General features: G+C 60.3%; 54 protein-coding genes (2 of these 54 only partly in view). 35 read left to right on the forward strand and 19 right to left on the reverse strand.

Annotated features, from left to right (window positions below):
- From J2W17_RS22695 to J2W17_RS22710, 4 genes are all read left to right on the forward strand, one after another.
- Positions 1–1230: the 3' portion of an aldehyde dehydrogenase family protein gene (locus tag J2W17_RS22695; RefSeq protein ID WP_307339680.1), read on the forward strand. It extends 216 nt beyond the left edge of the window; only the last 1230 of its 1446 coding nucleotides appear in the window; its start codon lies off the left edge, out of view; the stop codon is at positions 1228–1230.
- Positions 1231–1395: 165 nt separating this feature from the next.
- On the forward strand, positions 1396–2763 hold the full coding sequence (locus J2W17_RS22700) for an MFS transporter (protein WP_307339683.1): 1368 nt from the start codon (positions 1396–1398) through the stop codon (positions 2761–2763).
- Between the two features lie 11 nt (positions 2764–2774).
- The gene (gene garD, locus J2W17_RS22705; RefSeq protein ID WP_307339686.1) at positions 2775–4328 is read left to right on the forward strand and encodes a galactarate dehydratase; all 1554 of its coding nucleotides are present in this window, start codon (positions 2775–2777) and stop codon (positions 4326–4328) included.
- A gap of 181 nt (positions 4329–4509) precedes the next feature.
- Entirely contained in the window at positions 4510–5451 is a 942-nt protein-coding gene (locus tag J2W17_RS22710; RefSeq protein WP_307339689.1) for an AEC family transporter, read from the forward strand.
- On the opposite strand, the gene J2W17_RS22715 is transcribed toward J2W17_RS22710, so the two are convergent.
- The 7 genes from J2W17_RS22715 to gatC form a co-directional block, all read right to left on the reverse strand.
- Positions 5448–6923, reverse strand: a complete 1476-nt coding sequence (locus J2W17_RS22715; protein WP_307339692.1) for a PhoPQ-activated pathogenicity-related family protein — start codon at positions 6921–6923, stop codon at positions 5448–5450. The genes J2W17_RS22710 and J2W17_RS22715 overlap by 4 nt on opposite strands.
- Positions 6924–7172: 249 nt before the next feature.
- Positions 7173–7553 carry a carboxymuconolactone decarboxylase family protein gene (locus J2W17_RS22720; protein WP_307339695.1) on the reverse strand — a complete coding sequence of 127 codons (381 nt, stop codon included), beginning with the start codon at positions 7551–7553 and terminating at the stop codon, positions 7173–7175.
- Complete coding sequence (locus tag J2W17_RS22725) at positions 7550–8611, reverse strand: calcium/sodium antiporter (RefSeq protein WP_307339697.1); 1062 nt, start codon at positions 8609–8611, stop codon at positions 7550–7552. The genes J2W17_RS22720 and J2W17_RS22725 overlap by 4 nt, the downstream gene beginning before the upstream one ends.
- A 50-nt stretch (positions 8612–8661) precedes the next feature.
- Positions 8662–9033, reverse strand: coding sequence for a septal ring lytic transglycosylase RlpA family protein (locus tag J2W17_RS22730; protein WP_307339700.1), 372 nt, complete (start codon positions 9031–9033; stop codon positions 8662–8664).
- 143 nt (positions 9034–9176) lie between these two features.
- Positions 9177–10622, reverse strand: coding sequence for an Asp-tRNA(Asn)/Glu-tRNA(Gln) amidotransferase subunit GatB (gene gatB, locus J2W17_RS22735; protein WP_307339703.1), 1446 nt, complete (start codon positions 10620–10622; stop codon positions 9177–9179).
- Positions 10623–10632: 10 nt separating this feature from the next.
- Positions 10633–12084, reverse strand: a complete 1452-nt coding sequence (gene gatA / locus J2W17_RS22740) for an Asp-tRNA(Asn)/Glu-tRNA(Gln) amidotransferase subunit GatA (protein WP_307339705.1) — start codon at positions 12082–12084, stop codon at positions 10633–10635.
- Between the two features lie 16 nt (positions 12085–12100).
- Complete coding sequence (gene gatC / locus J2W17_RS22745; protein ID WP_045061473.1) at positions 12101–12388, reverse strand: Asp-tRNA(Asn)/Glu-tRNA(Gln) amidotransferase subunit GatC; 288 nt, start codon at positions 12386–12388, stop codon at positions 12101–12103.
- A 211-nt stretch (positions 12389–12599) separates the two neighbouring features.
- On the opposite strand from gatC, the gene mreB reads away from it, so the two are divergent.
- From mreB to tldD, 8 genes are all read left to right on the forward strand, one after another.
- Positions 12600–13637 (forward strand): rod shape-determining protein MreB, encoded by a 1038-nt coding sequence (gene mreB, locus J2W17_RS22750; RefSeq protein ID WP_002555108.1) that lies wholly within the window; start codon positions 12600–12602, stop codon positions 13635–13637.
- A gap of 137 nt (positions 13638–13774) precedes the next feature.
- Positions 13775–14917, forward strand: coding sequence for a rod shape-determining protein MreC (mreC, locus tag J2W17_RS22755; RefSeq protein WP_307339844.1), 1143 nt, complete (start codon positions 13775–13777; stop codon positions 14915–14917).
- Positions 14918–15409 carry a rod shape-determining protein MreD gene (gene mreD, locus J2W17_RS22760; RefSeq protein WP_064679735.1) on the forward strand — a complete coding sequence of 164 codons (492 nt, stop codon included), beginning with the start codon at positions 14918–14920 and terminating at the stop codon, positions 15407–15409.
- Between the two features lie 82 nt (positions 15410–15491).
- Entirely contained in the window at positions 15492–16088 is a 597-nt protein-coding gene (locus J2W17_RS22765) for a Maf family protein (protein ID WP_307339713.1), read from the forward strand.
- 57 nt (positions 16089–16145) lie between these two features.
- Positions 16146–17603, forward strand: a complete 1458-nt coding sequence (gene rng, locus J2W17_RS22770; RefSeq protein ID WP_307339717.1) for a ribonuclease G — start codon at positions 16146–16148, stop codon at positions 17601–17603.
- Positions 17604–17678: 75 nt separating this feature from the next.
- Positions 17679–21482: a YhdP family protein gene (locus J2W17_RS22775; RefSeq protein ID WP_307339720.1), complete on the forward strand. Its 3804-nt coding sequence runs from the start codon at positions 17679–17681 to the stop codon at positions 21480–21482.
- Positions 21483–21664: 182 nt separating this feature from the next.
- A complete protein-coding gene (locus tag J2W17_RS22780) occupies positions 21665–22525 on the forward strand; it encodes a carbon-nitrogen hydrolase family protein (RefSeq protein WP_307339723.1) in 861 nt (286 codons plus the stop codon).
- A gap of 5 nt (positions 22526–22530) precedes the next feature.
- Positions 22531–23973: a metalloprotease TldD gene (gene tldD / locus J2W17_RS22785; protein ID WP_307339726.1), complete on the forward strand. Its 1443-nt coding sequence runs from the start codon at positions 22531–22533 to the stop codon at positions 23971–23973.
- 48 nt (positions 23974–24021) lie between these two features.
- On the opposite strand, the gene yjgA is transcribed toward tldD, so the two are convergent.
- Positions 24022–24546, reverse strand: a complete 525-nt coding sequence (gene yjgA, locus J2W17_RS22790; RefSeq protein ID WP_064679728.1) for a ribosome biogenesis factor YjgA — start codon at positions 24544–24546, stop codon at positions 24022–24024.
- A 107-nt stretch (positions 24547–24653) separates the two neighbouring features.
- Here yjgA and pmbA point away from each other — a divergent pair, with 107 nt between their 5' ends.
- From pmbA to J2W17_RS22820, 6 genes are all read left to right on the forward strand, one after another.
- Complete coding sequence (gene pmbA, locus J2W17_RS22795) at positions 24654–26000, forward strand: metalloprotease PmbA (RefSeq protein ID WP_307339732.1); 1347 nt, start codon at positions 24654–24656, stop codon at positions 25998–26000.
- A gap of 249 nt (positions 26001–26249) precedes the next feature.
- A complete protein-coding gene (locus J2W17_RS22800) occupies positions 26250–26657 on the forward strand; it encodes a FagA protein (RefSeq protein ID WP_307339735.1) in 408 nt (135 codons plus the stop codon).
- Complete coding sequence (locus tag J2W17_RS22805; protein WP_307339737.1) at positions 26638–28014, forward strand: class II fumarate hydratase; 1377 nt, start codon at positions 26638–26640, stop codon at positions 28012–28014. The genes J2W17_RS22800 and J2W17_RS22805 overlap by 20 nt, the downstream gene beginning before the upstream one ends.
- A gap of 27 nt (positions 28015–28041) precedes the next feature.
- On the forward strand, positions 28042–28470 hold the full coding sequence (locus tag J2W17_RS22810) for a hypothetical protein (RefSeq protein WP_307339740.1): 429 nt from the start codon (positions 28042–28044) through the stop codon (positions 28468–28470).
- Between the two features lie 2 nt (positions 28471–28472).
- Entirely contained in the window at positions 28473–29084 is a 612-nt protein-coding gene (locus tag J2W17_RS22815) for a superoxide dismutase (RefSeq protein ID WP_307339743.1), read from the forward strand.
- A gap of 30 nt (positions 29085–29114) precedes the next feature.
- Positions 29115–30008: a ZIP family metal transporter gene (locus J2W17_RS22820; protein WP_307339745.1), complete on the forward strand. Its 894-nt coding sequence runs from the start codon at positions 29115–29117 to the stop codon at positions 30006–30008.
- Positions 30009–30026: 18 nt separating this feature from the next.
- Here J2W17_RS22820 and J2W17_RS22825 read toward each other — a convergent pair whose 3' ends face one another.
- The 10 genes from J2W17_RS22825 to J2W17_RS22870 all read right to left on the reverse strand — a co-directional run bounded on the left by J2W17_RS22825 (position 30027) and on the right by J2W17_RS22870 (position 37055).
- Positions 30027–30302 (reverse strand): HPr family phosphocarrier protein, encoded by a 276-nt coding sequence (locus tag J2W17_RS22825; RefSeq protein ID WP_307339748.1) that lies wholly within the window; start codon positions 30300–30302, stop codon positions 30027–30029.
- A 15-nt stretch (positions 30303–30317) separates the two neighbouring features.
- Positions 30318–31175, reverse strand: coding sequence for an RNase adapter RapZ (gene rapZ / locus J2W17_RS22830; RefSeq protein ID WP_307339751.1), 858 nt, complete (start codon positions 31173–31175; stop codon positions 30318–30320).
- A 2-nt stretch (positions 31176–31177) separates the two neighbouring features.
- Complete coding sequence (gene ptsN, locus J2W17_RS22835; RefSeq protein WP_307339754.1) at positions 31178–31642, reverse strand: PTS IIA-like nitrogen regulatory protein PtsN; 465 nt, start codon at positions 31640–31642, stop codon at positions 31178–31180.
- A 12-nt stretch (positions 31643–31654) separates the two neighbouring features.
- Positions 31655–31963, reverse strand: a complete 309-nt coding sequence (gene hpf / locus J2W17_RS22840) for a ribosome hibernation-promoting factor, HPF/YfiA family (protein WP_007941242.1) — start codon at positions 31961–31963, stop codon at positions 31655–31657.
- A 74-nt stretch (positions 31964–32037) separates the two neighbouring features.
- A complete protein-coding gene (locus J2W17_RS22845; protein WP_307339759.1) occupies positions 32038–33531 on the reverse strand; it encodes an RNA polymerase factor sigma-54 in 1494 nt (497 codons plus the stop codon).
- Between the two features lie 185 nt (positions 33532–33716).
- Entirely contained in the window at positions 33717–34442 is a 726-nt protein-coding gene (gene lptB / locus J2W17_RS22850) for an LPS export ABC transporter ATP-binding protein (RefSeq protein WP_064679717.1), read from the reverse strand.
- Positions 34442–34990, reverse strand: a complete 549-nt coding sequence (gene lptA / locus J2W17_RS22855; RefSeq protein ID WP_064679716.1) for a lipopolysaccharide transport periplasmic protein LptA — start codon at positions 34988–34990, stop codon at positions 34442–34444. Before lptA ends, lptB begins: the two co-directional genes overlap by 1 nt.
- Positions 34977–35549 carry an LPS export ABC transporter periplasmic protein LptC gene (gene lptC / locus J2W17_RS22860; RefSeq protein ID WP_307339765.1) on the reverse strand — a complete coding sequence of 191 codons (573 nt, stop codon included), beginning with the start codon at positions 35547–35549 and terminating at the stop codon, positions 34977–34979. Before lptC ends, lptA begins: the two co-directional genes overlap by 14 nt.
- A 7-nt stretch (positions 35550–35556) precedes the next feature.
- The gene (locus tag J2W17_RS22865; protein WP_307339768.1) at positions 35557–36081 is read right to left on the reverse strand and encodes a KdsC family phosphatase; all 525 of its coding nucleotides are present in this window, start codon (positions 36079–36081) and stop codon (positions 35557–35559) included.
- Positions 36081–37055, reverse strand: a complete 975-nt coding sequence (locus J2W17_RS22870; RefSeq protein ID WP_307339770.1) for a KpsF/GutQ family sugar-phosphate isomerase — start codon at positions 37053–37055, stop codon at positions 36081–36083. The genes J2W17_RS22865 and J2W17_RS22870 overlap by 1 nt, the downstream gene beginning before the upstream one ends.
- Before the next feature lie 278 nt (positions 37056–37333).
- Between J2W17_RS22870 and J2W17_RS22875 the strand changes: the two genes are divergently transcribed.
- The 10 genes from J2W17_RS22875 to hisC all read left to right on the forward strand — a co-directional run bounded on the left by J2W17_RS22875 (position 37334) and on the right by hisC (position 45324).
- A complete protein-coding gene (locus J2W17_RS22875; protein WP_307339773.1) occupies positions 37334–38143 on the forward strand; it encodes an ATP-binding cassette domain-containing protein in 810 nt (269 codons plus the stop codon).
- Positions 38143–38940: a lipid asymmetry maintenance ABC transporter permease subunit MlaE gene (gene mlaE / locus J2W17_RS22880; RefSeq protein WP_307339775.1), complete on the forward strand. Its 798-nt coding sequence runs from the start codon at positions 38143–38145 to the stop codon at positions 38938–38940. The genes J2W17_RS22875 and mlaE overlap by 1 nt, the downstream gene beginning before the upstream one ends.
- Positions 38940–39407: an outer membrane lipid asymmetry maintenance protein MlaD gene (gene mlaD / locus J2W17_RS22885; protein ID WP_307339779.1), complete on the forward strand. Its 468-nt coding sequence runs from the start codon at positions 38940–38942 to the stop codon at positions 39405–39407. Before mlaE ends, mlaD begins: the two co-directional genes overlap by 1 nt.
- Before the next feature lie 11 nt (positions 39408–39418).
- The gene (locus J2W17_RS22890) at positions 39419–40072 is read left to right on the forward strand and encodes an MlaC/ttg2D family ABC transporter substrate-binding protein (RefSeq protein ID WP_307339782.1); all 654 of its coding nucleotides are present in this window, start codon (positions 39419–39421) and stop codon (positions 40070–40072) included.
- Entirely contained in the window at positions 40069–40374 is a 306-nt protein-coding gene (locus J2W17_RS22895) for an STAS domain-containing protein (RefSeq protein WP_307339785.1), read from the forward strand. Before J2W17_RS22890 ends, J2W17_RS22895 begins: the two co-directional genes overlap by 4 nt.
- A 114-nt stretch (positions 40375–40488) precedes the next feature.
- Entirely contained in the window at positions 40489–40740 is a 252-nt protein-coding gene (locus tag J2W17_RS22900; RefSeq protein WP_038978976.1) for a BolA family protein, read from the forward strand.
- Between the two features lie 22 nt (positions 40741–40762).
- Positions 40763–42028, forward strand: coding sequence for a UDP-N-acetylglucosamine 1-carboxyvinyltransferase (gene murA / locus J2W17_RS22905; RefSeq protein ID WP_307339793.1), 1266 nt, complete (start codon positions 40763–40765; stop codon positions 42026–42028).
- Positions 42029–42169: 141 nt separating this feature from the next.
- Positions 42170–42805, forward strand: coding sequence for an ATP phosphoribosyltransferase (gene hisG, locus J2W17_RS22910; RefSeq protein ID WP_007901570.1), 636 nt, complete (start codon positions 42170–42172; stop codon positions 42803–42805).
- A gap of 126 nt (positions 42806–42931) precedes the next feature.
- Positions 42932–44269 carry a histidinol dehydrogenase gene (gene hisD / locus J2W17_RS22915; protein ID WP_154851063.1) on the forward strand — a complete coding sequence of 446 codons (1338 nt, stop codon included), beginning with the start codon at positions 42932–42934 and terminating at the stop codon, positions 44267–44269.
- Positions 44270–44271: 2 nt separating this feature from the next.
- Entirely contained in the window at positions 44272–45324 is a 1053-nt protein-coding gene (gene hisC, locus J2W17_RS22920; protein WP_307339800.1) for a histidinol-phosphate transaminase, read from the forward strand.
- A 124-nt stretch (positions 45325–45448) separates the two neighbouring features.
- Here hisC and algW read toward each other — a convergent pair whose 3' ends face one another.
- A complete protein-coding gene (algW, locus tag J2W17_RS22925; RefSeq protein ID WP_307339803.1) occupies positions 45449–46615 on the reverse strand; it encodes a Do family serine endopeptidase AlgW in 1167 nt (388 codons plus the stop codon).
- A 102-nt stretch (positions 46616–46717) separates the two neighbouring features.
- Between algW and J2W17_RS22930 the strand changes: the two genes are divergently transcribed.
- From J2W17_RS22930 to J2W17_RS22965, 7 genes are all read left to right on the forward strand, one after another.
- Positions 46718–47476, forward strand: coding sequence for a Nif3-like dinuclear metal center hexameric protein (locus J2W17_RS22930; RefSeq protein WP_307339806.1), 759 nt, complete (start codon positions 46718–46720; stop codon positions 47474–47476).
- A gap of 237 nt (positions 47477–47713) precedes the next feature.
- Entirely contained in the window at positions 47714–48631 is a 918-nt protein-coding gene (gene cysD, locus J2W17_RS22940) for a sulfate adenylyltransferase subunit CysD (RefSeq protein WP_150748204.1), read from the forward strand.
- 9 nt (positions 48632–48640) lie between these two features.
- Complete coding sequence (cysN, locus tag J2W17_RS22945) at positions 48641–50539, forward strand: sulfate adenylyltransferase subunit CysN (protein ID WP_307339810.1); 1899 nt, start codon at positions 48641–48643, stop codon at positions 50537–50539.
- Between the two features lie 518 nt (positions 50540–51057).
- Positions 51058–52428: a TolC family outer membrane protein gene (locus J2W17_RS22950; RefSeq protein ID WP_307339813.1), complete on the forward strand. Its 1371-nt coding sequence runs from the start codon at positions 51058–51060 to the stop codon at positions 52426–52428.
- Between the two features lie 65 nt (positions 52429–52493).
- Positions 52494–54632: a type I secretion system permease/ATPase gene (locus tag J2W17_RS22955; RefSeq protein ID WP_307339816.1), complete on the forward strand. Its 2139-nt coding sequence runs from the start codon at positions 52494–52496 to the stop codon at positions 54630–54632.
- A 62-nt stretch (positions 54633–54694) separates the two neighbouring features.
- Positions 54695–56113 (forward strand): HlyD family type I secretion periplasmic adaptor subunit, encoded by a 1419-nt coding sequence (locus tag J2W17_RS22960; RefSeq protein ID WP_307339818.1) that lies wholly within the window; start codon positions 54695–54697, stop codon positions 56111–56113.
- Between the two features lie 215 nt (positions 56114–56328).
- Positions 56329–56721, forward strand: partial view of a hypothetical protein gene (locus J2W17_RS22965; RefSeq protein WP_307339821.1) — the 5' portion only. 288 nt of this gene lie beyond the right edge of the window; only the first 393 of its 681 coding nucleotides appear in the window; it begins with the start codon at positions 56329–56331; the stop codon falls past the right edge of the window.

Consider the following 56721-nt stretch of genomic DNA (forward strand, 5'->3'; position numbering starts at 1 on the left):
AAAGTCGGCACTGAAATCCTCGCCCGTCGTGAAGAGCTCGGCACCTTGCTGGCCCGGGAAGAGGGCAAGACCCTGCCCGAAGCCATCGGCGAAGTGACCCGCGCCGGCAATATCTTCAAGTTTTTCGCCGGTGAATGCCTGCGCCTGTCCGGCGACTACCTGCCGTCGGTGCGTCCGGGCGTCAATGTGGAAGTCACTCGCGAAGCGCTGGGCGTGGTGGGTCTGATCACGCCCTGGAACTTCCCGATCGCGATCCCGGCGTGGAAAATCGCCCCGGCCCTGGCCTATGGCAACTGCGTGGTGCTGAAACCGGCGGACCTGGTACCGGGCTGCGCCTGGGCCCTGGCTGAAATCATCTCCCGCGCAGGCTTCCCCGCCGGCGTGTTCAACCTGGTGATGGGCAGCGGCCGAGTGATTGGCGATGCGCTGGTGCAGAGCCCTAAAGTCGACGGCATCAGCTTTACCGGCTCCGTGGGTGTCGGTCGTCAGATCGCCGTCAACTGCGTCTCGCGCCAGGCCAAAGTGCAGCTGGAAATGGGCGGCAAGAACCCGCAGATCATTCTCGACGACGCCGACCTCAAGCAAGCGGTCGAACTGTCGGTGCAGAGCGCGTTCTACTCCACCGGCCAGCGTTGCACCGCCTCGAGCCGATTCATCGTCACCGCCGGGATACACGACAAGTTCGTCGAAGCCATGGCTGAGCGCATGAAGTCGATCAAGGTCGGCCACGCGCTGAAAACCGGCACCGATATCGGTCCGGTGGTCTCGCAAGCCCAGCTTGAACAGGACATGAAGTACATCGACATCGGCCAGTCCGAAGGTGCGCGTCTGGTCAGCGGCGGTGGTCTGGTGACCTGCGACACCGAAGGCTACTACCTCGCGCCGACGCTGTTTGCCGACAGCGAAGCCGCCATGCGCATCAGCCGCGAAGAAATCTTTGGCCCCGTGGCCAACATCGTGCGCGTGGCCGATTACGACGCTGCGCTGGCCATGGCCAACGACACCGAGTTCGGTCTGTCGGCGGGCATCGCCACCACGTCGCTGAAGTACGCCAACCACTTCAAGCGCCACTCCCAGGCCGGGATGGTGATGGTCAACCTGCCGACGGCGGGCGTGGATTACCACGTTCCATTCGGCGGGCGTAAAGGTTCATCCTATGGATCTCGCGAGCAAGGTCGCTACGCGCAAGAGTTCTACACGGTCGTGAAGACCAGCTACATCGGTTCGTAAACGCATTACCCCTGTGGGAGCGAGCCTGCTCGCGAAGGTCTAGAGGTCGCGGCGTTAAACCTGATGCCCCGCGTCATCGTTGACCTCCATCGCGAGCAAGCTCGCTCCTACAGAGGAGCACCTGTTTCACCCGCGCATAAAAATAATCAGTGGGAGTACATCTACATGCAAGCGACCAAGCCAACCCACGTCCGCTATTTGATTTTGCTCATGCTTTTCCTGGTGACCACCATCAATTATGCCGACCGGGCCACTATCGCCATCGCGGGCTCCAGCCTGCAAAAAGACCTCGGCATCGACGCGGTTACCCTCGGCTATATCTTCTCCGCATTCGGTTGGGCCTACGTCGCCGGGCAAATTCCCGGTGGCTGGCTGCTGGACCGTTTCGGTTCGAAAAAAATCTACGCGCTCAGCATTTTTACCTGGTCGCTGTTCACCGTGCTCCAGGGTTATGTCGGCGAGTTCGGCATGTCCACGGCGGTGGTTGCGCTGTTCATGCTGCGCTTCCTGGTGGGCCTGGCCGAAGCGCCATCCTTCCCCGGCAACGCACGCATCGTCGCGGCCTGGTTCCCCACGGCGGAACGCGGTACAGCCTCGGCGATCTTCAATTCGGCGCAGTACTTTGCCACCGTGTTGTTCGCCCCGCTGATGGGCTGGATCGTCTACAGCTTTGGCTGGCAGCACGTGTTCATCGTCATGGGCGTGATCGGTATCATCTTCTCGGGAATCTGGCTGAAAGTTATCCACAGCCCGCGCCAGCACCCGATGATCAATGACGCCGAATTCAAGCACATTGCCGACAACGGCGGCATGGTCGACATGGATCAGGACAAAGGCAAGGGTAAAAAGGCTGACGGTCCGAAGTGGGACTACATTCGCCAACTGCTGACCAACCGCATGATGCTCGGGGTGTACCTGGGCCAATATTGCATCAACGGCATCACCTACTTCTTCCTGACCTGGTTCCCGGTGTACCTGGTGCAGGAACGCGGCATGACCATTCTCAAGGCCGGCTTCATCGCCTCGTTGCCGGCGATCTGCGGTTTTATCGGTGGGGTGCTCGGCGGGGTGATTTCCGACTACCTGCTGCGCAAGGGCCACTCGCTGACCTTCGCCCGCAAGGCGCCGATCATTGCCGGCTTGCTGGTGTCCAGCAGTATCGTGGCCTGCAACTACGTAGACGTGGAATGGATGGTCGTCGGCTTCATGGCCCTGGCATTCTTCGGCAAAGGCGTGGGTGCATTGGGCTGGGCTGTGGTGTCCGACACCTCGCCGAAGCAGATCGCCGGTCTGAGCGGTGGCCTGTTCAACACCTTCGGCAACATCGCGTCGATCACCACCCCGATCGTGATCGGTTACATCATCAGCTCCACCGGATCGTTCAAATGGGCGCTGGTGTTCGTCGGTTGCAACGCACTGGTCGCGGTGTTCAGCTATCTGGTGATCGTTGGCCCGATCAAGCGTGTGGTGCTCAAGGAGCCGCCAGTCAGCGGTCCTGAAACCAATAACAAATTGTCTCAAGCGCATTCCTGAGGAGCGGCGTCATGCAGTTGATTGAACATTCCGACTCGCCGCGCTACATCCGCCTGCACGAGCGGGACAACGTGGTCATCGTGGTCAATGATCAGGGGGTGCCAGCCGGCACCGAGTTTGCGGACGGCCTGGTCACCCTGGACTTCGTGCCGCAGAGCCACAAGGTCACCCTGGAAGATATTCCCGAGGGCGGGCAGGTGATTCGCTACGGCCAGACCATTGGCTACGCGTTACAAGCGATTCCACGCGGCAGCTGGGTCAAGGAGGATCAACTGCGCATGCCGACCGCGCCGCCGCTGGACAGCTTGCCGCTGTCCACCGAGGTGCCGGCGGCACAGGCGCCGCTGGAAGGCTTCACGTTCGAGGGGTATCGCAATGCCGATGGCACTGTCGGCACGCGTAACATTCTCGGCATCACCACCACCGTGCAGTGCGTCACCGGCGTGCTGGACCATGCGGTCAAGCGTATCAAGGACGAGTTGCTGCCCAAGTACCCGAACGTCGATGACGTGGTGGCGCTGACCCACAGCTACGGCTGCGGTGTGGCGATCACCGCGACGGACGCGTACATCCCGATCCGCACCGTGCGCAATCTGGCGCGCAACCCGAACCTGGGTGGCGAAGCCTTGGTCATCGGCCTGGGGTGCGAGAAATTGCAGGCCGGGCAGGTGATGCACGAGAACGACAGCTCGGTGGATTTGAGTGAGCCGTGGCTGTACCGCCTGCAGGATTCGAGTCACGGTTTCACCGAGATGATCGAGCAGATCATGCAATTGGCCGAGACCCGCTTGAAGAAGCTCGATCAACGTCGCCGGGAAACCGTGCCGGCGTCCGAGCTGATCCTTGGCATGCAATGCGGCGGCAGCGATGCTTTTTCCGGCATCACCGCCAACCCGGCATTGGGCTATGCCTCGGACCTGTTGCTGCGGGCTGGCGCGACGGTGATGTTTTCCGAAGTCACCGAAGTGCGTGACGCCATTTATCTGTTGACGTCCCGCGCCGAAACCGAGGAAGTGGCTCAGGAACTGGTGCGGGAGATGGATTGGTACGACCGTTACCTGGCCAAGGGTGAGGCGGATCGCAGTGCCAACACCACGCCGGGCAACAAGAAGGGCGGGTTGTCGAACATTGTCGAGAAGTCATTGGGCTCGATCGTCAAATCCGGCAGCAGTGCGATCAATGGCGTGCTTGGCCCTGGTGAGCGTTTCAAGCGCAAAGGGCTGATTTTCTGTGCGACGCCGGCCAGTGATTTTGTCTGCGGCACCTTGCAGCTGGCGGCGGGGATGAACCTGCATGTGTTCACCACCGGTCGCGGCACACCCTATGGTTTGGCGATGGCGCCGGTGGTGAAGGTCTCGACCCGGACCGAACTGGCGCAGCGCTGGCCGGACCTGATCGACATCGATGCCGGGCGGATTGCGACCGGGCGGGCGTCGATCGAGGATCTGGGGTGGGAGTTGTTCCACTACTATCTGGATGTGGCCAGCGGCAAGAAGCAGACGTGGGCGGAGCGGCACAAGCTGCATAACGACATTACCTTGTTCAACCCGGCGCCGATCACGTAAGACCGAGTCGACTGCTTCGCTGGCAAGCCAGCTCCTACAGGATTTGTGTCGAGCACAAAATAGGCGTACGACGCGGACCTGTAGGAGCTGGCTTGCCAGCGAAGGCGTTCTACCAGACGCCAACGTCCCAGGTGGCTTATCATTAGCCCCCTAACGACGCTCACCCAAGGTTACCCCCGGCATGCTGGCTATCTTCCTCGAAACCCTGAACATCACCGCGCCGGTGTTTGCCATGCTGTTTCTGGGGGTGCTGCTCAAGCGCATCGACTGGATCAACGACAACTTCATCCACACCGCATCGGCCCTGGTGTTCAATGTCACCATGCCGGCGCTGTTGTTTCTGGGCATCCTGCATGCCGACCTGCACGCCGCATTGCAACCGGCGCTGCTGATCTACTTCTCTATCGCCACCCTGGTCTGTTTCGCCATTGCCTGGGGCTGGGCGATCTGGAAGTGCCCGCGGGAAGACCGGGGGATCTATACCCAGGGCGCGTTTCGTGGCAACAACGGTGTCATCGGCCTGGCGCTGGCAGCGAGCATGTACGGTGACTACGGGATTTCCCTCGGGGCGATTCTCGCTGCACTGGTGATCCTGTTCTACAACACGCTTTCGACCATCGTGCTGGCGGTGTACAGCCCGGTGATCAAGTCCGACCCGTGGAGCATCTTCAAAAGCGTGATGATCAATCCACTGATCATCAGCGTGTTGGCGGCGGCCCCGTTCGCCTACTTCAACATCGGCTTGCCGGGATGGCTGGAGAAGTCCGGCCAGTACCTGGCGCAGACCACCTTGCCCCTGGCGCTGATCTGCATCGGCGGCACCCTGTCGCTGGCGGCAATGCGCAAAAGCGGCTCGATGGCGCTGAGTTCGAGCCTCGTAAAGATGATCGGCCTGCCGATCCTGGCGACGCTGGGTGCCTGGCTCTGGGGTTTTCGCGGGGCGGAGCTGGGAATCCTGTTCCTGTACTTCGGCAGCCCGACCGCCGCGGCCAGTTTTGTCATGGCCCGCCAGGCCAATGGCAATCATGAACTGGCGGCAGCGATCATCGTGATTACCACTTTGATGGCCGCGGTCACCACAAACATCGGGATCTTTTTGTTGCAGTGGGGTGGGTGGATCTAGTCGCTGAGCGTCTTGCAGCCTGGCTCGATGATCGGAGGTGCCGTATCCGGATAAACGTTGGGAGTCACCTGCACCGGTGTCGTGGCAACGAAACCGTCGGCAAAGGTGGCTTCGATAAAGGTCGCCTTCCATCCCCTGTCCGGCGTATCGATCAGCACCTGGGCGTCGAGCGGGGCTGAGGGAGTGACGTCGCTGGATTCGTAGCGAACCCCGCAGGGGTGTCGAAAGTCCCGGGCCAGCGGATTGATTGCAGTCCATTGAGTTACCTGCATCGGGGGTTCGGAAAACTTCAATCCCAGGATTTCCCTTGATCCCTGCAGAACCGAACGAGTTGTAATGACGGGTAAGGCACGGTCTTGCTGCCAGCGATTGATCACTGGAATGAGCGAGTTTTCGACGAATTGCCTGATCCCATAGTGGCTGGCGTTGGGCGTGACTCGCAAGGCTTTCGGACCGGGTAGCGGGTCGAAAAAGAAAGCCGTGTTGTCCGGCAGGAAAAAGTCGTCGCTGCTGGCATTGACAATGTATTTGGGAATCGCCAGGCGAGGAGCATAGGCCGAATTCAGGTAGCTCAGCGGGTCTTCGATTTTTAGCAGCCGGGCAAAATTTTCAGTCTTGATCTGCCGGGTGATGCCTTCATGGTGATAGTCAAAAAACGCCAGGGGCCAGTTTCGACCATAGGCTTGCCAGGTATGGTCGAGGACCTTGTCCATGCCCAGGATGTCGATGGCGAAGGGCACGATCGCATGCACGCGCTCATCGGTAATGGCTGCCAGCCAGGCGGTCCACCCGCGTTTCGAGGCGCCGCTGATGATAAACTGGTTGATCCCCCAGGGCTGCAATTGCTGCTGTGCCAGGTCCATGGCTTTGACCAGCGACATCACCATCGGCAAGCGCACTGACATGAACGGATGGCGCTGTGGATCATCGAGAAACAGCTTCCAGCTGTGGGCGACGCTGGCGTCCTCCTTGCGTGGAACGCCATCATCGGCATACGTCAGGTATTGATTGGGGATATTGCTGACAGAGATCACGATGGTGCGGGTTTGGAGGGCTACTTCGAGGGCCATCGCTTGGGTGAAATCGGTAGGGCCGCTTGGCTCCCTGCCCCCGCCCGGCGTCAGGGTACCGTTATTGGCCACCAGCAAGGCCCGGCCATGCAGCGCGTTGTCCGGGATATAAATGTCGACGTCATGCTGCCAGCGTTCAGGGCTGACCAGGCCTTCTGGCGACCACTGCCCGGACACCAGATCGAAGCTGCGTTTTTTCACGCCAGGAAATGTTTGCGTGCCTGTGGCGGTGTAGACCAATGGCTTGGCGGATTCGGCTTTTTTGTAGCAGGGTAGGACTTCACTGAAATCCCGATGGCTGGCTTCGAAACAAGCCTGGGCCGAGGCGTGTGCCGGGCTGCTGAAGAGCAGGCTCGACAGTGCCAGGCTGGAAAGGCTCGCCAGAACCCGGGATCGCATCATGAGAACGTCCTTGTGATGAAGCGAAGGTGCAAGGAGCGAGTACAGACCCCTTCGGCGACCATCACTTATTGTGATTGTGTGTCGCTCATTTTGTCGTAAGGGGGCTGTCGTGCAACGGGCGGCGGGACGTCAATTATTATCGAAGTGTGTAGTTGAACCGGGGAGAGTCGCTGTCAGCGAGTGCTGCCGGGGTGGCGGTCGGCGGCTCCCCGGCAGCGCCTGTATTGAGTCGGGATTTGTCAGGCGGTGTCATTGCGCCTGCTGATAGCTATCGATCACTTCCTGCGCCGCCCGAAACGCGTCGATCGCCGCCGGCACACCGGCATACACCGCGCAATGCAGCAGCGCCTCGCGAATCTCCTCCACGGTGCAACCGTTGTTCAGCGCACCGCGCACATGGCCTTTCAATTCCTGCGGACACTTCAACGCCGTCAGCGCGGCGAGGGTGATCAGGCTGCGGGTTTTCAGTGGCAGGCCTTCGCGGTTCCAGACGCTGCCCCAGGCGTGTTCGTTGACGAAATCCTGCAGGGGCTGGGTGAACTCGGTGGCATTGCCCAGCGCACGGTCGACGAAAGCGTCGCCCATCACTTGGCGGCGGACTTCAACCCCAGGCTTTTTATTATCGGTCATGGCAATTCCCTCTTGTGGTGTTGGCGACGCCAGGCGCGCAGGGACGTGAACAGCAAATACGCCACCAGTGCCGGCAGGACAAAAAACAGCATCAGGTGTTCCAGCTTGCCAGCCAGCGGCATACCGGTGGTGAATGACACCACATGCAGGCCGTACGCCAGGTACAGCCCCAGAAACAGCAGGCCTTCGGCCCGGGTCATCCGGTAGCCGGAATAGAACACCGGCAGGCACAGTGCTGCGACGCCGAGCATGACTGGCAAATCGAATTCCAGGGCGTTGGGCGACACCGACAGCGGTGACGGCGCGATCAGCGCGGTAAAACCGAGTACGCCCAGAAGATTGAACAGGTTGCTGCCGACCACGTTGCCCACGGCGATCTCCCGTTCTCCGCGCAACGCCGCGATCAGCGAGGTGGCGAGTTCCGGCAGGGAGGTGCTGACGGCAACGATGGTCAGGCCAATGATCCGCTCGGAAAGTCCCAGGTCGGTGGCGACCGACACCGCGGCGCCCAACAACAGGTGCCCGGCGTAGACCAGCATCGCCAGCCCGACGGCGATCATCAGCAGGCTGCTGAGCCACGGCGCTTGCACCCCATCCTGGGCAGTCGATTGCGGACGGGCCGAATGCCGCGACTGGCGCAGCAGCAAGCCTAGATACAACACCAGCGCTGCCAGCAGCAGTACGCCGTCAATCCGGGTGAGTTCTTCATTCCACGCCAATATGAACACCAGCAGGCTGGCGCCGATCATCAGCGCAATGTCCAGGTGCACCAGTTGCCGCGACACCCGCAGCGGGATGATCAGCGCCGAGAGCCCGAGGGTGACGAGGATGTTGAAGATGCTGCTGCCGATCACGCTGCCGACGGCGATGTCGGCGTTTTGCGCCAGGGTCGCCTGCAGGCTGACCGCCATCTGCGGCGCGCTGCTGCCGAGGGCGACGATGGTCAGGCCGATAATCAGTGGGCGAACATGCAGCCGCGCCGCCAGGCGCACGGCGGCGCGCACCATCAGTTCGGCGCCGGCGATCAGTAACAACAGGCCGCTGAGCAATTCAATCACGCTGAGCAGGGGTAAATCGGCAAGTCCGAAGATGGTCGAGGCTCCGTCGGTCAGTCGAGGGCTTGCACGCGAACCCGTGCGGTGCCGCTTCTGAGCATGCCCAGGCGTTCGGCAGCCTCGTGTGAAACATCGATCAGACGCCCACGGGTATGTGGCCCGCGATCGTTGATGCGCACTACACAGGATTTGTCGTTGTTCAGATTGGTGACCTTCACCCGTGTACCAAAGGGTAGCTGACGGTGGGCGGCGGTCAGGGCATTTTTGTTGAAGCGCTCGCCACTGGCGGTGCGTTTGCCTTGGTGTCTCGCGCCGTACCAGGAGGCGGTGCCGGTCTTGTCGTAGCCGTGTGGATCGATGATGTCGTTGCTGGAACAACCGGCCAGCAGGGAGAGCAGGGCGCAGGCACTGAGCAGACGTTTCATTCAAAGGTATCCACATACAAATGTGGGAGCGAGCCTGCTCGCGATGGTGTGTCAGCTACAAACATGTCGACTGATACTCCATCGCGAGCAAGCTTGCTCCTACAGGGGGGTGGAGCCAGGCTTGGGATCTGGCTCCATGCTCATCAGCCTTCGAGCTTGCTTTTCAGCAGTTCGTTGACCTGTTGCGGGTTGGCTTTGCCTTTGGACGCTTTCATCGCCTGGCCGACGAAGAAGCCGAACATCTTGCCGCGTTTGGCTTCGTCTGCCGCGCGGTATTGCTCGACCTGTTCGGCATTGGCCGCGAGCATCTCGTCCAGAACTGCAGAGATGGCGCCGCTGTCGGTCACTTGCTTGAGGCCGCGCTTGTCGATGATCTCGTCCGCGCTGCCTTCGCCGTTGGCCATGGCTTCGAACACCACCTTGGCGATCTTGCCGGAGATGGTATTGTCCTTGATGCGCAGCAGCATGCCGCCCAGTTGCTCGGCCGAGACCGGCGACTGGTCGATGTCCAGGCCCTGCTTGTTCAACAGGCTGCCCAGCTCGACCATCACCCAGTTGGCCGCCAGCTTGGCGTCGCCGCCTATGCTCGCGACTTTCTCGAAGTAATCGGCTTGCTCGCGGCTGGTGGCCAGGACGCTGGCGTCGTAGACCGACAGGCCGAACTGCGCCTGGAAGCGCTCGCGTTTCTGCGGTGGCAATTCCGGCAGGGTGGCGCGCACCTCGTCGAGGAACGAGTTCTCGATGACCACTGGCAGCAGGTCCGGATCGGGGAAGTAACGGTAATCGTTGGCTTCCTCTTTGCTGCGCATCGGACGGGTTTCGTCCTTGTTCGGATCGTACAGGCGGGTCTGCTGGATCACCCTGCCGCCGTCCTCGATCAGCTCGATCTGGCGCTGCACTTCGGTGTTGATCGCCTTCTCGATGAAGCGGAACGAGTTGACGTTCTTGATCTCACAGCGCGTACCGAACTCAACCTGGCCTTTCGGACGGATCGACACGTTGCAGTCGCAACGCAGCGAGCCTTCGGCCATGTTGCCGTCGCAGATGCCCAGGTAACGCACCAGCGCGTGGACAGCCTTGACGTAAGCCACGGCTTCCTTGGCGCTGCGCATGTCCGGCTCGGAAACGATTTCCAGCAGCGGCGTGCCGGCGCGGTTCAGGTCGATACCCGTGGCACCGGTGAACTCTTCGTGCAGGCTCTTGCCGGCGTCTTCTTCCAGGTGCGCGCGGGTGATGCCGACACGTTTGACTGTGCCGTCTTCCAGGGCGATGTCCAGGTGGCCCTTGCCAACGATCGGCAACTCCATCTGGCTGATCTGGTAGCCCTTGGGCAAGTCCGGGTAGAAGTAGTTCTTGCGGGCGAACACGTTGTGCTGGCCGATCTCGGCGTCGATCGCCAGACCGAACATCACCGCCATGCGCACCGCTTCCTGGTTCAGCACCGGCAGTACGCCGGGCATGCCCAGGTCGACCAGGCTGGCCTGGGTGTTCGGCTCGGAACCGAAGGTGGTGGAACTACCGGAAAAGATTTTCGACCGGGTGGTGAGCTGGGTATGAATCTCCAGCCCGATCACGACTTCCCATTGCATGTGTTTCTCCTCAGAAGCCGGTTGGGGTACGGGTGTGCCAGTCAGTGTTCAACTGATACTGATGGGCAACGTTCAACAGGCGACCTTCCTGGAAATACGGGGCGAGCAGCTGCACGCCGACCGGCAGCCCGTCGACGAAACCTGCGGGCATGGACAAGCCCGGCAGGCCGGCGAGGTTGGCGGTGATGGTGTAGACGTCTTCCAGGTACGCAGCGACCGGGTCGCTGTTCTTGGCGCCGAGCTTCCAGGCCGGGTTCGGCGTGGTCGGGCCGAGGATGATGTCGACCTCGTTGAAGGCGGCCATGAAGTCGTTCTTGATCAGGCGACGGATTTTCTGCGCCTTCAGGTAGTAGGCGTCGTAGTAACCGGCCGACAGCGCGTAGGCGCCGACCATGATCCGGCGCTGCACTTCCGGGCCGAAACCTTCGCCACGGGAACGCTTGTACAGGTCGATCAGGTTCTTCGGGTCTTCGCAACGGTAGCCGAATCGCACGCCGTCGAAGCGCGACAGGTTGGAAGAGGCTTCCGCCGGGGCGATCACGTAGTACGCAGGGATCGCGTGCTGCATGTTCGGCAGGCTGATTTCCTTGACCACGGCACCGAGCTTTTCCAGCGCCTTGACGCTGTTGTGGATCAGGTCGGCAATGCGCGGATCGAGGCCGGCACCGAAGTATTCCTTCGGCACGCCGATGCGCAGGCCTTGCAGCGAACCGTTGAGGCTGGCGCTGTAATCAGGCACGGGTTCGTCGATGCTGGTGGAGTCCTGCGGGTCGAAACCGGCCATGCCTTGCAGCAGGATCGCGCAGTCTTCGGCGGTGCGAGCCAGCGGGCCGCCCTGATCGAGGCTGGAGGCGTAAGCGATCATGCCCCAGCGCGAAACGCGACCGTACGTCGGTTTCAGGCCGGTGAGGTTGGTCAGTGCGGCAGGCTGGCGAATCGAACCGCCGGTGTCGGTGCCTGTCGCCGCCGGCAACAGACGCGCGGCAACCGCCGCCGCCGAACCGCCGGATGAACCGCCTGGCACGTGTTCCAGGTTCCACGGGTTTTTCACCGCGCCGTAGTAGCTCGACTCGTTGGCCGACCCCATGGCGAATTCGTCCATGTTGGTCTTGCCCAGGGTCACCGCGCCGGCAGCCGCCAGCTTGGCCACTACGGTGGCGTCGTACGGTGCCTTGAAATTGTCGAGCATCTTCGAGCCGCAGCTGGTGCGGATGCCCTGGGTGCAGAACAGGTCTTTATGGGCGATCGGCGCGCCAAGCAGGGCACCGTTCTCGCCATTGGCCCGGCGGGCGTCAGCGGCTTTGGCCTGCTGCAGCGCCAGGTCTTCGGTGAGGCTGATGAAGCTGTTGAGCTGCGGATCGAGCTGGGTGATGCGCGCCAGCAGGGCCTTGGTCAGCTCTTCGGAAGAAAACTTTTTGTCGGCGAGACCGCGGGCGATCTCGGCCAGAGTCAATTGATGCATTGCAGGCTCTTTCCCTTTAGTCGATGACTTTCGGAACCAGGTACAGGCCGTTTTCGACCGCTGGTGCGATGGACTGGTAGGCCTCGCGATGATCGGTCTCGGTCACGACGTCTGCGCGCAGGCGCTGGCTGGCTTCCAGTGGATGGGCGAGCGGCTCGATACCGTCGGTATTGACCGCCTGCATTTCGTCGACCAGCCCGAGAATGCTGTTCAGGGCCGAAGTGATGTGTGGAAGATCGGCATCATTGAGGCCAAGGCAGGCCAGATGAGCGATTTTTTCCACGTCGGAGCGTTCAAGCGCCATGGGAATCTCCAGTGGAAAACAGAACGGACGGCGTCCGTGTGTTAGATTGGTCGGAACACTACCGCATTTCTACGGTCATATGGCCGCGATTGTGGGGCTTGGTGCACGGAAAAGCGGCCAATTTAACATATTGGCGCCTTGCCCAAAATCCCTGTCGTTGTTAGAGTTTGCCGCACTTTTTTACCCACGCGTTGCCTAGGGTCCTTTCCCCATGTTCAAGAAACTGCGTGGCATGTTTTCCAGCGATCTCTCTATTGACCTGGGCACTGCCAACACCCTTATTTACGTGCGCGAGCGCGGAATCGTTCTGAATGAGCCATCGGTTGTGGCCATTCGGACACACGGTAACCAGAAAAGTGTCGTTGCCGTTGGCACCGAGGCCAAGCGCATGCTGGGCCGTACGCCAGGCAATATTGCTGCCATTCGTCCGATGAAAGACGGCGTGATCGCTGACTTCAGTGTCTGTGAAAAAATGCTGCAATATTTTATCAACAAAGTTCACGAAAACAGTTTTTTGCAGCCCAGCCCTCGTGTATTGATCTGCGTTCCGTGCAAATCCACCCAGGTTGAGCGTCGTGCCATCCGTGAATCGGCCCTCGGTGCCGGTGCCCGTGAAGTCTTCCTGATCGAAGAGCCGATGGCGGCCGCGATCGGTGCCGGTCTGCCGGTTGAAGAAGCTCGCGGCTCGATGGTTGTCGATATCGGTGGCGGTACCACTGAAATCGCCCTGATCTCCCTGAATGGTGTGGTTTATGCCGAATCCGTACGGGTTGGCGGCGACCGCTTCGACGAAGCGATCATTACCTACGTGCGTCGCAATTACGGCAGCCTGATCGGCGAGTCCACCGCCGAGCGCATCAAGCAGGAAATCGGTACCGCCTACCCGGGCGGCGAAGTTCGCGAAGTCGACGTTCGCGGCCGTAACCTGGCCGAAGGCGTTCCACGGGCATTCACCCTGAACTCCAATGAAGTGCTCGAAGCGCTGCAAGAGTCCCTGGCCACCATCGTTCAGGCGGTAAAAAGTGCGCTGGAGCAATCGCCGCCGGAACTGGCTTCCGATATCGCCGAACGTGGCCTGGTGCTGACCGGTGGTGGCGCCTTGCTGCGCGACCTCGACAAGTTGCTGGCCCAGGAAACCGGTCTGCCGGTGATCGTTGCCGAAGACCCGCTGACCTGCGTCGCCCGCGGCGGTGGCCGTGCCCTGGAAATGATGGATAAACACACCATGGACCTGCTTTCCAGCGAGTGATATCGCCGGTTGCATCTATGCTGTTGGCGCACAGGCAGCACTTTGCAGTGCTGCCTGTTGCGTTTATCTTCTGTCAGTCTGCATCCAGGCCGGTCTGCCTATGAATAACGAGAACATTTGCCTGGGAGGAGCGGCTTATTAAACCGCTTTTCACCAAAGGGCCTTCGCTGGGCGTGCGCTTGTTGGTGCTGGTCGTGCTATCGGTCGCGCTGATGGTGTTCGATGCCCGCTTCACACTGCTCAAGCCGGTGCGTAGCCAGATGTCGCTGGTGCTGATGCAGTCTTACTGGATCACCGACCTGCCGCAGCGGCTATGGCAAGGCGTGGCCAGCCAGTTTGGCAGCCGTACCGAACTCGTCGCGGAAAACGAAAAGCTCAAGACCGAAAACCTGCTGTTGCAGGGCCGCATGCAAAAGCTTGCCGCCTTGACCGAGCAGAACGTGCGGCTGCGCGAGCTGCTCAACTCCTCCGCACTGGTCAACGAGAAGGTCGAAGTGGCCGAGCTGATCGGCATGGACCCCAACCCCTTCACCCACCGCATCATCATCAACAAGGGTGAGCGCGACGGTGTGGTGCTCGGTCAGCCGGTGCTCGACGCCCGCGGCCTGATGGGCCAGGTGGTCGAATTGATGCCCTACACCTCCCGGGTGCTGCTGCTGACCGACACCACCCACAGCATCCCGGTGCAGGTGAACCGTAACGGCCTGCGAGCGATCGCCAGCGGCACCGGCAACCCGGAGCGCCTGGAACTGCGTCACGTGGCGGACACGGCCGACATCAAGGAAGGCGACCTGCTGGTCAGCTCCGGTCTCGGTCAGCGATTCCCGGCGGGTTACCCGGTGGCCACGGTCAGGGAAGTGATCCACGATTCAGGCCAGCCGTTCGCCATTGTTCGCGCCGTACCGACTGCCGCGTTGAACCGCAGCCGTTATCTGTTGCTGGTGTTCAGTGACAGCCGCACCGCCGAAGAGCGCGCCAACGATGCGGCACAGGCCCAGGAAGCGCTGGATCAGCACGGCGGTGGACCGATCATTCCGGCGACCGTGCCCCGATCTGCCGCCGTCATCCCGGCGGCCGTTGCTGCTCCAGTCGCTCCAGTCGCTCCAGCCGCTTCGGTCGCTCCGGTGACCGCGCCGGCCACCCCGGCCAAGCCAGCCGTAGCCAAACCTGCCGCCACCAAGCCGCCCGCCGCCAAACCACCGACGGCTCAACCCGCTGCCGTGAGGCCTGCCGCCAAACCGCCTGTCTCCGCGCCGGCCACCCCTGGGGGAAGAGAATAAATGGTCGGTATTACCGCCTCCCGAAACGGCTGGATAGTCTGGCTGACGTTTGCCATCGGCCTGCTGCTCAGCGTTTCGCCGTTGCCGCAATTCATGGAAATCCTGCGCCCCCTCTGGCTCGCCTTGCTGCTGGCGTTCTGGGCGTTGGCATTGCCGCAGAAAGTCGGCATGGTGACCGCGTGGTGCCTGGGCCTTGCCGAAGACGTGCTCTATGGCACGCTGCTGGGCCAGAACGCGTTGATCCTGACGCTCATCACGTACCTGGTGCTGGCGCTGCAACAACGCCTGCGGATGTTCCCGATGTGGCAGCAGAGCCTGGTGATCCTGGTGATCTTCGGCCTCGCCCAGCTGGTTCAGCTATGGCTCAGCGCCCTGACCGGCAATCGTCAGCCAACGCTGGCGCTGGTCTTGCCGGCACTGGTCAGTGCGTTGCTCTGGCCTTGGGTCAGCTACGGTTTGCGCGGATTGCGTCGACGTTACAGAATCAATTGATTCGGTCAGGCATTGGCCCGTACCGGTGCCCTGCCAAGGAACAGTATGTGTGCGGCAGGGCGCTAAACAGGGAGATGTCTTGATGAAACAGCTGTACCTCGCCTCAGGTTCGCCGCGTCGGCGTGAATTGCTCACGCAGATCGGCGTGCCGTTCTCCGTCATCAGTGCGGACATCGATGAAACCCCTTTGAATCTTGAATCGCCATCGGCCTATGTCGAACGCCTCGCGCGTGGCAAGGCCGAAGCCGGGCGCCGGCTGGCGGTGTCCGAGGCGGATTTCTGCGTGCTGGGCGCCGATACCGCGGTGGTGCTCGACGGGAAAATTCTCGGCAAACCAGTGGACGAAGCCGACGCGTGCGCCATGCTTAAGATGTTGGCTGGCCGGGAGCATGAAGTGCTGACCGCCATTGCCGTGCTTGACGGTGAGCGTTGCGAGTCACGGGTTGTGCGCAGTCTGGTGTGTTTTCGCCCCATCGACCGCGAGGAAGCGGTGGCCTACTGGGCCAGCGGCGAACCGCGGGACAAGGCGGGCGGTTACGGCATTCAAGGGTTGGGCGCGGTGTTTGTCGCCCGACTGAATGGAAGCTATTCGGCGGTAGTCGGACTGCCGCTGTGCGAAACCTCGGAGCTGCTCGGCCATTTCGGCATACCCTGTTGGCAAACCCTTAACGCGCGCTGAGCGTCGTACTGACAAGATGCGGCCATTATCGTGAATATGCCTGAACGAGACCCTGCCATGAGTGAAGAGATCCTGATCAACATCACGCCGATGGAATCGCGCGTGGCGGTGGTTGAAAACGGTGTCCTGCAAGAGGTTCACGTCGAACGCACGCAGAAACGCGGCATCGTCGGCAACATTTACAAAGGTAAGGTCGTGCGGGTTTTGCCCGGCATGCAGGCGGCTTTCGTCGACATCGGCCTGGACCGCGCCGCGTTCATTCACGCTTCGGAAATTTCCCTGCGCGAAGGCCCGACGATCGAAAGCATCAGCGCGCTGGTCCATGAAGGCCAGAGCCTGGTGGTGCAAGTCACCAAGGATCCGATCGGCTCCAAAGGCGCACGCCTGACGACCCAGCTATCGATTCCATCGCGCTATCTGGTGTACATGCCGCGCACTGCCCACGTTGGCATTTCGCTGAAGATCGAAGACGAAGCCGAGCGCGATCGTCTCAAGCAGGTGGTCACCGATTGTGTCGCCGCGGAGGGCATCAAGGAAGCCGGTGGATTTATCCTGCGCACCGCCGCCGAGGGTGCCGGCGCCGATGAAATCCTCATGGACATCCGCTACCTGCGCAGGCTCTGGGACCAGATCAACGACCAGATCAAGACCATTAGCGCGCCGAGTGTGATTTACGAAGACCTCGGCCTGGCGTTGCGCACCTTGCGTGACCTGGTCAGCCCGAAGATCGAGAAGATCCGCATCGATTCCCGCGAGACCTTCCAGAAAACCACGCAATTTGTCGCCGAGCTGATGCCGGAAATTGCCGATCGCCTGGAGCATTACCCCGGCGAACGGCCGATCTTCGACCTGTACGGCGTCGAAGATGAAATCCAGAAGGCCCTTGAGCGTAAAGTGCCGCTGAAGTCCGGCGGCTACCTGGTGGTGGATCCGGCGGAAGCCATGAGCACCATTGACGTCAATACCGGGGCCTTCGTCGGTCATCGCAACCTCGAAGAAACCATCTTCAAGACCAACCTCGAAGCCGCCACCGCTATTGCCCGTCAGCTGCGCCTGCGCAATCTGGGCGGGATCATCATCATCGACTTCATCGACATGGAAGACGAAGAGCACCAGCGTCAGGTGCTGCGCACCCTGGAGAAACAGCTGGAGCGCGATCACGCCAAGACCAACATCATCGGTATCACCGAGCTGGGCCTGGTGCAGATGACCCGCAAGCGCACCCGCGAAAGCCTGGAACAGGTGCTGTGCGAACCCTGCAGCAGCTGCCAGGGACGCGGCAAGCTGAAGACGCCGGAAACCGTTTGCTACGAAATTTTCCGCGAAATTCTCCGCGAGGCGCGCGCCTATCAGGCCGAAGGCTATCGTGTATTGGCGAACCAGAAAGTCGTCGACCGTTTGCTCGATGAGGAGTCGGGCAATGTTGCCGAACTGGAAGGTTTTATCGGACGCACCATTCGGTTCCAGGTGGAAACCATGTATTCCCAGGAACAATACGACGTGGTGCTGCTCTGAATCGCTGTGTTTCAACCCTGCTAGAACAGCTGGCCTCAGCGTTTTGCATTATTACTGCCATGGGAGCCAACTGACATGGACCGTCTGACACGCATACTGGCCGCACTGACCCGCTGGGGTCTGGGCCTGTGCGCGTTGGTCCTGGTGCTGATGGCGCTCTATGTCAGTCTTGGCCGGGAATTGACACCCCTGGTGGCCGAATACCGTGCCGAAGTCGAAACCAAAGCGGCGGCGGCCTTGGGCATGCCGCTGCATATCGGCGAACTGGAAGGCAACTGGAGCGGTTTTGCGCCGGTTCTGCTCGCTCACGACGTGATGGTCGGCGAGGCCGCCAATGCCCTGCGCCTGGATCAGGTACGCGCGGTGCCGGATCTCTGGGCGAGTCTGCTGGCACGGGAGGTGCGCATCGCTCACCTGGAACTCAATGGCCTGAAGATCAGCCTCAAGGAAGGCGCAGACGGTCACTGGGCGCTGGAAGGCCTGCCGGTACAGCAGGATCAACCGCTTGATCCGCAGCAGTTGCTCAATCGTATGCAAATGGTCCAGCAACTGTCGGTGCTCGACAGCCAGATCACCTTTCAGTCACTGGATCAGCCACCGTTGACCCTGACTTACGTCGGCTTGAATCTGAAAACCGGCGCTTCCCGCCAACGACTCGACGCCCGCCTGACCCTGCCCGATGGCCAGCCGATGGCCATGAGTCTGCGTACGCGTATCCGCGCCAGCGAGTGGAAGGACGGCGAGGTGGATGCCTACCTGAGCCTGCCGCAAAGCGACTGGTCGAAGTGGTTGCCGGAGCGCCTGACCCAGCAGTGGAATTTCTCCGAGATCAAGGCCGGCGGCGAGCTGTGGCTGAACTGGAACAAGGGCGCCCTGCAAAGCGCCGCAGTCCGTTTGAATGCCCCGCAACTCAAGGGCGCCTACGCCGAGCGCAAACCGATCCAGATCAATAACCTGGCGCTCAACGGTTATTTCCAGCGCAGCGCCGACGGCTTTCTCGCGAGCCTGGACTCCCTGGCCATGAACCTTGGCGAGACGCGCTGGGAGTCACGTTTGCAACTCAAGGGCAGCGTGGCCACCGACAAGACGCAAGAGCTCTGGCATCTACAGGCCGACCGTCTCGACCTCACTGCGCTCACTCCCCTGCTGAATGCTTTGGGGCCACTGCCCCAGGGTGTTTCCACGGCGGTGGAGCGGCTGAAGGTGACCGGTGGTTTGCGCAATGTACTGATCGATTTCCGGCCCAACGCTACCGACGACAGCAAGTTCAGCTTTGCCGCCAACCTGGACCGGGTCGGCTTCGACGCCTGGCACGGCGCTCCGGCGGCGCGTAACGTCAGCGGCAGTATCAGCGGTGACCTCGGGCGCGGGGAGTTGCGCATGGACAGCAAGGATTTTTCCCTGCACCTGGACCCGATCTTCGCCAAGCCCTGGCAATACCTCCAGGCCAACGCAACCTTGAACTGGAAGCTCGACAAAGAAGGTTTCACCCTGATTGCACCCTACCTCAAGGTGTTGGGCGAAGAGGGCAAGATCGCCGGCGATTTCCTGATCCGCCTGCATTTCGATCACTCCCAGGAAGATTACATGGACCTGCGGGTCGGTCTGGTGGACGGCGATGGCAAGTACACCGCCAAGTATTTGCCGACAATGCTCAGCCCGGCGCTGGACGAATGGCTGCGAACGGCGATTCTCAAAGGCGCTGTGGACCAGGGCTTCTTTCAGTATCAAGGTTCGTTGAACAAGGGCGCTGCGCAAGAGGATCGCAGCATCAGCCTGTTCTTCAAGGTGCACGATGCCGAGCTGGCCTTCCAGCCAGGCTGGCCCCATGTCAGCAAGGTCACGGGTGATGTGTTCGTCGAAGACAGCGGCGTGCGTATCCTGGCCAGCAAAGGCCAGTTACTCGACACCCAGGTTCGCGATATCTACGTCAATATTCCCCACGTCGCGAGCGGTAAAACCAGCCGACTGTTTCTCGACGGCGCGTTCGCCGGCGGTTTGGGCGATGGCCTGAAGATTCTTCAGCAAGCACCGATCGGTACCGCCCAGACCTTTGCCGGTTGGGAAGGCGAGGGCGATCTGCAGGGCAAGCTGAAACTGGATATCCCGTTGGCCAAAGGCGAGCAGCCGAAAATCCTCGTCGACTTCAAGACCGCCAAGGCGCGCCTGAAACTGGCCGAACCGACCCTGGAGCTGACCCAGCTCAAGGGCGATTTCCGTTTCGACAGTGCCAAGGGCTTGAGCGGGCAGAACATCACCGCTCGCGCCTTCGACAAGCCGGTCAGTGCACAGATTTTCGCCGATGGCAGCCCGGGCAACCTCAAGACCCGTGTGGCCGCATCGGGTCAGGTCGAGGTCAAGAAACTCACGGACTGGTTGAGCGTCACTCAGCCATTGCCGGTGTCCGGCCTGATTCCCTATCAGCTGCAATTGAATCTTGAAGGTGACAACAGTCAGTTGATGGTCAGTTCCAGCCTCAAGGGCGTGACCCTCGATTTGCCCGCGCCGTTCGGCCTGGCGGCCGATGTGGGCCGCGACACCACTTTCCGTATGACGTTGCAAGGTCCGGAGCGGCGCTACTGGGTCAACCATGGCCAACTGGCCAACTTCACCTTCGCGGCGCCGCCCGGCAATTTTGCCGACGGTCGCGGTGAGTTGATCCTCGGTGGCGGCGATGCCGTGCTGCCCGGGGCCAAAGGCCTGCGGGTGCGTGGCGCGCTGGCGGAGCTGGATGTCGGCCCGTGGAAGGATCTGCTGGACAAATACGCCGGTCAGGACCCGGGCGGTAACGCCAAACAGTTGCTCAGCAGTGTGGATCTCAAGGTCGGCAAGCTCAGCGGAGTCGGTACTACCCTTGATCAGGCGGACATTCAGCTGAACCGCAAACCGGGCGCATGGGCGGTGCGACTTGATAGTCAGCAGGTCAAAGGGGGCGCCAGCGTTCCCGATGCCAAAGCCGCGCCGATTGCGGTCAATCTGCAATACGTGCGTTTACCTGCGCCGGATCCGACTGTGCTGGCTGACGAAAACTCGCCTGATCCACTGGCAGCGGTCGACCCGACAAAAATTCCGGCGCTGGATATCACCATCAATCAATTGTTCCAGGGGCAGGATCTGGTGGGCGGCTGGTCGCTGAAAGTGCGTCCGACGGCCAAGGGCATCGCCCTCAATACGCTGGATCTGGGTCTCAAAGGCATTCTGTTGCAGGGCAATGGCGGTTGGGAAGGCACGCCTGGCTCTTCCAGCAGTTGGTTCAAGGGCCGGGCCAGCGGCAAGAACCTCGCCGACGTGCTCAAAGGCTGGGGCTTTGCGCCGAGCGTCACCAGTGAAAATTTCCATATGGACGTCGACGGTCGCTGGCCCGGCTCACCGGCCTGGCTGGCCACCAAGCGCTTTTCCGGAACCCTCGATGCTTCGTTGAATAAAGGTCAGTTCGTTGAGGTCGAGGGCAGCGCACAGGCGTTGCGAGTCTTTGGCCTGCTCAATTTCAACTCCATTGGCCGCCGTCTGCGCCTGGACTTCTCCGACCTGTTTGGCAAAGGCCTGAGTTATGACCGGGTCAAAGGCCTGCTGGTGGCGTCCAACGGCGTGTATGTCACCCGTGAGCCCATCCGGTTGACCGGTCCGTCGAGCAATCTTGAGCTCAACGGCACCCTGGATCTGGTAGGGGACAGGGTGGATGCCAAGTTGCTGGTGACCTTGCCGGTGACCAACAACTTGCCGATTGCCGCACTGATCGTTGGCGCACCGGCCATTGGCGGGGCGCTGTTTCTGATCGACAAGCTGATCGGTGATCGCGTGGCGCGTTTTGCCAGCGTGCAGTACAGCGTCAAAGGGCCGTGGAAAGATCCGAAAATCACTTTCGAAAAGCCTTTTTGAAATCACGCCCCCAGCTCGATGGAGTAGCATGGCCGTAGCGACGCAATCCCTGTAGGAGCGAGCTTGCTCGCGAAAAACGTGAGGACAACGCGTTTGTTCAGATAACACTCGTCATCGTTCACGTCCATCGCGAGCAAGCTCGCTCCTACAGGTATGCGTTATTCCAGATCAGGGAAAAAACCATGTCTGTAGCGGTGATTCAAATGGTCAGCCAGAGCGATGTGCTGGCCAATCTGGCCCAAGCCCGTCGTTTGCTCGAGGAGGCGGCTGCGGGTGGTGCGCGCCTGGCCGTACTGCCGGAAAACTTCGCCGCCATGGGCCGTCGCGACGTTGCCGACATCGGTCGCACCGAAGCATCGGGAGAAGGGCCGATCCTGCCATGGTTGAAACAGACCGCACGCGACCTCAACTTATGGATAGTGGCCGGCACCTTGCCGCTGCCGCCGGTGGATCAGCCGGGGGCGAAAGTGCACGCCTGCTCGTTACTGGTGGACGACCGGGGCGAAACGGTGGCGCGCTACGACAAGCTGCATTTGTTCGACGTGGATGTGGCGGATAATCGTGGGCGTTATCGCGAATCCGATGACTATGCTTACGGCAGTGGTGTGGTGGTGGCGGACACGCCCGTCGGTCGAGTCGGCCTGACGGTGTGTTACGACTTGCGATTTCCAGAGCTGTACAGTGAATTGCGTGCCGCCGGCGCGGAGTTGATTACCGCGCCGTCGGCCTTTACCGCAGTGACGGGCGCGGCCCATTGGGAGGTGCTGATTCGCGCACGGGCCATCGAGACTCAATGTTATGTGCTCGCTGCCGCCCAGGGTGGGACGCATCCGGGGCCGCGGGAAACCTGGGGGCATGCCGCAATCATCGACCCTTGGGGGCGTGTATTGGCGCAGAAGGATCAAGGCGAGGCCGTGCTGCTGGCCGAACGCGATAGCAGCGAACAGGCGTCCATCAGGGCGCGGATGCCGGTGTCCAGTCACCGGCGCTTTTTCTCGCAGGGCGCACAGCGACCTGCCCGGAACGACGAATTTAAGGCGTAAAGCATATGAGCGAGTTGTTGTCCTCAGTCAGTGAACACCTCCTGGCGCCCGGTGGCGTAACGATCGAGAGCCTGCAAGGGGTGCTTGGCGACCTGGCCGGTCCAGGCATCGATGCGGCCGACCTGTATTTCCAGGGGCAGATTTCCGAATCCTGGGCGCTGGAAGACGGCATCGTCAAGGAAGGCAGTTTCAACCTCGACCAGGGTGTCGGCGTGCGGGCGCAATCGGGTGAAAAAACCGGTTTTGCCTACAGCAATGCAATTACCCTGGAAGCGTTGGGAGCGGCGGCACGCGCAGCACGTTCGATCTCCCGCGCCGGGCAGAACGGAACGGTGCAGGCGTTCACTACCCAGGACGTTGCCCAGTTGTACGGGCCTGATAACCCGCTGGAAGTGATGACCCGCGCCGAGAAAGTCGAGTTGCTCAAGCGCATCGACGTCGCGACCCGTGCCCTCGATCCACGCATCCAGCAGGTGACCGTCAGCATGGCCGGCGTCTGGGAGCGCATCCTGGTGGCGTCCACCGACGGCGGCCTGGCGGCGGATGTGCGGCCGCTGGTGCGCTTCAACGTCAGCGTGATCGTCGAACAGAATGGTCGCCGCGAACGCGGCGGTCATGGCGGTGGCGGGCGTACCGACTACCGCTATTTTCTCTCTGAAGACCGCGCCATGAGCTACGCCCGTGAGGCGCTGCGCCAGGCACTGGTCAACCTTGAAGCCATCCCCGCGCCGGCCGGTACCTTGCCGGTGGTATTGGGTTCGGGCTGGTCCGGCGTGCTGTTGCACGAAGCGGTCGGTCACGGCCTGGAAGGCGATTTCAACCGCAAGGGCAGCTCCGCCTACAGCGGGCGCATGGGTGAGATGGTTGCGTCCAAGCTCTGCACCATCGTCGATGACGGCACGCTGGCCGGCCGTCGTGGCTCGCTGAGCGTCGACGATGAGGGCACCCCGACCGAGTGCACCACGCTGATCGAAAACGGCGTGCTCAAAGGCTATATGCAAGACAAGCTCAACTCCCGGCTGATGGGCGTGGCCCGCACCGGTAACGGTCGCCGTGAATCCTACGCGCACCTGCCGATGCCGCGCATGACCAATACCTACATGCTGGCGGGCGAAAGCGATCCGGCGGAAATCATTGCCTCGGTCAAACGGGGTATCTACTGCGCCAACCTCGGCGGCGGCCAGGTTGACATCACCAGCGGCAAATTCGTGTTTTCCACCAGTGAGGCCTATCTGATCGAAGACGGCAAGATTACTGCGCCGGTCAAAGGCGCGACCTTGATCGGCAACGGCCCGGAAGCGATGAGCAAGGTGTCGATGGTCGGTAACGACCTGGCGCTGGACAGTGGCGTGGGGACGTGTGGCAAGGATGGGCAGTCGGTACCGGTGGGTGTCGGCCAGCCAACGCTGAAAATAGATGCGATCACTGTGGGTGGCACAGGATCGTAAGAAATGGAGCTTCGGGTGAGTTGCGTGGCAACTCACCCGATTCGGGACTCAGCGCAGGCCGCGTTGAGTCTCGTCCAGCTCACGGATGTACTTGAAGATTTTACGGCTCGATGCCGGTGGCTTGTTGGTCGCCAGTTCGTGCTGGGCCTGACGGATCAGGGAGCGCAATTGCTGACGATCAGCCTCCGGGTAGTCGAGTACGAACTTCTCCAGGACGCCGTCGTCGCCTGCGATCAAGCGATCGCGCCAGCGTTCCAGGCCATGGAAACGTTCGTTGTACTGCCGGGTGGAGGCATCGAGTTGATCGAGCAGAGTCAGAATGGCGTCAGTGTCCTGATCGCGCATCAGTTTGCCGATGAACATGAGGTGCCGTTTACGCGCGATATTCGCGGTGTGCTTGGGCGCATCGGCCAGGGCCCGGCGCATGGCGTCGGTCAACGGCAGTTTTGCCAGCAGGTCAGGCTTGAGCGTTGTAAGGCGCTCGCCGAGGTCAACCAGAGCATGCAGCTCGCGTTTGACCTGGGATTTGCTTTTTTCTCCCGTATCGAGGGAGTCGTCGTAAGAATCAACCATGGTGGCCGTCCGCAAAGAAACGCCGCCATGATAACCAGTCGGGGGCCGCTTGTCCGGCCCGGTCGCTCGAAGGCCTTACCGAAAGCAGAATTTGAGTGGAGAACAGCATGAGTGCAGTTGAAAGCGTCGGCCCACAAGCGTTACCGGCACTGCAAGAACAAGTCGAGCAGATCATCGCTGAAGCCAGGCGTCAGGGCGCCAGTGCCTGTGAGGTGGCGGTGTCCCTGGAGCAGGGGCTCTCCACGACCGTGCGCCAGCGTGAAGTCGAAACCGTCGAATTCAACCGCGACCAGGGTTTTGGTATTACGCTGTATGTCGGCCAGCGCAAAGGTTCGGCGAGTACCTCGGCCAGTGGCCCCGAGGCGATTCGCGAGACCGTTGCCGCCGCGCTGGCCATCGCCAGGCACACCTCGGAAGACGAAGCCGCGGGCCTGGCCGATGCCGCGCTGATGGCCAAGGATCTGCAGGACTTCGACCTGTTCCACCAGTGGGACATCACCCCGGAACAAGCCATCGAGATGGCCTTGACCTGTGAAGCGGCGGCGTTTGCCGCCGACAGCCGGATCAAGAACGCCGATGGCACCAGCCTCAGTACCCACCAGGGGTGCCGCGTGTACGGCAACAGCCATGGATTTGTCGGTGGCTATGCATCGACGCGCCACAGCCTCAGCTGCGTCATGATCGCTGAGGCCGACGGTCAAATGCAGCGCGACTACTGGTACGACGTGAACCGTCAGGGCAGCCTGCTGGCCGACCCGGTGAGCATCGGCCAGCATGCCGCGCAACGGGCGGCGAGCCGTCTTGGCGCCCGCCCGGTGCCAACCTGCGAAGTGCCGGTGCTGTTTTCCGCGGAACTGGCCGGTGGTTTGTTCGGCAGTTTCCTCTCGGCGATTTCCGGCGGCAGCCTGTACCGCAAATCGTCCTTCCTCGAGGGTACCCTGGGGCAGAAACTGTTTCCGGAATGGTTGACCATCGATGAACGTCCACACTTGATGCGCGCGCTGGGCAGCGCGGCGTTCGATGGTGATGGCCTGGCGACCTACGCCAAACCGTTCGTCGAAAAAGGCGAGCTGGTGTCCTACATCCTCGGCACCTATTCCGGGCGCAAGCTCGGTATGCCGAGCACCGCCAACGCCGGCGGCGTGCACAACCTGTTCGTCACCCATGGCGACGAAGACCAGGCCGCTTTGCTGCGCCGTATGGGCCGTGGCCTGCTGGTCACTGAGCTGATGGGCCAGGGCCTGAACATGGTCACCGGCGACTACTCCCGCGGCGCGGCCGGTTACTGGGTCGAAAACGGCGAAATCCAGTTTGCGGTCCAGGAAGTGACCATTGCCGGCAACATGCGCGACATGTTCAAGCAGATCGTTGCGGTGGGTAATGATCTGGAGCTGCGCAGCAACATTCGCACCGGGTCGGTGTTGATCGAGCGGATGACCGTCGCGGGAAGCTAACCCCCGGCAGCTACACAAAAAGGCGCGCCACCCTTTGGGTGGTGCGCCTTTTTTATGCGCCGAGCCCCGCCCCTTGTGGGAGCGAGCCTGCTCGCGAAAGCGGTAGATCAGTCACATCTATGTTGGATGTGCCACCGCTTTCGCGAGCAGGCTCGCTCCCACAGGTTTAGATCTCGCTTACATTGGCGGGGTTGTTTTGCTTCTCATTATCATCTAATAATAAATCTCATTACCGAATGAGCCCGGATCATGAGTTTTGCCTTGCACGAGCAGCCCTACCTCGAAAGCTGGCGCTGGATGAGTCGCCAGATCCGTTGCGCGATGGACCCCAACGAGCCCCGCCTGATCGACCATTACCTGGCTGAAGGCCGGTACCTGGCGTGTTGCACGGCAACTTCGCCCTGGACCATTGCCGAAACTTCCTTCCGTTTATTGCTCGATACCGCCGCCGACGTCGCGCTGCCGTGGCACTGGCGGACCTATTGCCTGGACCAGGCCTGGCGGCCGCTGCGCGAACTGGAGCGCCTCTCGCTGTGCAAATGCCGCCTGAAGCGCTGGCAGCGCTACACCTGGCAACTGGCGACCTGCGAGTTGCAACCCTCGATTCCTCTCATTGAACTGGTGCAAGGATTTTCAGATGATCAAGACACGCATTGAGCGCGACAGCATGGGCGAGCTCCAGGTCCCGGTAGACGCGCTCTACGGCGCACAGACCCAACGCGCGGTGGACAACTTCCCGATCAGCGGCAAGCCGATGCCGGTGCAATTCATCCGCGCGTTGATCCTGGCCAAGGCCGCCGCCGCCCGAGCCAACGTCGAGCTCGAGCAAATCAGCGCGTCCCAGGGCCAGGCCATTGTCGAGGCGGCCCAAGCCCTGCTCGAGGGTGACTTCATGCAGCACTTTCCGGTGGACATTTTCCAGACCGGCTCCGGCACCAGTTCCAACATGAACGCCAACGAAGTGATTGCCTCCCTGGCCAGCCGTCTGCTCGGCGAGCCGGTGAACCCCAACGATCACGTCAACTGCGGCCAGAGCAGCAACGACATTATCCCGACCACCATCCATGTCAGCGCAGCGTTGGCCTTGCATGAACAATTGCTCCCCGCGCTGCTGCATCTGGTGCAGGTGATCGAGCGCAAGGCCGGAGAGGTTCATCACCATATCAAGACCGGGCGTACGCACCTGATGGATGCCATGCCCGTGCGCATGAGCCAGGTGCTCAACGGTTGGGCGCAACAACTCAAGGCGAACATTGGCCATCTGCAGGATCTGCTGCCGAGCCTGCAATCCCTGGCTCAGGGCGGCACGGCGGTGGGCACGGGAATCAATGCACATCCGGAGTTTGCGGCACGCTTCAGTCAACAGCTGACACAACTGACCCAGGTGCAGTTCACGCCGGGCAAGGACCTGTTTGCGCTGATCGGCTCCCAGGACACCGCGGTTGCAGTATCCGGGCAGCTTAAAGCCACGGCGGTCTCGCTGATGAAAATCGCCAACGACCTGCGCTGGATGAACTCCGGTCCTCTGGCCGGTCTCGGTGAGATCGAGCTCGAAGCCTTGCAGCCGGGGTCTTCGATCATGCCGGGCAAGGTCAATCCGGTGATCCCGGAAGCCACCGCCATGGTTGCCGCGCAAGTCATCGGCAACGACACCGTCATCACCATTGCCGGTCAGTCGGGCAATTTCGAACTGAACGTGATGTTGCCGATCATCGCCGAGAACCTGTTGAACAGTGTCGAATTGCTGGCCAACGCCAGCCGTCTGCTGGGTGACAAGGCCATCGCCAGCTTCAAGGTCAACGAGACCCGGATCAAGGAAGCGCTGTCGCGCAATCCGATTCTGGTCACCGCACTCAACCCGATCATTGGTTACCAAAAAGCCGCCGAGATTGCCAAGAAGGCCTATCAACAGGAGCGACCGGTGATCGATGTCGCCCTGGAGCACACTGACCTCACTCGCAGCCAGCTGGAAGAGTTACTCAACCCGGAGAAACTTACTGCGGGCGGCGTGTAATCACCGTTAGCGCTTTGGAGGCTCACCATGGAGCACTGGAAACGCACGATCGAAAGAGCCAATCGCTGTTTCATGCTGGGCGAACTGGTCGATGCCCGCGAGGCTTACTTGCAGGCTTTGGCCCTGGCCCAGGTGTTGTTCGAGCGCTGGGCTGATGCCGATGAAGCGGTGGCGGCCTGCGTGATTTCCCACCACAACCTGGCAGACCTGCATCTGCGTCTGAATCAGCCGGAGGAGAGCGCCGAGTATTTGTGCGCCATCCACCAGCGATTATTGCAGACCATGCAGGACCCGCGTCTGGCGCCGGCCTTGCGTGAAGCGGCATGGCGTCAGAGCAGCAAGACCTACGTCGAGCTGCTGAGTTTCATCAGCGAGCACGGCGAGTACCCGCGCAGCCATCGTTTACTGGACATGGATGTCGCCTCACCTGCACCTCAACATCATGGAGTCCATTGAACATGGCTTTTACCCTGCCTGCCTTGCCCTACGCCTACGATGCCCTGGAACCGCACATCGATGCGCAGACCATGGAAATCCACTACACCAAGCACCACCAGACCTACATCAACAACCTCAATGCCGCGGTGGAAGGCACCGAATATGCCGAGTGGCCGGTGGAGAAGCTGGTGGCAAGCATCCAGCAGCTGCCGGAAAAATTGCGCGCAGCGGTGATCAATCAGGGCGGCGGCCACGCCAATCATTCACTGTTCTGGGAAGTGATGGCGCCTCATGGCGGCGGTCATCCCGACGGTGCGCTGGCCAAGGCGATCGATGAGCAACTGGGTGGCCTGGACACGTTCAAGGAGGCCTTCACCAAGGCCGCGCTGACCCGGTTCGGCAGCGGCTGGGCATGGCTCAGTGTCACGCCGCAAAAGACATTGATCGTTGAAAGCAGCGGCAACCAGGACAGTCCGTTGATGAACGGCAATACGCCGATTCTCGGCCTTGACGTCTGGGAGCACGCTTATTACCTGCGGTATCAGAATCGCCGTCCGGAATACATCAATGCGTTCTACAACGTGATCAATTGGCCTCAAGTCAGCGCGCGCTATCAGGCGGCGCTGGGTTGAGTCTTCTATAAAAATCTTCCAAGGCTGATTATGGGTACTGAAACACTGGCGATCGGAAGTGGACGAATGTTTCGTTACGCGCTGGGATCGCTGTTACTGCTGGCGGGCATGACCTTGTTGGGTGCCCAAGGGCTGGTATGGCTGGACCTGGAACCGAAACTGATGCGGGCGCTGCAAGGCGGGGCGATCTGCGCTCTGGGCACGGCTTTGGGCGCCGTGCCGGTGTTGGTGATCCGGCACATGCCCCAGGCGGTCAGCGATACGCTGCTGGGCTTCGGCGCCGGGGTGATGCTCGCGGCGACGGCGTTTTCGCTGATCGTTCCAGGTATCTCCGCCGCTGAAAACCTGGGGCTGACGCCCTGGGCGGCCAGCGGCCTGATCAGCTTTGGCATCATGCTCGGTGCGTTCGGGCTGTTTCTGGTCGATCGCAAGGTGTCCGGCGCGTCACCGGAAATGCTCGTGGGCACGGTTGACCATCCGGTGATTCCTCCGCGAATCTGGCTATTCGTGTTTGCCATCATCGCTCACAACATACCGGAAGGCATGGCAGTGGGCGTCTCGGCCGGTGGCGGGATGCCGGATGCCGACAGTCTGGCCATGGGCATCGCCTTGCAGGATGTGCCGGAAGGGCTGGTGATTGCGTTGGTGTTGGCCGGGGCAGGGATGTCGCGGGTCAAGGCGTTCCTGATCGGTGCGGCGTCAGGGTTGGTCGAACCGGTTTTTGCGTTGTTATGCGCCTGGCTGGTCAGCCTGGCCGAGATGCTGTTGCCGTTGGGCCTGGCGTTGGCGGCGGGGGCCATGCTGTTGGTGGTTACCCACGAAGTGATACCCGAGTCGCGCCGACACGGTCACGACAAACTGGCCAGCCTGGGATTGTTGGTCGGGTTTTGTTTGATGATGGTGATGGATACGGCTTTGGCGTGAAACAAGATCTTTTGGCGTTCATTCGCCTTCATCGAAGTAGTTATTGATCAGGTTCACCAAGGCTTGTAGCGCCTCATCGGCCTGCTCGCCTTCGGTAATCAAATGAATCCTTGTGCCCTTGCCTGCCGCCAGCATCATCATCGCCATGATGCTTTTGCCATCGACCGTTGATTCCGGGGTGCGCCCCACCCTGATCGTGCAATCCTTGAACTGACCGGCCACTCCGACAAATTTTGCAGAAGCACGGGCGTGCAGGCCCAGCTTGTTGATGATTTCGATTTCCAGAGCAGGCATCGCGATGTGAATCCTTTAGCTGAGGTCGCGGTGGCGGACCTGGACGTTCTTCAGGGTTTTTTGCAGGGCCTGACCCAGGCGTTCGGTCAGGTAGACGGAGCGGTGATGCCCGCCGGTGCAGCCTATGGCGATGGTGACATAAGCGCGATTGCTGGCTGCAAAGCGGGGCAGCCACTTGAGCAGGTAGGCAGAGATGTCCTGGAACATTTCCTCGACGTCCGGTTGTGCCGCCAGGTAGTCGGCGACCGGCTTGTCGAGCCCGGACTGTTCGCGCAGCTCCGGTTTCCAGTAAGGATTTGGCAGGCAACGCACGTCGAACACCAGGTCGGCGTCTACCGGCATGCCACGCTTGAAGCCGAAGGATTCCACCAGGAACGCCGTACCGGGTTCCGGTTGATTCAGCAGGCGCAGCTTGATGGTATCGCGCAGCTGATACAGGTTCAGGTTGGTGGTGTTGACCTTGAGGTCGGCGAGGTCGGCAATCGGCCCGAGCAGGTTGCTTTCGTCGCTGATCGCCTCCGCCAGCGAACGGTTGGCGTTGCTCAACGGGTGACGCCGGCGGGTCTCCGAAAAACGTTTGAGCAAGGTTTCTTCGTCGGCGTCCAGGTACAGGACATCGCACTGGATATGCCGGCTGCGGACTTCTTCCAGCAGCTCGGGAAAACGCGACAGATGGCTCGGCAGGTTGCGCGCGTCGATGGACACGGCAACCAGCGGCTGGGCGAGCTCGGTGTGGATCAAGGCGCGCTCGGCCAATTCCGGCAGGAGCCCGGCAGGCAAGTTGTCGATGCAGTAGAAGCCGTTGTCCTCGAGAACATCGAGCGCGGTACTTTTACCTGAGCCGGAGCGGCCACTGACGATGATCAAACGCATGATTACTGACCGTTTTGCTCGTCCAGGACAACCTGATACAAGGCTTGATTGCTCGGGGCGCTGCGCAGCTTTTCGCGTACTTCCTTGCGATCGAGCATGCTGGCGATCTGGCGTAGCAGCTCCAGGTGCGCATCGGTAGCGGCTTCCGGGACCAATAGCACGAACAGCAGGTCAACCGGGGCACCGTCGATGGCGTCGAAATCGATGGGTGCATCCAAATGCATCAAGGCGCTGATGGGCGAGGTGCAGCCTTTGAGGCGACAGTGGGGGATGGCGATGCCGTTGCCAAAACCGGTCGATCCGAGTTTTTCACGGGCAATCAGAGCCTCGAAGACATCTTGCATCTCCAAATCCGGCACTTCGCGGTGGATGAGGTTGGCAATTTGCTCGAGGGCTTTCTTTTTACTGCCTCCCGGCGCGTTCGCAACGGAACGGCCGGGGGTCAGGATGGTTTCAAGTCGGATCATGGGTTGGGAGTGTTAACGACCGGTCGCGCCCTGGAGGAGGCTCTGGGTCTTTTCCTTATGCTTTTTGAGTTGTTTATCCAGCTTGTCGGTCAATGCGTCGATGGCCGCGTACATATCGGTATGTTCCGCGTTGGCGACGACTTCATTGCCGGGAATATGCAGCGTGGCTTCGATCTTCTGCTTGAGCTTTTCGACCGTCATCGTGACCTGCACGTTGGTGATCTTGTCGAAATGCCTCTCCAATCGTTCGAGCTTTTCGCCGATGTAGGTGCGAAGAGGTTCGGTCACTTCCAGTTGGTGTCCACTGATGTTGACTTGCATACAGCTTCTCCTTCGTTGCCAGTGCATAAAGCGGTAGACCAGATGATCTACCACTGGAACGCTGTGGCGTGGCTCTACATCAACCGCTTGCGTTCGCTCGAAGGCGCGATCCCGAGGGATTCGCGGTACTTGGCGACGGTGCGGCGAGCCACCTGAATGCCTTGTGCCTCCAGTAAACCAGCGATCTTGCTGTCACTCAACGGCTTTTTCTGATTTTCCGCTGCAACCAGTTTTTTGATGATCGCGCGGATCGCCGTGGACGAGCATTCGCCGCCTTCGGAGGTGCTGACGTGGCTGGAAAAAAAGTATTTCAATTCATAGATGCCCCGAGGGGTGTGCATGAATTTCTGCGTAGTCACACGGGAAATCGTCGACTCGTGCATGCCCACCGCTTCGGCGATGTCATGCAGTACCAGCGGTTTCATGGCTTCGTCGCCGTACTCAAGAAAGCCACGCTGATGCTCGACGATCTGGGTGGCCACCTTCATCAGGGTTTCGTTGCGGCTCTGCAGGCTCTTGATGAACCAGCGGGCCTCTTGCAACTGATTGCGCATGAAGGTGTTGTCGGCGCTGGTGTCGGCGCGGCGCACGAAACCGGCATACTGGGCATTGACCCGCAGCCGTGGCACCGATTCCTGGTTCAGCTCCACCAGCCAGCGCTCGTTGTCCTTGCGCACGATGACATCGGGGACGACGTATTCGGCTTCAGTGGACTCGATCTGCGAGCCAGGACGCGGGTTGAGGCTCTGCACCAGTTCGATCACCTGGCGCAGCTCATCTTCTTTGAGCTTCATGCGGCGCATCAGCTGGCTGTAGTCGCGACTGCCAAGCAGATCGATGTAGTCGCTGACCAGGCGCTTGGCCTCGGTCAGCCAAGGGGTCTTGGCGGGCAACTGGCGCAATTGCAGCAACAGGCATTCGCCCAGGTTACGGGCGCCGATGCCGGCGGGTTCGAATTGCTGGATGCGATGCAGGACGGCTTCGATTTCGTCGAGTTCGATGTCCAGTTCCGGGTCGAAGGCTTCGAGAATTTCCTCGAGGGATTCGTCCAGGTAGCCCTGATTGTTGATGCAGTCGATCAGGGTCACGGCAATCAGGCGATCGGTGTCGGACATCGGTGCCAGGTTCAGTTGCCACAGCAGATGGCTTTGCAGGCTTTCACCGGCCGAGGTACGGGTGGTGAAGTCCCACTCGTCGTCATCGTTGCTCGGCAGGCTGCTGGCGCTGGTCTGGTAAACGTCTTCCCACGCGGTATCGACCGGCAGTTCGTTGGGAATGCGCTCGTTCCAGTCCCCTTCCTCGAGGTTATCCACCGTCGGGGCGGTTTCCTGGTAGGAGGGTTCCGACACGTCGGCGTTGGGTTGCAGTTCGGCTTTGTCGGCCAAGGGGTCGGCGTTATCGAAGTCGTCGCCTTCTTCCTGGCGTTCGAGCATCGGATTGGACTCCAGGGCCTCCTGGATTTCCTGTTGCAGGTCCAGGGTCGACAATTGGAGCAGGCGGATGGCCTGTTGCAGCTGCGGTGTCATCGTCAGCTGCTGGCCCATTCTCAAGACTAGCGATGGTTTCATGGCAGGGGCTTAACACCTTATTCGCCGGCGCACATGCGCCATCCACTACAGGGCGCCGGAGCGCCAAACATAAGCAAATTATATGCCCGAAACTTTAGCGTTTGCCTAGAGCGCAGTAACAATAAAAAAGTGTTGATTTTTTATCGAGACGAGCGCTTGAGCGACAAGCCAGGACACCTCTGTGCTTACAGGCGGAACTCATGGCCCAGATACACTTCCTTGACCAGTTCGTTGGCCAGGATGGTGTCAGAGTCGCCTTCGGCGATCAGTTGGCCATCGTTGACGATGTAGGCGGTTTCGCAGATATCCAGGGTTTCGCGGACGTTGTGGTCCGTGATCAGCACGCCAATGCCCTTGGCCTTGAGGTGATGGATGATCTGTTTGATGTCGCCCACCGAAATCGGGTCCACGCCGGCGAAGGGTTCGTCGAGGAGAATGAATTTCGGGTTGGTCGCCAGTGCCCGGGCGATTTCCACGCGGCGGCGCTCACCACCGGACAGGCTCATGCCGAGGTTGTCGCGAATGTGGTGAATATGGAATTCCTGCAGCAGGCTTTCCAGCTCCTTGCGGCGACCGGCCTTGTCGAGCTCCTTGCGGGTCTCGAGGATCGCCAGGATGTTATCGGCCACCGACAGTTTGCGGAAGATCGACGCTTCCTGCGGAAGATAGCCGATACCGGCTTTTGCACGACCGTGCATCGGCTGATGGCTGACGTCCAGATCGTCGATCAGTACGCGACCCTGATCGGCCTGTACCAGGCCGACGATCATGTAGAAACAGGTGGTTTTGCCGGCGCCGTTAGGGCCAAGCAAGCCGACGATCTGACCGCTGTCGATGGACAGGCTGACGTCGCGCACGACCTGGCGGCTCTTGTAGCTCTTGGCCAGATGCTGAGCTTTCAGAGTTGCCATTACTGGGCCTTTTGCTCGTCGGTTTTCTTTTTCGGCTGGATCACCATGTCGATGCGCGGTCGCGACTCGGTCACCTTGTTGCCTGTAGCGCGACCGGCGCTCGCCAGTTTTTTCTCTGTGTCGTAGACAATTTTCTCGCCTTGGGTGACGTTGTTGTCCTTGTCGATGACTTTGGCGCGATCGATCAGCACAACGCGATTTTGCGAGGCGTGGTACTGGATAGTGACGCCGTAGCCCTGAACCGGCTTGGTGTCGCCGGCAGTTTGCAGCTGCTCGAAGTAGGCGAGGTTGCCCACCGAGGTCACCACGTCGATATCGCCAGCCGGGGTGCGGGTGATGGTCACGGTGTTGCCGGTGACCTTCATCGAGCCTTGGGTGATGATCACGTCACCCTTGTAGGTGGCTACGCCATTCTTGTCGTCCAGTTGGGCATCGTCGGCTTGAATGCGGATAGGCTGCTCTTGATCGTTCGGCAGAGCCCAGGCGCTCACGCTTCCCAGTGCTGCGCCCAGACTGAGCAAAATAGGGAGGGTTTTAACGAGCCTCATACTGTCCTCTTACGTTCGATAGCAGGTGTATCCTGCTTTCTTTCAAATACGCTTTCATGCCCGTGCCGGTCGAAACGCCACCCGCGCCGTCGATTCTAACGGGTTGCTCGGTCTGCGCATATTGCTGCTGCGGGAACACGGTCATGCGCGTGCTGGTAATAATGGTCGTGCGCTTTTTTTCGTCGGTTCGGGCGATTCGTACCGAGTCGATCAGTTCGACTTCGGTTCCACCGGAATTGACTTCGCCACGTTCGCTCTGCACATGCCACGGAAATTCAGTGCCGCGGAACATGTTCAAGTCCGGCTTGCTGACCAGGGTCACGTCACTGGCCTTGAGGTGTTCGACCTTGTCGGAGGTCATGTCGTACTGCAATTTGCCATCGGGCAGGTACTGCACGCTATGGGTGTTGGTCGCGTACCAGTCGATCCTGGTTTCATCGGCCTTGGCGACCGGCTTGTCGAGAAAACGCTCCGGACTGATGTTCCAGTAGCCGACCGCCGCGAAAATGGCTGCGATGCACCCGAACACCAGGAATTTGCGAATCTTTTTGCTCAGCATAATGGGCTCACAGGTACGCGGCATTGGCCGCATCGAGACGGCCCTGGGCACGCAGGATCAATTCGCAGAATTCGCGAGCGGCACCTTCGCCGCCACGGGCCTGGGTGATGCCGTGGGCGTGTTCACGCACGAAACTGGCGGCACTGGCTACCGCCATGCCCAGTCCGACGCGGCGAATGACCGGCAGGTCAGGCAAATCGTCGCCGAGGTAGGCGACCTGTTCATAGCTTAGGTCGAGTTGGGCCAGAAGCTCGTCGAGCACCACCAGTTTGTCTTCGCGACCCTGATACAGGTGGGGAATGCCGAGGTTCTTCGCCCGTCGCTCGACCACCGGGGTCTTGCGCCCGCTGATGATAGCGGTCTGCACGCCGGCTGCCATCAACATCTTGATGCCCTGGCCGTCGAGTGTGTTGAAGGTCTTGAATTCGCTGCCGTCTTCCAGGAAGTACAGGCGTCCGTCGGTCAGTACGCCATCGACGTCGAATATCGCCAGCTTGATGTTCTTGCCGCGTTCCAGCAGATCGTTGGTCATTACATTACTCCTGCACGCAGCAGATCGGACAGGTTGAAGGCGCCGATCGGACGGTCCTCCTTGTCCACCACCACCAGTGCGTTGATTCGATGGTCTTCCATGATTTTCAGGGCTTCGGCGGCCAGCATTTCGGCGCGAGCCGTCTTGCCATGCACGGTCATGACCTGGTCGATGGTGGCGTGATGGATGTCGATGGCGCGGTCCAGGGTACGGCGCAAATCGCCGTCGGTGAAGATCCCGGCGAGTTTGCCGTCGGCTTCCAGGATCACTGTCATGCCCAGGCCTTTGCGGGTCATTTCCATCAGCGCGTCCTTGAGCAGGGTGCCGCGCTGGACCTGCGGCAGTTCCTGCCCGGCGTGCATGACGTTTTCCACTTTCAGCAACAAGCGTCGGCCAAGGGCGCCGCCGGGATGGGAAAAGGCGAAATCTTCAGCAGTGAAGCCCCGGGCTTCGAGCAGCGCAACGGCCAGGGCGTCGCCCATCACCAGGGCTGCGGTAGTCGACGACGTCGGTGCCAGGTTCAACGGGCAGGCTTCGTGTTCGACGTGCACGTTGAGGTTGACCTCGGCGGCCTTGGCCAGCGGCGAGTCGGGGTTGCCGGTCATGCTGATCAGCTGGATGCCCAGGCGCTTGATCAGTGGCAGCAGGGTCACGATTTCATTGGTCGAGCCGGAGTTCGACAGTGCCAGGATCACGTCGTCGCGGGTGATCATGCCCATGTCGCCGTGGCTGGCTTCGGCCGGGTGCACGAAAAAAGCCGTGGTGCCGGTGCTGGCCAGGGTGGCGGCAATCTTGTTGCCGATGTGCCCTGATTTGCCCATGCCGACCACGACCACGCGGCCCTTGCTGGCCAGAATCGTCTCGCAAGCGCGTACGAAATCCGCGTCGATACGGGGCAACAAGCCGGTGACGGCTTCCAGTTCGAGGCGGATGGTGCGTTGTGCAGACTGAATCAGGTCGCTGGATTGGCTCATGTCGGAAATCGTATAGCCTGATGAAAAGGCGGCGATTATAACGGTTATGATCGAAAGCCTCACGCAAGTTCGTCGTGCTTTGTCACTCCCTGTTACTTAATCCCTCCCAATACACACTTTTACCCTGCCATGTTGCGGAACATGGACCGGCGTGGGCCTTGGGCGCTTGGCCTTTGCAGTGATATAGTTCGCCGCCAGTTCGGCCCTGCCCGGGGAGGCATGTGCTTTCGCAAGAAAGTCAGGCGTCCGAGTGAGAGGCTGCATCGCAAGGAGTTTAGATGAGTGCCGATAACGCCTACGCGGTCGAGCTGAAGGGACTGACCTTCAAGCGCGGTGCGCGCAGCATTTTCAATAACGTCGATATCCGTATACCGCGCGGCAAGGTCACCGGCATCATGGGGCCTTCCGGGTGTGGCAAGACCACACTGTTGCGTTTGATGGGCGCCCAGTTGCGTCCGACCAAGGGCGAGGTCTGGGTCAACGGTCAGAACCTGCCGAAACTGTCTCGCAGCGACCTGTTCGATGCGCGCAAGCACATGGGTGTGCTGTTTCAGAGCGGTGCGCTGTTCACCGATCTCGATGTGTTCGAGAACGTCGCCTTTCCGCTACGGGTTCATACCGAGCTTCCGGAAGAAATGATCCGGGACATCGTCCTGCTCAAATTGCAGGCCGTGGGCTTGCGTGGCGCCATCGACCTGATGCCTGACGAACTGTCCGGCGGCATGAAGCGCCGTGTCGCGCTGGCCCGGGCGATTGCCCTCGATCCGCAGATCCTCATGTATGACGAGCCCTTTGTCGGCCAGGACCCGATCGCCATGGGCGTGCTGGTGCGCCTGATCCGCCTGCTCAACGATGCGCTGGGCATCACCAGCATCGTGGTGTCCCACGACCTGGCCGAGACGGCGAGCATCTCCGACTACATCTATGTGGTGGGCGACGGGCAGGTATTGGGGCAGGGCACGCCTGACGAATTGATGAATTCCAGTGAGCCCCGTATCCGTCAGTTCATGACGGGAGAGCCTGACGGACCGGTCGCCTATCACTTTCCAGCGACGGATTACCGCGCAGATCTTCTGGGGAAGCGTTGATGCGCAAGATTTCAGTGATAGAACGAGTGCGCCGCTTCGGCCATTCCGGCATCGATGTGCTGGGCGTGTTTGGCCGTTCGGCGATATTTCTGTTTCATGCCTTGTTCGGTCGCGGCGGTATCGGCGGCGGTTTCGGGCTGCTGGTCAAGCAATTGCATTCGGTGGGCGTGATGTCCCTGGTGATCATCGTGGTCTCGGGGGTGTTCATCGGCATGGTGCTGGCGCTGCAAGGCTTCAACATCCTGTCCAGCTACGGGTCGGAGCAGGCGGTCGGGCAGATGGTTGCCCTGACGCTGTTGCGTGAACTGGGGCCGGTGGTCACCGCCTTGCTGTTCGCCGGGCGCGCAGGTTCGGCCCTGACGGCCGAAATCGGCAACATGAAATCCACCGAGCAATTGTCCAGCCTGGAAATGATCGGTGTCGATCCGCTCAAGTACATCATCGCCCCGCGCCTGTGGGCCGGCTTCATTTCCCTGCCGGTGCTGGCGATGATTTTCAGCGTGGTGGGTATCTGGGGTGGTTCGTGGGTGGCCGTTGACTGGCTGGGTGTCTATGAAGGCTCCTACTGGTCGAACATGCAGAACAGCGTGACCTTTGCCGACGATGTGCTCAACGGCATCATCAAAAGCATCGTCTTCGCCTTTGTCGTGACCTGGATCGCCGTATTCCAAGGCTATGACTGCGAGCCCACTTCCGAGGGGATCAGTCGTGCCACTACCAAGACCGTGGTGTATGCCTCTTTGGCAGTACTCGGCCTGGACTTTATTCTGACCGCCTTGATGTTTGGAGATTTCTGATGCAAAACCGCACCCTGGAAATCGGTGTCGGCCTTTTCTTGCTGGCTGGCATCCTGGCTTTGCTGTTGCTGGCGTTGCGGGTGAGTGGCCTGTCCCCGAGCGCAACGACCGATACGTATAAACTTTATGCCTATTTCGACAATATCGCCGGTTTGACGGTCAGAGCTAAGGTGACCATGGCCGGTGTGACCATCGGCAAGGTCACGGCGATCGATCTGGACCGCGACAGTTTCACCGGCAGAGTGACCATGCAGCTTGAAAAATCGGTGAATAACCTGCCGACCGACTCCACTGCATCTATCCTGACCGCTGGCCTGTTGGGCGAGAAATACATCGGTATCAGCGTGGGCGGCGAAGAAGGCTTGCTCAAGGATGGCGGGACCATCCACGACACCCAGTCGTCGCTGGTGCTTGAGGACCTGATAGGTAAATTCCTGCTCAATACCGTTAGCAAAGAAGCCAAATGAGGAGTTTTTGAATGATCTCTACCTTGCGACGTGGCCTGTTGATATTGCTCGCGGCCTTGCCGTTGATGGCTAACGCCGTGGCGGCGCCGTCAGCGCACGAACTGATTCAGGACACGACTACCCGGTTGCTGGCCGACCTGGCTGCCAACAAGGAAAAATACAAGCAAAGCCCGAAGGACTTCTACGATGCGCTGAACGGTATCGTCGGGCCGGTGGTCGATGCCGACGGGATATCCCGCAGCATCATGACCGTGAAATACTCGCGCAAGGCCACGCCTGAGCAAATGCAGCGCTTCCAGGAAAACTTCAAGCGCAGCCTGATGCAGTTCTATGGCAACGCCTTGCTCGAATACAACAACCAGGGCATCACCGTTTCGCCGGCCAAGGACGAAAGCGGCACCCGGACCAGCGTCGACATGCAGGTCAAGGGCAGCAGCGGTTCGATCTATCCTGTGTCCTATACACTTGAGAAAATCAACGGCGAGTGGAAAGTGCGCAACGTGATCATCAACGGCATCAACATCGGCAAGCTGTTCCGCGATCAGTTCACCGATGCGATGCAGCGCAATGGCAACGACCTGGACAAGACCATCGACAATTGGGCCGGTGAAGTCGCCAAAGCCAAGGACGTCACCGACAAGGCTGCCGTGAAGCCAGTTCAATGAGCGTATCGGCCATTCGCATGAACGATGCCGGCGAGTTGCTGGTCAGCGGCATGCTGGACTACCGCACCGGTCCCGGCTTGCGCAAGCAGGGCCAGGCGCTGATCAAGTCCAGCAAGGCGGCTACGTTGGTGGTCGATTGTTCGGCCGTGTTGAAGTCCAGCAGTGTCGGCTTGTCGCTGTTGCTGTGCTTCATGCGTGATGCAGAGGCGGCCGGCAAGGCGTGGAGCATCCGTGGAATGCCCGAAGACATGCGTGAAATCGCTCAGGTCAGCGAATTGACCGAGCTGTTGGCGCAAACCTAACCAACATCTATGAACAAGCCCCCCGTCAGAGTCCTGCTTAGCGGGGTTCGCAGGCGCGGGGCTTTTTTGTATGATGTCCGACCCGCGCGCACAGGGCGCCGATTGAGGTTGAGCATGCAGGCCAACGAAGTAAAGAGCTTCCTTGAAGGAAAGCTGTCCGATTCTCTGTCACAAGTGCAGGTAGAAGTTGAGGGCGAAGGCTGCAACTTTCAGCTGAACGTGATTAGCGATGAACTGGCGGCGTTGAGCCCGGTGAAGCGTCAGCAGCAGATCTATGCCCATTTGAACCCATGGATCACCGATGGCAGCATCCATGCGGTCACTATGAAATTTTTCAGCAGCGCGGCCTGGGCCGAGCGCACCTGAGCCCAAGGGCGTCGAGATTCTTATGGATAAATTGATAATTACCGGTGGCGTTCGCCTTGATGGCGAAATCCGCATTTCCGGGGCAAAGAACTCTGCCCTGCCGATCCTGGCTGCCACCTTGCTGTGCGATGGCCCGGTGACCGTTGCCAACCTGCCGCACCTGCACGACATCACCACCATGATCGAGCTGTTCGGGCGCATGGGCATCGAACCGGTGATCGACGAAAAGCTCAGCGTCGAAATCGACCCGCGCACCATCAAGACCCTGATCGCCCCGTACGAACTGGTTAAAACCATGCGTGCGTCGATCCTGGTACTGGGCCCAATGGTAGCCCGTTTCGGTGAAGCCGAAGTCGCACTGCCTGGCGGTTGCGCCATCGGTTCGCGTCCGGTTGACCTGCACATCCGCGGCCTTGAGGCCATGGGTGCAATCATCGACGTCGAAGGCGGCTACATCAAGGCCAAGGCCCCTGAAGGCGGCCTGCGCGGTGCGCACTTCTTCTTCGATACCGTCAGTGTGACCGGCACCGAGAACATCATGATGGCCGCCGCACTGGCCAGGGGCCGCAGCGTGCTGGCAAACGCCGCTCGCGAGCCTGAAGTCATCGACCTGGCGAACTTCCTGAATGCTATGGGCGCCAAGATCACTGGCGCCGGCACCGACACCATCACCATCGATGGCGTCGAGCGTCTGCACCCGACCACTTACAAGGTCATGCCTGACCGTATCGAGACGGGCACCTACCTGGTGGCCGCGGCGGTCACCGGCGGTCGTGTGAAGGTCAAGGACACGGATCCGACCATCCTCGAAGCCGTCCTGGAAAAGCTCCGCGAGTCGGGTGCCGAAATCACCTGCGGTGAAGACTGGATCGAGCTGAACATGCATGGCAAGCGGCCGAAAGCCGTCAACGTGCGTACCGCTCCGTACCCGGCGTTCCCGACCGACATGCAGGCGCAGTTCATCTCCCTCAACGCCATTGCCGAAGGCACCGGTGCCGTGATCGAGACGATCTTCGAAAACCGCTTCATGCACGTGTACGAACTGCACCGCATGGGCGCCAAGATCCAGGTCGAAGGCAACACTGCCATCGTCACCGGGACCGAGAAGCTCAAGGGCGCGCCAGTGATGGCCACCGACCTGCGTGCATCGGCCAGCCTGGTGATCTCGGCGCTGATCGCCGAAGGCGATACCCTGATCGATCGCATCTACCACATAGACCGTGGTTACGAGTGCATCGAAGAGAAACTGCAGATGCTCGGCGCCAAGATCCGCCGCGTACCGGGCTAGTTTCTGTGGCATGGGCACAGGGACGTGCCCGTTGATTTGTTCGAAGTCGAGGGTGTCTTTTCGTAATTAAGAAAGCCTCGACGTGTGTCCGGCGTCGTTTGCGACCGGGCATGAGTACCTTGATAAGGACTGACGTTTCCCATGTTGACCATCGCACTGTCCAAGGGCCGCATCCTTGACGACACCCTGCCGCTTCTGGCTGAAGCGGGCATCGTGCCGACCGAGAATCCGGACAAGAGCCGCAAGCTGATCATTCCCACGACCCAGGCCGATGTGCGCCTGTTGATCGTGCGCGCCACCGATGTGCCGACGTACGTCGAGCATGGCGCCGCCGACCTTGGTGTCGCAGGTAAAGATGTGCTGATGGAATATGGCGGCCAGGGTTTGTACGAGCCTCTGGATCTGCGGATTGCCCTCTGCAAGCTGATGACCGCCGGCCGTGTCGGCGATGTCGAGCCCAAGGGCCGTTTGCGGGTGGCGACCAAGTTCGTCAACGTCGCCAAGCGCTACTATGCCGAACAGGGCCGTCAGGTCGATATCATCAAGCTTTACGGCTCGATGGAGCTGGCGCCGCTGATCGGTCTGGCGGACAAGATCATCGACGTGGTCGACACCGGCAACACCCTGCGCGCCAATGGCCTGGAACCCCAGGATTTCATCGCCGACATCAGCTCCCGCCTGATCGTCAACAAGGCCTCGATGAAAATGCAGCATGCCCGTATCCAGGCGTTGATCGACACCCTGCGCAAGGCAGTGGAGTCTCGACACCGCGGCTGATTCACCTGCGCGACGCTGAGTCGCGCCCGTCTATCCGCCTCATAGCCAGAATTCTCAGGTGCCCAAGCGGAAACGACTGCTAAGTTAGGGCGCCTGAGTTTTTGCCAATTCTATGAGGCTCTCGCTATGACCGCACCGACTGCAATTCGCCGACTCGACGCTGCTGACCCGGATTTCGCACATCATCTGGATCATCTGCTGAGCTGGGAAAGTGTGTCCGACGACTCGGTCAATCAGCGCGTGCTGGACATCATCAAGACCGTGCGTGAGCGTGGCGATGCGGCGCTGGTGGACTACACCCGGCAATTCGACGGCCTGGACGTTGCCTCCATGGCCGACCTGATCCTGCCGCGCGAACGCCTGGAACTGGCCCTGACGCGGATCACCGTGCCCCAGCGCGAAGCCCTGGAAAAAGCCGCGGCCCGTGTGCGCAGTTACCACGAAAAGCAGAAGCAGGAATCCTGGAGCTACACCGAAGCCGATGGCACCGTGCTCGGCCAGAAGGTCACGCCGCTGGATCGCGCCGGCCTGTACGTCCCGGGCGGCAAGGCGTCGTACCCGTCCTCGGTGCTGATGAACGCGATTCCGGCCAAGGTCGCCGGCGTGACCGAAGTGGTCATGGTCGTGCCGACCCCTCGGGGTGAAATCAACGAACTGGTGCTGGCCGCGGCCTGCATCGCCGGTGTCGATCGCGTGTTCACCATCGGTGGCGCCCAGGCGGTTGCCGCACTGGCATACGGCACCGAAAGCGTGCCGAAGGTCGACAAGGTGGTCGGGCCGGGCAACATCTATGTTGCCACTGCCAAGCGCCACGTGTTCGGCCAGGTCGGTATCGACATGATCGCCGGTCCCTCGGAAATCCTCGTGGTTTGCGACGGCAAGACCGATCCGGACTGGATCGCCATGGACCTGTTCTCCCAGGCCGAGCACGACGAAGACGCCCAGGCGATCCTGGTCAGCCCGGACGCCGGGTTCCTCGACCAGGTCGCCGCCAGCATCGCCAGGCTGCTGCCGACCATGGAACGTGCCGAGATCATCGAAACCTCGATCAATGGCCGTGGCGCGCTGATCAAGGTTCGTGACATGGACCAGGCCATCGAAGTGGCCAACCGTATCGCACCGGAGCATTTGGAATTGTCCGTTGCCGACCCGCAAGCCTGGCTGCCGCAGATCCGTCACGCCGGCGCGATCTTCATGGGCCGTCACACGTCTGAAGCCCTTGGCGATTACTGCGCGGGTCCGAACCACGTGCTGCCGACTTCCGGCACCGCGCGATTCTCTTCGCCGCTGGGTGTGTACGACTTCCAGAAACGCTCGTCGATCATCTTCTGCTCCGAGCAGGGTGCGTCCGAACTGGGCAAGACCGCTTCCGTGCTGGCCCGTGGCGAGTCGTTGACCGCCCACGCGCGCAGCGCCGAATACCGCATCGTCGACGAAGACTTTCCACAAGGGCAGGGGAACTGAACATGAGTAAATTCTGGAGCCCGTTCGTCAAGAACCTCGTGCCTTACGTCCCGGGCGAACAGCCGAAACTGGCCAAGCTGGTGAAGCTCAATACCAATGAAAATCCGTACGGCCCATCGCCCAAGGCCCTGGCGGCGATGCAGGTCGAACTGAACGACAACTTGCGCCTGTACCCGGACCCGAACAGCGATCTGCTGAAAAACGCAGTCGCCAACTACTACGGCGTACAGAGCAATCAGGTGTTCCTCGGCAACGGTTCCGATGAAGTCCTGGCGCACATCTTCCACGGTCTGCTGCAACACGATCAGCCGCTGCTGTTCCCGGACATCAGCTACAGCTTCTACCCGGTCTACTGCGGCTTGTACGGCATCGCCTTCGACGCGGTACCGCTGGACGAGCAGTTCCAGATCGATCCGGCGGACTACGCCAAGCCGAATGGCGGGATCATCTTCCCGAACCCGAACGCGCCGACCGGTTGCCTGCTGGCGCTGGATGCCGTGGAGCAAATCCTCAAGGCCAGCCCGGATACGGTGGTCGTGGTGGACGAGGCTTACATCGACTTTGGTGGCGAGACGGCAATCACCCTGGTGGACCGTTATCCGAACCTGCTGGTGACTCAAACCCTGTCCAAGTCCCGTTCTCTGGCCGGGCTGCGGGTAGGGCTGGCGGTGGGGCATCCGGACCTGATCGAAGCGCTGGAGCGGATCAAGAACAGCTTCAACTCCTATCCGCTGGACCGCCTGGCGATTGTCGGCGCGGCGGCAGCGTTCGAGGATCGCGAGCACTTCGACAAGACCTGCCGCTGGGTGATCGAGAGTCGCGACAAGGTGGTCGGGCAATTGGAGGCGAAGGGCTTTGAGGTGTTGCCTTCGGCGGCGAACTTCATATTCGCCCGTCATCCGCAGCATGATGCGGCGGGCCTGGCGGCGAAGTTGCGCGAGCAGGGTGTAATCGTTCGACACTTCAAGCAGGAGCGGATTGCCCAGTTCCTGCGGATCAGCATCGGTACGCCTGAGCAGAACCAGGCGCTGATCGACGGCCTGGCCGACCTCTAAACCACGCCTCGGTCCCTGTAGGAGCTGGCTTGCCAGCGAAGGCGGTCTACCAGTCAACATCATCGTTGAATCTGATGGCCTCTTCGCTGGCAAGCCAGCTCCTACAGGGGTTTTGTGTTGCTGTTTACTCTTGTTCTTTCTCTTTGGCCGGCGCTGGTGCCGGCGGCGGACGCAGGCCGATCTCCGCCGTGAGCTTGAGCTCCTTGCCGTTGCGCATCACCTCGATCGTGACCTTGTCGGTTGGCTTGATCCGCGCCACCTGGTTCATCGAGCGACGACCATCTCCCGCCGGTTCACCGTCAATGGCTAGGATCACGTCGCCCAGTTGCAGGCCGGCCTTCTGCGCCGGGCCGTCACGGAAAATCCCCGCGACCACGATCCCGGGCCGTCCCGACAGACCAAAGGATTCCGCCAATTCCTGGGTCAGCGGCTGCACTTCGATGCCGAGCCAGCCCCGGATCACCTGGCCGTGTTCGATGATCGACTTCATCACGTCCATGGCCAACTTGACCGGAATGGCGAAACCGATGCCCTGCGAACCGCCGGACTTGGAAAAGATCGCCGTGTTGATGCCGGTCAGGTTGCCGTTGGCATCCACCAGCGCTCCGCCGGAGTTGCCCGGATTGATCGCGGCATCGGTCTGGATGAAGTCTTCGTAATTGTTCAAGCCCAACTGATTGCGCCCGGTGGCGCTGATGATGCCCATGGTCACGGTCTGGCCGACGCCGAACGGGTTGCCGATGGCCAGGGCCACGTCGCCGATGCGGATATTGTCGGAACGGCCAACGGTGATCGAGGGCAGGTGCTTCAAGTCGATCTTCAGCACCGCGAGATCGGTTTCCGGGTCGCTGCCGATCACCCGGGCCAGGGTTTCCCGGCCATCCTTCAAGGCGACTACGATCTGGTCGGCACCGCTGGTCACATGGTTGTTGGTGAGCAAATAGCCTTCCGGGCTCATGATCACCCCCGAACCGAGGCTCGACTCCATACGCTTCTGTTTGGGCGAGTTGTCGCCGAAGAAACGGCGGAACTGCGGATCCTCGAACAGCGGATGGTTGGGTTTGTTGATGACCTTGGTGGTGTACAGGTTGACGACCGACGGCGCGGCCGTGGTCACCGCATCGGCGTAGGACACCGGGCCCTGTTGCATGATGGTGGTTTGCGGGGCTTGCTGCAGGTTGACATCGAGGCTCGGGAGGCCGACCCACTGCGGGTAACGCTGGATGATCAATAAAGCGATAAGCACGCCGGCCAACAGCGGCCAGCCGGAAAAACGCAGCGCCTTGAGCATTAAGCACGTCCTGACAGGTTGCAGGCGGTATGAGACCGCCCATAATGTCGCGCATTATACGAGGCCAAGCGTGCCTCTGAACGGGATATTTAGGAGTCTTTTATGGCCGTCGCCCTGAGCACCCTGGTCGAAGAAGCCGACCGTTACCTCAACAGCGCCAGGATTGCCGATTACTGCCCCAACGGCTTGCAGGTCGAAGGCCGGCCGCAGGTGATGCGCATCGTCAGTGGCGTCACCGCCAGCCAGGCGCTGCTCGACGCCGCCGTCGAAGCCAAAGCCGACCTGGTGCTGGTGCATCATGGCTATTTCTGGAAAGGCGAGAATCCGTGCATCACCGGCATGAAGCAGCGTCGCCTGAAGACCCTGCTCAGGCACGATATCAGCCTGCTGTCCTACCACCTGCCGCTGGATCTGCATCCCGAAGTCGGGAACAACGTGCAGCTGGCGCGACAGCTGGACATCACGGTCGAAGGCCCGCTGGACCCGGACAACCTCAAGGTCGTCGGCCTGGTCGGCTCATTGAATGAACCAGTGACCCCGCGGGATTTCGCCCGACGCGTGCAGGAAGTCATGGGCCGTGAGCCGTTGTTGATCGAAGGTGGCGAGATGATTCGTCGGGTGGGTTGGTGCACCGGTGGCGGCCAGGGTTACATTGACCAGGCAGTGTTGGCCGGCGTCGATCTGTACCTGTCCGGTGAAGCCTCCGAACAGACCTTTCATAGCGCCCGGGAAAACGACATCAGCTTCATCGCCGCCGGCCACCACGCCACCGAGCGTTATGGTGTGCAGGCGTTGGGTGATTACCTGGCACGGCGGTTTGCCCTGGAGCACATCTTCATCGATTGCCCGAATCCGATTTGAATACCCCCGATCCACTGTGGGAGCGAGCCTGCTCGCGAAAAACCCGAGAACACCGCGGGGTGCCCGTTTTCCCGCGTCATCGTTGGCGACCATCGCGAGCAGGCTCGCTCCCACATGGGTATATTCATATACCCTTTCGATCTAGCCTGCGTCCTGATTAGAAGAGGACGCTGTGCTAGGATTCCCCGCTCGAACACGGCCCGCTGGCCGTCCATAAGATCGTTTTCGTGAGTAGCCATGGTCGACAAACTGACGCATCTGAAACAGCTGGAGGCCGAAAGCATCCACATCATCCGCGAGGTCGCCGCCGAGTTCGATAACCCGGTGATGCTGTACTCCGTCGGTAAAGACTCCGCCGTAATGCTGCACCTCGCGCGCAAGGCATTCTTCCCGGGCAAACTGCCGTTCCCGGTGATGCACGTCGACACCCGGTGGAAGTTCAAGGAAATGTACGCGTTCCGCGACCGCATGGTCGAAGAACTTGGACTGGACCTGCTGGTGCACGTCAATCCCGAGGGTGTGGCGCAGGGCATCAACCCGCTGACCCACGGCAGTGCCAAGCACACCGATATCATGAAAACCGAAGGCCTTAAACAGGCCCTCGACAAGTACGGTTTCGACGCCGCGTTCGGCGGTGCCCGTCGCGACGAAGAGAAGTCCCGCGCCAAAGAGCGCGTGTACTCCTTCCGTGACACCAAGCACCGCTGGGATCCGAAAAACCAGCGCCCGGAGTTGTGGAACGTCTACAACGGCAACGTCAACAAGGGCGAATCCATTCGTGTGTTCCCATTGTCGAACTGGACCGAACTGGACATCTGGCAGTACATCTACCTCGAAGGCATCCCGATCGTGCCGCTGTATTTCGCCGCCGAACGCGACGTCATCGAGATGAATGGCACCTGGATCATGATCGACGACGAACGCCTGCTCAATCACCTGAGCGACGAAGACAAGGCGCGCATCGTCAAGAAGAAGGTGCGTTTCCGCACGCTGGGCGACTACCCGTTGACCGGTGCGGTCGAGTCCGAGGCCACCAGCCTGACCGACATCATTCAGGAAATGCTCCTGACGCGAACTTCCGAACGCCAGGGCCGGGTCATCGACCACGATGGCGCAGGCTCGATGGAAGAAAAGAAACGTCAGGGTTATTTCTAAGGGGTTGTCATGTCGCACGTATCTGATTTGATCAGCGAGGACATCCTCGCCTACCTGGGCCAGCACGAACGCAAGGAAATGCTGCGCTTCCTGACCTGTGGCAACGTCGACGACGGCAAGAGCACCCTGATCGGGCGCCTGCTGCACGACTCCAAGATGATCTACGAAGATCACCTGGAAGCCATCACCCGCGACTCGAAAAAAGTCGGCACCACCGGTGAAGACGTCGACCTGGCCTTGCTGGTCGACGGCCTGCAGGCCGAGCGTGAGCAGGGCATCACCATCGATGTCGCCTATCGCTATTTCTCCACCGCCAAGCGCAAGTTCATCATCGCCGACACCCCCGGCCATGAACAGTACACCCGCAACATGGCCACCGGTGCGTCCACCTGTGACCTGGCGATCATCCTGGTCGACGCCCGTTACGGCGTGCAGACCCAGACCCGTCGCCACAGCTTCATCGCCTCGTTGCTGGGCATCAAGCACATCGTGGTCGCCATCAACAAGATGGACCTCAACGGCTTCGACGAAACAGTTTTCGAGTCGATCAAGGCCGATTACCTGAAGTTCGCCGACGGTATCGCGTTCAAGCCGACCACCATGGCCTTCGTGCCGATGTCGGCATTGAAAGGCGACAACGTGGTGAACAGGTCCGAGCGCTCGCCGTGGTACACCGGCCAGTCGCTGATGGAGATCCTCGAAACCGTCGAAATCGCCAGCGACCGCAACTACGCCGACCTGCGTTTCCCGGTGCAGTACGTCAACCGTCCGAACCTGAACTTCCGTGGTTTCGCCGGCACCCTGGCCAGCGGCATCGTGCACAAGGGCGATGAAGTCGTGGTCCTGCCGTCGGGCAAGAGCAGTCGCGTGAAATCCATCGTCACCTTCGAAGGTGAGCTGGAACACGCAGGTCCTGGCCAGGCTGTCACGCTGACCATGGAAGACGAGATCGACATCTCCCGCGGCGACTTGCTGGTGCACGCCGACAACCAGCCGCAAGTGACAGACGCCTTCGACGCCATGCTGGTATGGATGGCCGAAGAGCCGATGTTGCCGGGCAAGAAATACGACATCAAGCGCGCCACCAGCTACGTACCGGGTTCGATCACCAGCATCGTCAACCGCGTTGACGTGAACACCCTGGAAGAAGGCCCGGCCAGTTCGTTGCAACTGAACGAGATCGGTCGGGTCAAGGTCAGCCTCGACGCGGCCATCGCGCTGGACGGTTACGCGAGCAACCGCACCACCGGTTCGTTCATCGTCATCGACCGTCTGACCAATGGCACCGTCGCCGCCGGCATGATCATCGCCCAGCCGTTGAGCCATGGCAGCAGCACCCACCACGGCAAACTGGCCCACGTCGCCACCGAAGAACGCGCCCAGCGCTTCGGCCAGCAACCGGCCACCGTGCTGTTCAGCGGCTTGTCCGGCGCTGGCAAAAGCACACTGGCCTACGCGGTTGAACGCAAGCTGTTCGACATGGGCCGTGCGGTGTTCGTACTCGATGGCCAGAACCTGCGTCACGACCTGAACAAAGGTCTGCCACAGGATCGCGCCGGGCGTACCGAGAACTGGCGTCGTGCCGCGCACGTCGCGCGTCAATTCAACGAAGCCGGCCTGGTCACCCTGGCAGCCTTCGTGGCGCCAAGTGCCGAAGGTCGTGAGCAGGCCAGGGAGCTGATCGGCAAGGAACGTCTGCTGACGGTCTACGTCCAGGCCTCGCCGACGGTCTGTGCCGAGCGTGACCCGCAAGGCCTGTACGCGGCGGCCGGGGACAACATCCCGGGCGAATCCTTCCCGTACGACGTGCCACTGGACGCCGACCTCGTGGTCGACACCCAGTCGCTGTCCCTGGAAGAAAGCGTCAAGCAAGTGCTGGATCTGCTGCGTCAGCGTGGCGCGATCTAAGCGTTAGCCGTTAATAAAAAACCCGCCGATGAGTGATCATCGGCGGGTTTTTTTATGGCCGTGATATCGCTTTCGCTGCGATACGGCGATCCGACAAGCCAGCCCCTGCAGGATGCGTGTTATCGCACCTTCATCGTACGACGCGGACCCTGTAGGAGCTGGCTTGCCAGCGAAGAGGCCGGTACAAACAACTCAAGACCTTTCAGGTAACTCACAACGCATCTGCCACAACACCCAAGCTTCCCCAGCCAAAAGTAGTCCGAAAACTTCAAGGCTGTAGGAAAACTTCCTTCGTAACCTTTTCCTATTCGTAACGACTCAATTGATCATTATTTACCGGATGAGTATTACAACTGCCTCGGAAGTCGGTATCTGACATTGATTCAAACGTCTGGGTAGTCTTGTCAGCAGATGAAACACCTCGTTTCCATCGAGCGGATGCAACTAACATTATAACTAGGGAGGGTCAAAATATGCCGGGGGAGGGGACTAAAACCTGGAGCGCACACGTTGTACTGATGGAAATCATCGCACTTGCAGTCTTGCTTGCAATATTTCCATCTTCGCTGCGAGCGGATGTAAATGCTGGTCACGCGCGCCTGATGGCGATTTACGAAGAAGCACTAGTTAATGATGCCCAGTTGTTGGCCGCCAGGCATCACTATGAATCCCTCAAGGAAAAAGTACCTCAGGCCCGCGCCGGATTATTACCCACCCTCAATTCCTCGGCACGATCCGTTGCCGTCACCCAAACGGGTTCTTCTTCAAGTCGTTCTCGCAATGATTCGACCTTCCAGGCGAACTTGATACAACCGTTGTTTCGCGCCGATCGCTGGTTCCAACTGGACGCGACGCAGGCCACATTGACCAAGGATCAATTCGAGCTGTTGGCAAAAGAACAATTACTGATTCTCACCGTGGCTCAAGCGTATTTCGAAACCCTGCGAGCGCTGGACAGGGTGGCAGCGTCCAGGGCAGAGGAAGCAGCTCTGCAGCGTCAACGGCAGCAGGCCCAGGGACGACTTGCCAGCGGTGCGGCCAACATCACCGACGTACTGGATGCCAAGGCGGCGTACGATAATGCCAGCGCCAACCGCAAACTGGCGGAGCGCAAGGTGGATGATGCGTTCGGGAACTTGTCTCGTCTGACCAACAAACACTATTTGACGATTGAAGGCCTACAGCACCGGCTGCCTATTGTGGCGCCGGCACCCGAGCAAGCGGACGCCTGGGTCAATCAGGCGGTACAACAAAACCTGAACCTGCAAGCCAGTCAGTTTTCGGTAGTCGCGGCGGAACACACGCTGCGGCAACGCAAGGCTGGATTCGCCCCCACCCTGGACGCGGTGGTCTCCTATCGCAAAGGCAATAGTGAAGTCACGGGCGGCGCTAACTACCGGGATGATATTGCCCAGCGCAGTATCGCACTTGAACTTAATATCCCCTTGTATTCAGGCGGCATGGTTCGCTCGCAAGTACGCGAAGCCACCGAGCAGCTGACGCAAAGTCAATATGAAAAAGAAAACCGGCTTCGGGAAACAGTGCTGGCAACTCGTAATTTGCATCGCACCGTCAATTCCGATATCGAACAGGTAACAGCGAGACGCCAGTCCATCCAGTCCAGTCGAGCCTCGGTACAGGCAAACCAGGTGGGCTGGGAAATGGGCTCTCGAAACTTTGCGGATGTTCTCAATGCGCAACGCCAGCTTTATAACATCGTCAGGGAGTACAACAATGCGCGCTATGACTACATCATCAATACGCTGAAGCTCAAACAGGCGGCGGGCCTTTTAAGTCCGGACGATTTAATAAGCCTGAGCAGTTATCTGTCCGGGGATTATGATTTTGAACAGGATTTCCTTCCTCCCGATAGTCCTGCGAGAACTTGATCCGGGCGATATATCGGCGATTTTTATCTCATTTAGTGCTGCATTCCGATTGACCAGGATGTCTCATGAGCGAAGAAGAAAAGATTCAATCCACTGCGGACATCGACACTGGGGTTGCCTGCCTGGTCATGCTGGCCCGCTTTCATAATGTGGCGGCGTCGACCGAACATCTTGGCTACCTGTTTTCTACGCAAGGGCAAGCGCTCGGACAATCCGAATTGCTCTTGGCGGCGCGCAAATCGGGCCTCAAGGCCAAGTCGGTGAAGACAACGGTTGTCCGTCTTGATCGAACTCCGCTACCGGCAATTGCAACGGATCGTGACGGCGGTTTTTTTATCATTGCCAAACTGGATGAGGGAAAAGCGCTGATCCAGGATCCTCGTGCCAGCCGACCCGAGGTGATCAGCCTAGACCAGTTGCAAGCTCGATGGAGCGGAAGTTTGCTGTTGGTTCGTTCCGAATCCGCATTGCCCGGCGAGAGCTCGCGCTTCGACTTCACCTGGTTCATCCCGGCCATCGTCAAACACCGAAAACTGCTGGGCGAAATCGTGGTGGTTTCCTTTGTCCTGCAACTGTTCGCACTGGTGACACCGCTGTTCTTCCAGGTGGTCATGGACAAGGTGCTGGTGCACCAGGGTTTGACCACCCTGGATGTCATCGCCTCCGGCCTGCTGGCGGTCATGGTCTTCGAGTCCGCGCTCAGCGGTTTGCGCAGCTACGTATTCGCCCACACCACCAGCCGCATCGATGTGGAACTGGGCTCGCGACTGTTCCACCATTTGATCGGCTTGCCCCTGGCTTATTTTCAGGCGCGGCGCGTGGGCGACTCGGTAGCCCGTGTGCGTGAACTGGAAAACATCCGCAGCTTCCTCACGGGCAATGCCATAACCTTGTTGCTGGACGTGCTCTTTTCAGTGGCCTTCATCGTCGTGATGTTCTGTTACAGCGGCTGGTTGACCTTGATCGTGCTCCTGTCACTGCCGCTGTATGTGCTGGTCTCGCTATTGATCACGCCGTTATTGAGATCGAGGCTGCAAGACAGTTTTGCTCGCGGAGCCGAGAACCAGGCGTTTCTGGTGGAGACGGTGAACGGTATCGATACGCTCAAGTCGATGGCGGTCGAGCCGCAGGTCATGCGCAAATGGGACAACCAGCTGGCGGCCTATGTCGCGGCCGGGTTCAAGACCCAGAACCTGTCCGCCATTGCCAACGAAAGCGTGGCGCTCATTGGCAAACTGGTCACCGTGGCAACACTGTGGCTGGGCGCCCAGCTGGTCATCGGCGGCCAGCTGTCAGTGGGTGAGTTGATTGCTTTCAACATGCTGGCCGGGCGCGTATCGCAACCGATCATGCGTCTGGCACAGCTCTGGACCAGCTTCCAGCAAACGGGGGTTTCAGTCCAGCGCCTGGGCGACATTCTCAATACGCCCACCGAGTTGACCCAGGGCACCCGCAGCACGCTGCCGCCGCTCAAAGGCCATATCGAGTTCGACCAGGTGCATTTTCGCTATCGCACCGATGGCTCCGAAGTGTTGCGTGGGGTGAACCTGCAGGTCGAAGCCGGTGAAGTGATCGGCGTGGTCGGTCGGTCCGGTTCCGGCAAAAGCACACTGACTCGCCTGCTCCAGCGCTTGTACGTCCCCGAGCGTGGCCGGGTGCTGGTCGATGGCATGGACCTGGCGCTGGCGGATGTTTCATCCCTGCGCCGACAGATTGGCGTGGTGTTGCAGGACAGCATGCTGTTCAACCGCAGCATCCGCGAAAACATCGCGCTGAGCGACCCGGGCGCGGCCCTCGAGTCGGTGATCGAGGCCGCAAAAATGGCCGGTGCCCATGCCTTCATCCTCGAGTTGCCGGAAGGCTACGACACCGTCGTCGGTGAACACGGCGCTTCGCTGTCCGGCGGCCAGCGTCAACGCATCGCCATCGCCCGGGCGCTGATGGGCGATCCACGCATCCTCATCTTCGACGAAGCCACCAGCGCCCTGGACTACGAGTCCGAGCAGATCATCCAGCAGAACATGCAGACCATCTGCCAGGGTCGCAGCGTGATCATCATTGCTCACCGACTGTCCGCCGTGCGGGATGCCCATCGCATCCTCGTGGTGGATCGCGGGCAAATCGTCGAACAGGGCTCCCATGCCGAACTCATCGCCCAAAAGGCTGAGCATTACTGCCGGCTGCACCGCCTGCAGCAGGGCTGAACGATCAGCCACCTGTAGCATCGCCGAACCCGCCTGTTGTTGACGCATGGAGTGATTGTCACATGACCGCAAGCCTTGACCTTTTGCAGCGCTATCGCGACGCCTGGCGTCAGTCCTGGCGCCAGCGCCGACAGATGGACGCGCCAGCGGGGCGCCTGCCCCATGAAATCCAGTTTCTGCCCGCGGCCCTGGCGCTCCAGGACAAGCCCGTGCACCCGGCACCCAGGGTCTTCCTCTGGAGCATCATGGCGTTCGCCATGCTGACAGTGCTGTGGGCCTCGCTCGGCAAGATAGAAGTGGTCGCGATCGCACCGGGCAAGATCGTCCCCAGCGGTAAAACCAAGTTGATTCAGTCCAGCGAAACCGCCGTGGTCAAAGCCATTCATGTCAGCGATGGCCAGGCTGTCAGGGTCGGTGAGCGACTGGTCGAACTCGATCCGACGTCCGCTGATGCCGACGTCAAACTCATCCAGAGTGACCTGCTGGCCGCACGAATCGACAGCGCCCGGGGCACGGCAATGCTCGATGCGATCAACCACCGCCAACCCCCGGATTCCCTGATCGGCGCCATCGAGCAGGCCAACCCCGAGCAAGTGCTGGCCGCACAGCGCTGGCTTCAGGGGCAATACCAGGAATACCGCAGCAGCCTAGAGCTGGTCGACGCGGAAATCCTCCAGCGCAACGCCGAAATCCAGGCCGCCCGGGCGCAGGTCTCGAACCTGCTGAAAACCCTGCCGATCGCCACCCAACTGGCCGAGGATTATCAACGCTTGCTCACCGAGCAATACGTGGCCCGTCACGAATACCTGGAAAAGGAACAGGCCCGCCTGGATCTGCAGCGCCACCTGCGGGTGCAACAAGCCAGCGTGCTGCAATACTCCGCAGCCCGGGCCGAAGCCCTGCGCCGCCGCGAAGGCGTCGTCGCCCAGACCCGCCGGGCCATGCTCGACCTGCAGCAACAGGCCGATCAAAAAGTCGCACGACTGGTACAGGAACTGGCCAAGGCCCGTTACCAGGAATCACTGACCCTGCTCAACGCTCCGGTAGCGGGCACCGTCCAGCAACTGGCGATTCACACCGTCGGCGGCGTAGTCACCGCGGCCCAGCCACTGATGGTGATCGTTCCCGACAATCAGCCGGTGGAAGTCGAGGCGTTCCTGGAGAACAAGGACGTCGGGTTTGTTCGAGCGGGGCAGGCCGTTACGGTCAAGGTGGAGACCTTCACTTTTACCAAGTATGGGACGGTGGAGGGCGAGGTTATCAGTGTTTCAAGTGATGCGATTGAGGATGAGAAGAAGGGGCGTGTGTATAGCGGTCGGATACGGCTGAAGGCGGATCACCTGATCGTTAGAGGGGAGAAGGTCTCGTTGTCTCCTGGGATGTCTGTGACGGCTGAAGTGAAAACGGATGAGCGGAGGGTGATTGAGTATTTCTTGAGTCCGTTGCAGCAGTATGCGAATGAGAGTTTGAGGGAACGGTGAGTTTTGTCAGGTCGAAGAGAGGTTCTTTTCTCGGGTGGGTCGGTGCTTGCATTTGTCGGAGCTCAAATGTGAGGCATGTCCTACAAAAGATAAAAATTATCGGATGTTGCCTACAGGATTGTGGGAAGTGTGAGTGATGACATCTGGTGGAGTGCGAGTAATCTGAGTGTCATGTCATCAATGTACAGGTTGTTTTCATCTGATGGGGATACGGCATGCTCAAGACTTTTATAAAATACACGCTTTGGTTTGTGGGTTCTTGTTTGCTATTGGGCATGCTTGGATTTTATTGGTTTGATATCGAGGCTGAAAGAGCTTGGAAAGTGATAAATTGGTTTGGTGGGATGGAGGTGGTCGGCAATAGGCGTGTCATCCCCGCAGGGATGGATGATATCTATCTAAGGTCTCTGAATCTGAAACCACGGAAAGAAATTGTGTATGACCTCAGGGCGCTTGAGCCATGCAGGGAGTACAGTTATAAATGCATGCTGCAAGATTCTTCTGGCATAAATCTATATCTGATTAGTACAGGGATAGTGTTGGCAGATGTGGATGGTTTTCTTGAAAAATATAAGGCTGATACTGAGTTCTTTGAAGGTGCTTGTCCT

Origin of the sequence: Pseudomonas lini, assembly GCF_030812475.1 — a bacterium.
GTDB classification, from domain to species: Bacteria; Pseudomonadota; Gammaproteobacteria; order Pseudomonadales; family Pseudomonadaceae; genus Aquipseudomonas; species Aquipseudomonas lini_A.

Bases quoted from the DNA above. Each gene is read 5' to 3' on its own strand.
- J2W17_RS22700 (WP_307339683.1), top strand. From the start codon at position 1,396: ATGCAAGCGACCAAGCCAACCCACGTCCGCTATTTGATTTTGCTCATG.
- garD (WP_307339686.1), top strand. From the start codon at position 2,775: ATGCAGTTGATTGAACATTCCGACTCGCCGCGCTACATCCGCCTGCAC.
- J2W17_RS22710 (WP_307339689.1), top strand. From the start codon at position 4,510: ATGCTGGCTATCTTCCTCGAAACCCTGAACATCACCGCGCCGGTGTTT.
- J2W17_RS22715 (WP_307339692.1), bottom strand. From the start codon at position 6,923: ATGATGCGATCCCGGGTTCTGGCGAGCCTTTCCAGCCTGGCACTGTCG.
- J2W17_RS22720 (WP_307339695.1), bottom strand. From the start codon at position 7,553: ATGACCGATAATAAAAAGCCTGGGGTTGAAGTCCGCCGCCAAGTGATG.
- J2W17_RS22730 (WP_307339700.1), bottom strand. From the start codon at position 9,033: ATGAAACGTCTGCTCAGTGCCTGCGCCCTGCTCTCCCTGCTGGCCGGT.
- gatB (WP_307339703.1), bottom strand. From the start codon at position 10,622: ATGCAATGGGAAGTCGTGATCGGGCTGGAGATTCATACCCAGCTCACC.
- gatA (WP_307339705.1), bottom strand. From the start codon at position 12,084: ATGCATCAATTGACTCTGGCCGAGATCGCCCGCGGTCTCGCCGACAAA.
- gatC (WP_045061473.1), bottom strand. From the start codon at position 12,388: ATGGCGCTTGAACGCTCCGACGTGGAAAAAATCGCTCATCTGGCCTGC.
- mreB (WP_002555108.1), top strand. From the start codon at position 12,600: ATGTTCAAGAAACTGCGTGGCATGTTTTCCAGCGATCTCTCTATTGAC.
- mreD (WP_064679735.1), top strand. From the start codon at position 14,918: ATGGTCGGTATTACCGCCTCCCGAAACGGCTGGATAGTCTGGCTGACG.
- J2W17_RS22765 (WP_307339713.1), top strand. From the start codon at position 15,492: ATGAAACAGCTGTACCTCGCCTCAGGTTCGCCGCGTCGGCGTGAATTG.
- rng (WP_307339717.1), top strand. From the start codon at position 16,146: ATGAGTGAAGAGATCCTGATCAACATCACGCCGATGGAATCGCGCGTG.
- J2W17_RS22775 (WP_307339720.1), top strand. From the start codon at position 17,679: ATGGACCGTCTGACACGCATACTGGCCGCACTGACCCGCTGGGGTCTG.
- J2W17_RS22780 (WP_307339723.1), top strand. From the start codon at position 21,665: ATGTCTGTAGCGGTGATTCAAATGGTCAGCCAGAGCGATGTGCTGGCC.
- tldD (WP_307339726.1), top strand. From the start codon at position 22,531: ATGAGCGAGTTGTTGTCCTCAGTCAGTGAACACCTCCTGGCGCCCGGT.
- yjgA (WP_064679728.1), bottom strand. From the start codon at position 24,546: ATGGTTGATTCTTACGACGACTCCCTCGATACGGGAGAAAAAAGCAAA.
- pmbA (WP_307339732.1), top strand. From the start codon at position 24,654: ATGAGTGCAGTTGAAAGCGTCGGCCCACAAGCGTTACCGGCACTGCAA.
- J2W17_RS22800 (WP_307339735.1), top strand. From the start codon at position 26,250: ATGAGTTTTGCCTTGCACGAGCAGCCCTACCTCGAAAGCTGGCGCTGG.
- J2W17_RS22805 (WP_307339737.1), top strand. From the start codon at position 26,638: ATGATCAAGACACGCATTGAGCGCGACAGCATGGGCGAGCTCCAGGTC.
- J2W17_RS22810 (WP_307339740.1), top strand. From the start codon at position 28,042: ATGGAGCACTGGAAACGCACGATCGAAAGAGCCAATCGCTGTTTCATG.
- J2W17_RS22815 (WP_307339743.1), top strand. From the start codon at position 28,473: ATGGCTTTTACCCTGCCTGCCTTGCCCTACGCCTACGATGCCCTGGAA.
- J2W17_RS22820 (WP_307339745.1), top strand. From the start codon at position 29,115: ATGGGTACTGAAACACTGGCGATCGGAAGTGGACGAATGTTTCGTTAC.
- J2W17_RS22825 (WP_307339748.1), bottom strand. From the start codon at position 30,302: ATGCCTGCTCTGGAAATCGAAATCATCAACAAGCTGGGCCTGCACGCC.
- rapZ (WP_307339751.1), bottom strand. From the start codon at position 31,175: ATGCGTTTGATCATCGTCAGTGGCCGCTCCGGCTCAGGTAAAAGTACC.
- ptsN (WP_307339754.1), bottom strand. From the start codon at position 31,642: ATGATCCGACTTGAAACCATCCTGACCCCCGGCCGTTCCGTTGCGAAC.
- hpf (WP_007941242.1), bottom strand. From the start codon at position 31,963: ATGCAAGTCAACATCAGTGGACACCAACTGGAAGTGACCGAACCTCTT.
- J2W17_RS22845 (WP_307339759.1), bottom strand. From the start codon at position 33,531: ATGAAACCATCGCTAGTCTTGAGAATGGGCCAGCAGCTGACGATGACA.
- lptB (WP_064679717.1), bottom strand. From the start codon at position 34,442: ATGGCAACTCTGAAAGCTCAGCATCTGGCCAAGAGCTACAAGAGCCGC.
- lptA (WP_064679716.1), bottom strand. From the start codon at position 34,990: ATGAGGCTCGTTAAAACCCTCCCTATTTTGCTCAGTCTGGGCGCAGCA.
- lptC (WP_307339765.1), bottom strand. From the start codon at position 35,549: ATGCTGAGCAAAAAGATTCGCAAATTCCTGGTGTTCGGGTGCATCGCA.
- J2W17_RS22865 (WP_307339768.1), bottom strand. From the start codon at position 36,081: ATGACCAACGATCTGCTGGAACGCGGCAAGAACATCAAGCTGGCGATA.
- J2W17_RS22870 (WP_307339770.1), bottom strand. From the start codon at position 37,055: ATGAGCCAATCCAGCGACCTGATTCAGTCTGCACAACGCACCATCCGC.
- J2W17_RS22875 (WP_307339773.1), top strand. From the start codon at position 37,334: ATGAGTGCCGATAACGCCTACGCGGTCGAGCTGAAGGGACTGACCTTC.
- mlaE (WP_307339775.1), top strand. From the start codon at position 38,143: ATGCGCAAGATTTCAGTGATAGAACGAGTGCGCCGCTTCGGCCATTCC.
- mlaD (WP_307339779.1), top strand. From the start codon at position 38,940: ATGCAAAACCGCACCCTGGAAATCGGTGTCGGCCTTTTCTTGCTGGCT.
- J2W17_RS22890 (WP_307339782.1), top strand. From the start codon at position 39,419: ATGATCTCTACCTTGCGACGTGGCCTGTTGATATTGCTCGCGGCCTTG.
- J2W17_RS22895 (WP_307339785.1), top strand. From the start codon at position 40,069: ATGAGCGTATCGGCCATTCGCATGAACGATGCCGGCGAGTTGCTGGTC.
- J2W17_RS22900 (WP_038978976.1), top strand. From the start codon at position 40,489: ATGCAGGCCAACGAAGTAAAGAGCTTCCTTGAAGGAAAGCTGTCCGAT.
- murA (WP_307339793.1), top strand. From the start codon at position 40,763: ATGGATAAATTGATAATTACCGGTGGCGTTCGCCTTGATGGCGAAATC.
- hisG (WP_007901570.1), top strand. From the start codon at position 42,170: ATGTTGACCATCGCACTGTCCAAGGGCCGCATCCTTGACGACACCCTG.
- hisD (WP_154851063.1), top strand. From the start codon at position 42,932: ATGACCGCACCGACTGCAATTCGCCGACTCGACGCTGCTGACCCGGAT.
- hisC (WP_307339800.1), top strand. From the start codon at position 44,272: ATGAGTAAATTCTGGAGCCCGTTCGTCAAGAACCTCGTGCCTTACGTC.
- algW (WP_307339803.1), bottom strand. From the start codon at position 46,615: ATGCTCAAGGCGCTGCGTTTTTCCGGCTGGCCGCTGTTGGCCGGCGTG.
- J2W17_RS22930 (WP_307339806.1), top strand. From the start codon at position 46,718: ATGGCCGTCGCCCTGAGCACCCTGGTCGAAGAAGCCGACCGTTACCTC.
- cysD (WP_150748204.1), top strand. From the start codon at position 47,714: ATGGTCGACAAACTGACGCATCTGAAACAGCTGGAGGCCGAAAGCATC.
- cysN (WP_307339810.1), top strand. From the start codon at position 48,641: ATGTCGCACGTATCTGATTTGATCAGCGAGGACATCCTCGCCTACCTG.
- J2W17_RS22950 (WP_307339813.1), top strand. From the start codon at position 51,058: ATGGAAATCATCGCACTTGCAGTCTTGCTTGCAATATTTCCATCTTCG.
- J2W17_RS22955 (WP_307339816.1), top strand. From the start codon at position 52,494: ATGAGCGAAGAAGAAAAGATTCAATCCACTGCGGACATCGACACTGGG.
- J2W17_RS22960 (WP_307339818.1), top strand. From the start codon at position 54,695: ATGACCGCAAGCCTTGACCTTTTGCAGCGCTATCGCGACGCCTGGCGT.